This window comes from Streptomyces sp. NPDC031340, assembly GCF_055569945.1.
Map to the genome: position 1 here is coordinate 1 of NZ_JBVIIE010000074.1, position 41700 is coordinate 41700.

General features: G+C 72.2%; 32 protein-coding genes and 1 pseudogene. 19 read left to right on the top strand and 14 right to left on the bottom strand.

What is annotated here, in order from left to right:
• Nucleotides 1-160: 160 nt before the first annotated feature.
• Nucleotides 161-1675 carry an APC family permease gene (locus ACZ5GT_RS36520; RefSeq protein WP_469035139.1) on the bottom strand — a complete coding sequence of 505 codons (1515 nt, stop codon included), beginning with the start codon at nt 1673-1675 and terminating at the stop codon, nt 161-163.
• 152 nt (nt 1676-1827) lie between these two features.
• Between ACZ5GT_RS36520 and ACZ5GT_RS36525 the strand changes: the two genes are divergently transcribed.
• The 10 genes from ACZ5GT_RS36525 to ACZ5GT_RS36570 all read left to right on the top strand — a co-directional run bounded on the left by ACZ5GT_RS36525 (nt 1828) and on the right by ACZ5GT_RS36570 (nt 11192).
• Nucleotides 1828-2568 (top strand): FadR/GntR family transcriptional regulator, encoded by a 741-nt coding sequence (locus ACZ5GT_RS36525; RefSeq protein WP_469035141.1) that lies wholly within the window; start codon nt 1828-1830, stop codon nt 2566-2568.
• On the top strand, nt 2565-3314 hold the full coding sequence (locus ACZ5GT_RS36530; protein WP_469035143.1) for a cache domain-containing protein: 750 nt from the start codon (nt 2565-2567) through the stop codon (nt 3312-3314). Before ACZ5GT_RS36525 ends, ACZ5GT_RS36530 begins: the two co-directional genes overlap by 4 nt.
• A gap of 77 nt (nt 3315-3391) precedes the next feature.
• On the top strand, nt 3392-4594 hold the full coding sequence (locus tag ACZ5GT_RS36535; protein WP_469035146.1) for a cytochrome P450: 1203 nt from the start codon (nt 3392-3394) through the stop codon (nt 4592-4594).
• 43 nt (nt 4595-4637) lie between these two features.
• Complete coding sequence (locus ACZ5GT_RS36540; protein ID WP_469035149.1) at nt 4638-4826, top strand: ferredoxin; 189 nt, start codon at nt 4638-4640, stop codon at nt 4824-4826.
• Nucleotides 4826-6055, top strand: a complete 1230-nt coding sequence (locus ACZ5GT_RS36545) for an NAD(P)/FAD-dependent oxidoreductase (RefSeq protein ID WP_469035151.1) — start codon at nt 4826-4828, stop codon at nt 6053-6055. Before ACZ5GT_RS36540 ends, ACZ5GT_RS36545 begins: the two co-directional genes overlap by 1 nt.
• 31 nt (nt 6056-6086) lie before the next feature.
• Entirely contained in the window at nt 6087-7472 is a 1386-nt protein-coding gene (locus ACZ5GT_RS36550) for a glutamine synthetase family protein (RefSeq protein WP_469035152.1), read from the top strand.
• Complete coding sequence (locus ACZ5GT_RS36555) at nt 7469-8185, top strand: substrate-binding periplasmic protein (protein ID WP_469035153.1); 717 nt, start codon at nt 7469-7471, stop codon at nt 8183-8185. Before ACZ5GT_RS36550 ends, ACZ5GT_RS36555 begins: the two co-directional genes overlap by 4 nt.
• Nucleotides 8186-8896 carry a gamma-glutamyl-gamma-aminobutyrate hydrolase family protein gene (locus ACZ5GT_RS36560; RefSeq protein WP_469035155.1) on the top strand — a complete coding sequence of 237 codons (711 nt, stop codon included), beginning with the start codon at nt 8186-8188 and terminating at the stop codon, nt 8894-8896. It abuts the gene before it with no gap.
• A complete protein-coding gene (locus ACZ5GT_RS36565; protein ID WP_469035156.1) occupies nt 8893-10389 on the top strand; it encodes an aldehyde dehydrogenase in 1497 nt (498 codons plus the stop codon). The genes ACZ5GT_RS36560 and ACZ5GT_RS36565 overlap by 4 nt, the downstream gene beginning before the upstream one ends.
• Nucleotides 10386-11192, top strand: coding sequence for a gamma-glutamyl-gamma-aminobutyrate hydrolase family protein (locus ACZ5GT_RS36570; protein WP_469035158.1), 807 nt, complete (start codon nt 10386-10388; stop codon nt 11190-11192). Before ACZ5GT_RS36565 ends, ACZ5GT_RS36570 begins: the two co-directional genes overlap by 4 nt.
• 120 nt (nt 11193-11312) lie before the next feature.
• Here ACZ5GT_RS36570 and ACZ5GT_RS36575 read toward each other — a convergent pair whose 3' ends face one another.
• Nucleotides 11313-13532, bottom strand: a complete 2220-nt coding sequence (locus tag ACZ5GT_RS36575; RefSeq protein WP_469035160.1) for an NADP-dependent isocitrate dehydrogenase — start codon at nt 13530-13532, stop codon at nt 11313-11315.
• A 219-nt stretch (nt 13533-13751) separates the two neighbouring features.
• On the opposite strand from ACZ5GT_RS36575, the gene ACZ5GT_RS36580 reads away from it, so the two are divergent.
• Entirely contained in the window at nt 13752-15323 is a 1572-nt protein-coding gene (locus tag ACZ5GT_RS36580) for a M1 family metallopeptidase (protein ID WP_469035162.1), read from the top strand.
• Between the two features lie 26 nt (nt 15324-15349).
• Here ACZ5GT_RS36580 and ACZ5GT_RS36585 read toward each other — a convergent pair whose 3' ends face one another.
• Nucleotides 15350-16447 (bottom strand): mechanosensitive ion channel family protein, encoded by a 1098-nt coding sequence (locus tag ACZ5GT_RS36585; RefSeq protein WP_469035197.1) that lies wholly within the window; start codon nt 16445-16447, stop codon nt 15350-15352.
• 193 nt (nt 16448-16640) lie between these two features.
• Nucleotides 16641-17531, bottom strand: a complete 891-nt coding sequence (locus tag ACZ5GT_RS36590) for a lysylphosphatidylglycerol synthase transmembrane domain-containing protein (RefSeq protein ID WP_469035164.1) — start codon at nt 17529-17531, stop codon at nt 16641-16643.
• 379 nt (nt 17532-17910) lie between these two features.
• Here ACZ5GT_RS36590 and ACZ5GT_RS36595 point away from each other — a divergent pair, with 379 nt between their 5' ends.
• On the top strand, nt 17911-19806 hold the full coding sequence (locus tag ACZ5GT_RS36595) for an ABC transporter ATP-binding protein (protein WP_469035200.1): 1896 nt from the start codon (nt 17911-17913) through the stop codon (nt 19804-19806).
• A gap of 240 nt (nt 19807-20046) precedes the next feature.
• Nucleotides 20047-21249, top strand: a complete 1203-nt coding sequence (locus ACZ5GT_RS36600; RefSeq protein ID WP_469035168.1) for an oxygenase MpaB family protein — start codon at nt 20047-20049, stop codon at nt 21247-21249.
• Between the two features lie 62 nt (nt 21250-21311).
• Here the strand turns inward: ACZ5GT_RS36600 and ACZ5GT_RS36605 are convergent, their stop codons facing one another.
• From ACZ5GT_RS36605 to ACZ5GT_RS36630, 6 genes are all read right to left on the bottom strand, one after another.
• Nucleotides 21312-22508 (bottom strand): TetR/AcrR family transcriptional regulator, encoded by a 1197-nt coding sequence (locus tag ACZ5GT_RS36605; protein ID WP_469035170.1) that lies wholly within the window; start codon nt 22506-22508, stop codon nt 21312-21314.
• A gap of 270 nt (nt 22509-22778) precedes the next feature.
• The gene (locus ACZ5GT_RS36610) at nt 22779-23441 is read right to left on the bottom strand and encodes a hypothetical protein (RefSeq protein ID WP_469035171.1); all 663 of its coding nucleotides are present in this window, start codon (nt 23439-23441) and stop codon (nt 22779-22781) included.
• A 231-nt stretch (nt 23442-23672) separates the two neighbouring features.
• On the bottom strand, nt 23673-24314 hold the full coding sequence (locus ACZ5GT_RS36615) for a hypothetical protein (protein WP_469035173.1): 642 nt from the start codon (nt 24312-24314) through the stop codon (nt 23673-23675).
• 201 nt (nt 24315-24515) lie between these two features.
• On the bottom strand, nt 24516-25292 hold the full coding sequence (locus ACZ5GT_RS36620; RefSeq protein WP_469035175.1) for a GPP34 family phosphoprotein: 777 nt from the start codon (nt 25290-25292) through the stop codon (nt 24516-24518).
• 23 nt (nt 25293-25315) lie between these two features.
• On the bottom strand, nt 25316-25645 hold the full coding sequence (locus tag ACZ5GT_RS36625) for a hypothetical protein (protein ID WP_469035177.1): 330 nt from the start codon (nt 25643-25645) through the stop codon (nt 25316-25318).
• A gap of 393 nt (nt 25646-26038) precedes the next feature.
• Complete coding sequence (locus tag ACZ5GT_RS36630) at nt 26039-28909, bottom strand: AfsR/SARP family transcriptional regulator (protein WP_469035180.1); 2871 nt, start codon at nt 28907-28909, stop codon at nt 26039-26041.
• 395 nt (nt 28910-29304) lie between these two features.
• Between ACZ5GT_RS36630 and ACZ5GT_RS36635 the strand changes: the two genes are divergently transcribed.
• Entirely contained in the window at nt 29305-30699 is a 1395-nt protein-coding gene (locus ACZ5GT_RS36635) for an FAD-binding oxidoreductase (RefSeq protein ID WP_469035182.1), read from the top strand.
• 144 nt (nt 30700-30843) lie between these two features.
• On the opposite strand, the gene ACZ5GT_RS36640 is transcribed toward ACZ5GT_RS36635, so the two are convergent.
• Nucleotides 30844-31557, bottom strand: a complete 714-nt coding sequence (locus ACZ5GT_RS36640; protein ID WP_469035183.1) for a uracil-DNA glycosylase — start codon at nt 31555-31557, stop codon at nt 30844-30846.
• A 248-nt stretch (nt 31558-31805) separates the two neighbouring features.
• Here ACZ5GT_RS36640 and ACZ5GT_RS36645 point away from each other — a divergent pair, with 248 nt between their 5' ends.
• The 3 genes from ACZ5GT_RS36645 to ACZ5GT_RS36655 all read left to right on the top strand — a co-directional run bounded on the left by ACZ5GT_RS36645 (nt 31806) and on the right by ACZ5GT_RS36655 (nt 33017).
• On the top strand, nt 31806-32168 hold the full coding sequence (locus tag ACZ5GT_RS36645) for a DUF488 domain-containing protein (RefSeq protein ID WP_469035185.1): 363 nt from the start codon (nt 31806-31808) through the stop codon (nt 32166-32168).
• Between the two features lie 5 nt (nt 32169-32173).
• The gene (locus tag ACZ5GT_RS36650) at nt 32174-32578 is read left to right on the top strand and encodes an STAS domain-containing protein (RefSeq protein WP_469035187.1); all 405 of its coding nucleotides are present in this window, start codon (nt 32174-32176) and stop codon (nt 32576-32578) included.
• A gap of 235 nt (nt 32579-32813) precedes the next feature.
• Nucleotides 32814-33017, top strand: a complete 204-nt coding sequence (locus ACZ5GT_RS36655) for a cold-shock protein (protein WP_324785900.1) — start codon at nt 32814-32816, stop codon at nt 33015-33017.
• A gap of 159 nt (nt 33018-33176) precedes the next feature.
• Here the strand turns inward: ACZ5GT_RS36655 and ACZ5GT_RS36660 are convergent, their stop codons facing one another.
• Nucleotides 33177-33515: a carboxymuconolactone decarboxylase family protein gene (locus ACZ5GT_RS36660; RefSeq protein ID WP_469035189.1), complete on the bottom strand. Its 339-nt coding sequence runs from the start codon at nt 33513-33515 to the stop codon at nt 33177-33179.
• 270 nt (nt 33516-33785) lie between these two features.
• Between ACZ5GT_RS36660 and ACZ5GT_RS36665 the strand changes: the two are divergent.
• Nucleotides 33786-33938: pseudogene (locus tag ACZ5GT_RS36665) on the top strand (hypothetical protein); the annotation flags it as partial.
• Nucleotides 33939-34082: 144 nt separating this feature from the next.
• On the opposite strand, the gene ACZ5GT_RS36670 reads toward ACZ5GT_RS36665, so the two are convergent.
• A complete protein-coding gene (locus ACZ5GT_RS36670; protein WP_469035191.1) occupies nt 34083-35402 on the bottom strand; it encodes a PP2C family protein-serine/threonine phosphatase in 1320 nt (439 codons plus the stop codon).
• 454 nt (nt 35403-35856) lie between these two features.
• Here ACZ5GT_RS36670 and ACZ5GT_RS36675 point away from each other — a divergent pair, with 454 nt between their 5' ends.
• Nucleotides 35857-39792, top strand: a complete 3936-nt coding sequence (locus tag ACZ5GT_RS36675) for a glycosyl hydrolase family 98 C-terminal domain-containing protein (RefSeq protein ID WP_469035194.1) — start codon at nt 35857-35859, stop codon at nt 39790-39792.
• 42 nt (nt 39793-39834) lie between these two features.
• Here ACZ5GT_RS36675 and ACZ5GT_RS36680 read toward each other — a convergent pair whose 3' ends face one another.
• Entirely contained in the window at nt 39835-41601 is a 1767-nt protein-coding gene (locus ACZ5GT_RS36680) for an alpha-L-fucosidase (protein ID WP_469035203.1), read from the bottom strand.
• Between the last annotated feature and the right edge of the window lie 99 nt (nt 41602-41700).

Consider the following 41700-nt stretch of genomic DNA (forward strand, 5'->3'; position numbering starts at 1 on the left):
GAAGAGTGAAAGAAAAAAAAACAAACGTTCCGAAACCGGGGGGGGGGGGACCCCGTCGCGGAACTCGCCCCCGGTCACCGCGGTGGTTCTTCCCCCGGGGGGGGGGGGGGGGGGGGAACCCCCCCCCCCCCCCCCCCCTTCCGCGTATCCGTCTCCGCGGTCAGCTCTTCACAGGCTCCTTCGGGATCGCGTCGTCGTACGGCGCGGTGCTGCGGTCATGGAGCGGATGCACCGCCATGTACACCAGGCCGAGGCCGATCACGGCGAGCCCGGACAGCGCCACGATCCAGTTGTCGTACCAGGGGGAGTCCGGCGTACGGGGCAATGCCATGTTGACCATGGCGGCGATGCCGTAGACGAGGGCCGCGATGTTCACCGGCAGGCCCCACCGCCCCAGGGTGTACTTGCCGCTCGGCACCCAGCCCTTGAGCCGGGCGCGGAGTGCGGCCAGCACGACCATCTGGAAGCCGATGTAGATGCCCAGCGCGGCGAAGCTGACGATCTTCGTGATCGCGTCGGCCGAGAACTTCGAGCCGAGCACGATCGCGGCCGGCACCAGGGCGGCGAGGGCCAGTGAGTACGGCGGGACATGCTTGGACTGGGAGAACTTCTTGAGCAGCGAGCTGCCGACGATCATCCCGTCGCGGCCGTAGGAGTAGGCCAGCCGACTGGCCGCCGCCTGCAGGCTCACGGCGCAGGAGAGGAACGAGAGCAGCACCACGAGGAGCACGACCCGGGCGCCGACGGTACCGAATGCCTGGTGGAGCACGGTGCTCACCGGGTCGGCGTCCTTCCCGGAGATGACGGCCCCGAAGTCGGTGACCGACAGGATCAGGGCGAGGCAGACGAAGGTCGCCGCGGCACCGCCGATGTAGATGGTGCGGCGCATCGCCTTGGGGATCAGCCGGCCCGGATCGGGGACCTCCTCGGCCACGTCGCCGCACGCCTCGAAGCCGTAGTACTGGAAGACGCCGATCAGCGCGGCGGCGGCGAACGCGGGGAGGTAGCTGCCGTCGCCTCCGGCGCCGAAGGTGTCGAACAGGGCGCCGAGGCCGTGCTCCCGGTGCGCGATCAGCAGCCAGCCGCCGACCGCGAGCGCGCCGAGGATCTCGGCGGTGAACCCGATCAGCGCGGCCATGGCGAGCACCTTGGTGCCCAGAAAATTGATCAGGGTCGCCAGGGCCAGCAGGACCAGCGCGCACACGATGGTGGTGTTCACGGTGGGCTCGAAGCCGAACGCGGCCGCTATGTAGGGGCCGGCTCCGTAGACCACCGAGGCGATCGTGACCAGGAGTGCGACCAGGTAGACCCAGCCGGTCATCCAGGCGTACCGGCGGCCCCAGAGCCGGCGTGCCCACGGGTAGACCCCGCCGGCGACCGGGAACTGAGCGACCACCTCGCTGAAGACGAGCGCCACCATGAGCTGGCCGACGCCGATGATCAGGAAGCTCCAGATCATCGGCGGGCCGCCCTGGGCGAGGGCGTACGCGAAGAGCGTGTAGACACCGACTACCGGGGACAGGTAGGTGAAACCGAGCGAGAAGTTCGCCCAGGGGCTCATGTCCCTCTTGAACTCCGACTGGTAGCCCAGGGCATGGAGATGGGCCGCGTCGTCGTGATGGCGGGATGGGGGACAGCCGTCGGACTCCGCCGATGGTGACGTCGTACTGGTCATCCGGTCTTCCTGTGGATCGGGGACGGTTGCAACTCACACTGCGGGTTTCGCGGAAAACTACAATTGTAGGTGTTAAGCGTCAAGCGTTTGGCGGAGCCGATCGACTACATTGAGCGCGCCCCAGACCGCCGGGGGTGGAAGGAGGCCGGTAGATGTCCGCGTTCGCTGCGCTTCTCGGGCCGTCGTCGGGGGCCGGCCGGGCCCAGGAGGTCGTCCAGCGGATAAGCGAGGCGATCCACCTGGGGCTGCTGAGCGACGGGGAGAAGCTGCCCGTGGAGGTCGACCTCGCGGCCCAGTTCAACGTCGCGCCGATGACGGTGCGCGAGGCGCTCGCCGAACTGCGTGAGCAGGGCCTGGTCGAGACCAAGCGGGGACGCAGCGGTGGCTCGTTCGTCCGCCATCCCGAGTCGCCGCCGATCGAGCCGCAGCGCCAGCGCCTGGCCGCGATGACGGTCTCGGAGCTGCGCGACCTCGTCGACGAGCATCTGGCCGTGGCCGGCCGGTCGGCCCAGCTCGCCGCGGAGCGCGCTTCGGCGGTCAACGTCCGCCGGCTGTTCAGCCTGACCGAGCAACTGCGCACGGCGGACAACCTCGGTGACCGGATCCGCGCCGACTGCCGGTTCCACATCGAGCTGGCGGTGGCCGCCCAGTCCACGCGCCTGACCCGGCTCGAGGCAAACCTCCAGGCAGAGGTGTCCGGTCTGCTCTGGCTGCCCCTCGGCCGGGAGATCGATCTCGACGCGGTGGTGGAGGACCATCACGCGATCGCGACCGCGGTGGTGTCGGAGAACGGCGCGGAGGCCCGACGGCTCACCGAGGAGCACGTGGGGGGCAACCTGCACAGACTCACCGCCCTCCATCTCCTGCTGACCGAGGAAGGAGCGCAGCTGTGAACGCAAAGCTGCCCGAGCCCGACGCCGCCATCCTGGCTCGGGCGGCCTCCGACGTGCTCGACCCGGTGTTCGCCCGGCTCGCCCGCGTCGCCGAGGCCGTCGTCGACAGCCGTCCGCCGGGCGGTGCGGGCTGGTCCGAGGCCCACCTCGGCGAGGTGCGGAGGCTGCTCGTCGAGCTGGTCACCGAGGACCGGCTCGCGGTCGGCTTCGGCTTCGCCGCCGCTCCCGGGCGGATCGACCACCGGGACCGGTACATGGCCTGGTGGCAACGGCAGGGCGAGCGGGCGGTCCGGCTGCGGCTCAACTTCGACCCCAACAGCATCGACGTCTACGACTACCTCCAGATGGAGTGGTTCCAGCTCGCCCAGCAGTCGCGGCGCCGGGTCGCCTACGGCCCGTACGTCGACTACTCCGGCTCCGAGCTGTACGTCGTGACCGCGGCCGTCCCGATCACCGCGGACGGTGACTTCCTCGGCGTCGCGGGAGTGGATCTGCCGGTCGGCGAGCTCGAGCGCCGGCTGATCGGCGTGCTGCGCGGCGCGCCGGCCGACGCGGTCATCGTCAACACCGAGCGCCGGGTGATCGCGGCGAACACGCCTCGCTGGGTGATCGGCGCGCGGTTGCTGCGGATGCCGACGGTCTCCGGGCCGGCGGGCGTGGGTGCGTTCACCGACGTGGCGGAGCTGCCCGTGGGCACCGGATGGGTCCTGGCGCTCGCGGAACCGGAGGCGCCGGCGAATCGGTAGGGGAGCTCTTGACAACTTAAACTCTATTTCCAGAGTATTGGGCCACGCCGATGGCCCAAGCTCTCTGGAGGTTGTCCATGTCGACCCTCGCCCCCGGTTCCCCTCCCGTCCTGGACGTGGCCGACCCGTCCTTCTCGATCACCTCCCAGGAGGTGCACGCCGCTCGCGAGCGCAGTTGGTACGCCACCACGCCGTACGGGATCGCGGTCCTGCGCTACGACGAGATGAGTCGGCTGCTCAAGCACCCCAAGCTCCGCCAGGGCAGCGTGGCGTGGCCGTCCCACAACGGGGTCACCGAGGGCCCGTTCGCGCAGTGGTGGGCGAGCTGGATCCTGAACAAGGAAGGCGCGGAGCACCACCGGCTGCGGCGGCTGATGAACCCGGCGTTCTCACCGAAGCTGATCGGTGGGCTGGTGCCGCGGTTCCAGGCACTCGCCACCGAACTGATCGACGGCTTCGCCAAGTCCGACGAGTGCGAGTTCGTCAGCGAGTTCGCGGAGCCGTACGCCGCCCGGGTGATCGCGATCATGCTCGGCCTGCCCGAGGAGGAGTGGCCGGTCATCGCCCGCGAGTCGGCCACCATCGGGCTCGCGATGGGCGTCACGCTCCGCGAGGACCTGCCCAGGATCGAGGCGGCGCTCGCCCGGCTCCACGACTACTGCGACGCGCTGATCGCGGATCGCCGGGCCAACCCGCGAGAGGACTTCGTCACCGCGCTGGTGAAGGCCTCCCGCGCCGAGGACGGCCGGCTCAGCGACACCGAACTGCGCAACGGCATGGTGCTGTTGATCTTCGGCGGTTTCGACACCACCCGCAACCAGCTCGGGCTGGCCATGCAGACCTTCAGCCGCCACCTCGACCAATGGGACCTGCTGGCCGAACGCCCCGAACTCGGCGGCAAGGCGGTCGAGGAGGTCATGCGGGTGAACCCGACCGTCCGCTGGGTCACGCGTGAGGTGCTGGAGGACTTCACCTTCGAAGGCCTCGACCTGACCGCCGGGACCACGGTGCACCTGTACAGCGAGTCCGCCGGTACCGACCCGCGCGTCTTCCCCGAGGGGTTCGACATCACCGCCGAGCGCAAGCCCCACTTCGGCTTCGGCGGTGGCGCGCACCACTGCCTGGGGCACTTCGTCGCCCGCTCCGACATGAGCGAGGCGCTGCCGCTGCTGGCCCGCCGGATGCGCGACATCCGTCTCCTGCCCGGTGCCACGTGGCTGCCCGACTCCGGGAACACCGGGCCGATGAGCCTGCCGATCGGGTTCGTCCCCGCCTCCTGACCACCGAGAAGCCCCCGAGAACCACCCCCAAGAGGAGTCACCCATGAAGGTGAAAGTCGACCTGTCCCTGTGCCAGGACCACGGCCAGTGCGCCATCGCCGCGCCCGAGGTCTTCCGGATGAACGACGAGGGCCGGCTCGAGTACGACGGCACGCCCGACGAAGCGATGCGGGAGTACGTCGAGGAAGCCGCCGATGTCTGCCCCGTGCAGGCGATCCTGATCGAGGGCTGATGGCCGGCCTGCCACGAGTCGCCGTCGTCGGCGCCTCGCTCGCCGGCCTCCGGGCCGCCGAGCAACTGCGCGCCGCCGGCCACCGCGGACCGATCACGGTCTTCGGCGCCGAGCCGCACCCGCCGTACAACCGGCCGCCCCTGTCCAAGGAGGTACTCGCGGATCCCCGGGCCGCCGACCCGTCCGGACTCGCCGAGCGGCTGTCCTTCCGACGCCGGGCCGGCGCCGCGGACGTGGAGTTCCGGCTGGGCGACGCCGTCGTCTCGGCGGACCTGGCGGCCGGGACGCTCACCACCGAGTCCGGCCACCGTGCCGCGTACGACGGACTGGTCGTGGCATCCGGACTGCGCCCCCGCCGGCTCACCGCACCCGGCCCCGCGGCTGGCCGCCATGTACTCCGGACCGTGGAGGACTGCCACGGACTGCGCACCGCCCTGCCGGAGCGCGGGCCCGCCCGGATCGTCGTGATCGGAGCCGGCTTCATCGGCTGCGAGGTCGCGGCGACGCTGAGCACCCTGGGGCACACGGTGACCGTGGTCGAGCCGGCGGGCCCGCCCATGGCACGAGTGATCGGCGAACCGCTCGCCACGGCTGTGCGACGCCACCATGAGGCGGCGGGCATCTGGTTCGTTCTCGGTACCGGAGTCACCTCCTTCACCGGCGACGACCGGGTCACCGGTGTGGTCCTCGGCAGCGGCGAGACCCGGCCGGCCGACATCGTCGTGGAGGCGGTCGGCTCGGTCTGCAACACCGAGTGGCTGGAGGGCAACGGACTTCCGCTGGAAAACGGCGTCCTGACGGACAATCAGCTACAAGTCGCCGGCGCGCCGCGCGCGGTCGCCGTCGGTGACATCGCCCGCTTCCCCAACCCGCTCTTCGACGAGGTCCCCAGGCGGGTGGAGCACTGGTCCATCCCCACCGACACCGCCAAGCGGGCCGCCGCCACGCTCGTCGCGCTGCTCGCGGGCGACCCGCCCGACGGCATGCCGTTCGCCCCGGTGCCGTCGTTCTGGAGCGACCAACTCGGACTTCGCTTCCAGAGCTACGGCTCGCCGGCCCTGGCCGACGAGGTCCGTGTCGAAGAAGGCGACCCGCACCACCTGGCCGGCGGCGTACTGGCCAGGTATCACCGCGGCGGGCGCCTGGTCGGCACCCTCGCCGTCAACATCAGCCCCGCCCGGCAGCGCGATCTCCGCAACGAGTTCGCCGCCCTCGCCCCGACCGCCTGACGCGGCCCCACGACCTGACAGGAAAACACCTGTGACCACAAGCGCGCTCGATCAGCACCGTCAGGAGAACGCGGCCGGCCCGCGCCTCGCTGAGGTTCTCGCCACGATCGAAGACCTGGGCGTCAAGTACGTCTACTACCAGTCCGTGTCCATCACCGGCCGCGTCGTCGGCAAGGTGATGCCCGCCCGTCACCTGGAGCGGGCCGCGGTCAAGGGCGTGCAGCAGCACCGCACCGCGATCGCGAACCTGCAGACCACACGGGAGGGACTGCTGCTCGGCGGCGGCGTCAACGCCGCCGAGTACACCGCGATCCCCGACCTGGAGACCTTCGCGGTACTGCCGTGGGACACCTCCTTCGCACGGGTCTTCTGCCGGCTCTACGAGCCCGACCACCTCAGCGAGGGCGCCGGCGCGCCGTACGCCTGTGACGCCCGTGGCCTCCTCAGGCGCGTCCACCGCGAGTTCACCCAGCGCACCGGCCTGGAGATGCGCACCGGCTGCGAACCGGAGATGACCTGGAAGGGGGAGGGACTTCAGGCCCGGTTCCGGCCCGCGTCGAGCCCGGCCTACCACATCGAGCACCTCGAGCGGAACCGGCCGATCGTCAAGAAGGTGATCGACTACGCCCAGGCACTCGGTCTCGACATGATCGAGGGCGACTACGAGGACGAGTTCCAGATCGAGCTCAACTTCATGTACGACCATGCCGATCTGACCGCGGACCGGCTGATCACCTACCGGCAGGTCTGCAAGCAGGTCGCCCGCGAACTCGGCATCGAGGCGAGCTTCATGCCCAAGCCGGCGACCGGGATGATGGGCAACGGCTGCCACCACAACTTCAGCCTCTGGCGCGACGGCGTGAACGTGCTGGAGAACCCCGACGTCACCGAGCTGCACCTGACCGAGGAAGGCCGGCACGCGCTCGGCGGCCTCCTCCTCCACTCCGCCGGCGCCATGCTGATCAACGGCTCGACGGTCAACTCCTACAAGCGCTACTGGGACTCCGGTCAGTTCGCGCCCTCGAAGATCAACTGGGGCATGGACAACAAGACCTGCACCGTCCGGCTCTCCGCCAACGGGCGCCTGGAGTACAAGCTGCCCGACGCCGCGGTGAACCCCTACCTCTCGCACGCCGTCATGATCGCGGCCTGCGAGGACGGCCTGAAGAACGCCGTCGACCCCGGGGAACCCGACCAGGGCTCCTCGTACGAGGGCACGCAGGACGCCCGCTTCCCCGAACTGCCGATGACGCTGGGCGAGGCGATCACCGCCTTCCGCCGGGACACCGTCATCACCTCGGCACTCGGCGAGGAACTCTCCGCCCTCCTGGTCGACTACCACGCCGACGAATGGGCCCGGTTCTGCGGCCACGTCACCGACTGGGAGCGCTCGACCTACTGGGAGGACGCCCCGTGAGCGCCGGCACACCGCTGCGGCTGGCCTGCCTGGACGCCGAGGCGCCCCCGCTGTTCTCGTCGTGGTCCCCCGAACACGGCCGCACCGGCTTCGAGCCCGCGGTGGCCGAGCTGCTGTCCGCCGAACTCGGCCGGCCGGTCGAGTGGGTCCGCGTGCCGTGGGCCGAGATGCTTCCGGCCGTGCGGGCGCACGCCGCGGACGGGGTGCTGTGCGGGCAGGGCATCACCCCGGCCCGGCAGGCCCAGGTCGACTTCACCCGGCCGTACGCGATCTTCCACGAGAGCGTGCTGGTCCGTCGTGGCTCGGGCATCACCTCGGCCCGTGACCTGGCCGGGCGGCGAGTGGCCGCCATCGACGGCAGTACGAACATGGCGCTGGCCGAGACGTTCGCCGGCGCCGTCCTGGTCGGGTTCGGGTCCGACGGCTCCGACGACGTGTACGGCGACATGCTCGCCGCGCTCGACGCCGGGGACGTGGACGCGGTGGTCGACGACGACGTCGTGTTCGTGCCTCTCGGGGAGAACGATCCCCGGTTCGAGGTCGCCTTCACCGTGCGCACGGCGAACCGCTGGGGCGTTGGGGTGGCCAAGGACCGGCCCGAGGTACGCGCGGAGCTGGACGCCGCGCTCGCCCGGGTGATCGAGGACGGCAGGCACCGCGCGGCATGGCACGAGTGGCTGCCCACCCTGGACTACCCCTTCGAGGAGGCCTGAGTGCGCCCCCTGGTGGCGGTCGTCGGCCGCCGCGCCGAGTCCGTGCCCATCCTGAGGTTCAGCGCGACGCTCGCCGCCGAGGCGATCTGCGAGGCGGTGTACGCCGCAGGCGGTGAGCCGGTCGTGCTGCACGGCCCGGCGGCCGATCCCGCCGGCGGTCTGGCGGAGCGCCTGGAGAGGTTCGACGGCGTCCTGATGCCGGGCGGCGCCGACCTGGCGCCGGAGCGCTACGGCCGGCAGCCACTGCCGGAGACGGTCGACGTGGTCGGCTTCCAGGACGACCTCGATCTCGCGACGGCCCACGCCGTGACAGCCGCACGAATACCGGCACTGGCGATCTGCCGGGGCATGCAGGTGCTGAACGTCGCCCTCGGCGGCACGCTCCACCAGCACCTGCGGGAGACCACCGTCGGGCACCGCGACCGCGTTCACGAGGTGCACGTGGTGCCGGGCTCCCGCCTGCACGGCGTCGTCGGTTCCGAGCGGGTGCCGGTGTCGTCCTACCACCACCAGGCCATCGACGACCTCGCCGCCGGCCTCGTGGTGACCGCGACGGCGGCGGACGGCGTCATCGAGGCCGTCGAGCACCGCGGCGCCGACATTCTCGCCGTCCAGTGGCATCCCGAAGACCTGCACACCAGCTCCGCCTCGGACGCGGCGCTCTTCACCGACCTGGTGGAGCGCGCTCGCAAGAGAAAGGACAACCGATGACCGCGACGCTCGACCGGGGCGCACTCGAGAAGCGTGCCGCCGCGCTCACCCCGCCGACCCGGCTGTTCATCGACGGACAGTTCGTCGACGCCGCGAGCGGGGCGACCTTCGACTGCGTCTCACCGCGCAACGGCACGCTGATCGCCGAGGTGGCCGAAGGGGACGAGACCGATGTCGACCGGGCGGTGGCCGCCGCCCGGGCCGCCTTCGAGGACGGCCGCTGGGCACGTCGGTCGCCGCGCGAACGCCGTGTCGTCCTGCAGCGCCTGGCCCGGCTGGTCGAGGAGCACGCCGAGGAGCTGGCCCTCATCGAGGCGATCGACATGGGCAAACCGTTCACCGACGCGCTCGCCGTCGACCTCCGGGTGACGGTGCAGACCCTCGACTTCTACGCGGAGGCGATCGACAAGAGCTACGACGAGGTCGCACCGACGGCCGAGGACGTACTGGCGACGATCACCCGCGAACCCCTGGGCGTCGTCGCCGCGGTGGTGCCCTGGAACTTCCCGCTGATGATGGCGATCTGGAAGGTCGCCCCGGCCCTGGCGGTCGGCAACTCGGTGGTCGTCAAACCGGCCGAGCAGTCACCGCTGACCGCGCTGCGGCTGGCCGAACTGGCGGCCGAGGCCGGCCTCCCCGCCGGCGTGCTCAACGTCGTCCCCGGATTCGGGCCGACCGCCGGCCGCGCCCTCGGCGTGCACATGGACGTCGACGCCGTCGCGTTCACCGGCTCCGGGCCCGTCGGCCGCCGCTTCATGCAGTACGCCGCCGAGTCCAACATCAAGCAGGTCTCCCTGGAACTCGGCGGCAAGTCACCCCAGATCGTCCTGCCCGACGCCCCCGGACTCGACCGGGTCGCCGAGGCGATCGCCACCGGGATCTTCTTCAACCAGGGCGAGGTCTGCACCGGCGGCTCCCGGCTGCTGGTACACCGGTCGATCAAGGACGAGCTGCTCGAGAAGGTGCTGGAGGCTTCCCGCCGCAAGCGTGTCGGCGACCCGCTCGAGCCCGGTGTCGACATCGGGGCGCTCGTGGAGTCCGAGCACATGCACCGGGTGCTCGGCTACATCGACATCGGCCGCGAAGAGGGCGCCCGTCCCGTCCTGGGCGGCAACCGGGTCCTCGCCGAGACCGGCGGCTATTTCGTCGAACCCACCGTGTTCGACCAGGTCGACCCGGACATGCGGATCGCGCAGGAGGAGATCTTCGGCCCGGTGCTGTCGGTCATCGAGTTCGACTCCGTGGACGAGGCGGTCCGGATCGCCAACGGCACGCCCTTCGGGCTCGCCGCCGCGCTGTGGACCACCGATCTCTCCACCGCCCACCGCGTCTCCCGTCGCCTGCGCGCCGGCACGGTGTGGGTGAACTGCTACGACGACAGTGACATCACGGTGCCCTTCGGCGGCTACGGCCGGTCGGGCTTCGGCCGGGACAAGTCCCTGCACGCGCTCGACAAGTACACGAACCTCAAGAGCACGTGGATCAAGCTGTGACGCCGGTCGTCCGGGTCGAGGAGGTGACCCCGGCGCAGCCTCTCCCCGAGCGTCCCGTGGCGCATGTCGCGGTCCTGGTGTCCCTCAACTTCCCCGGCCTCGACGAGCAGGTCGCCGGACTGGTCCGCCGCTTCACCCGGGTGGCGCTGGAGACACTGGTGCGGCTCGGGGCGTCGTACGAGTTGCTGGACACCTCGACGCCGCTGCCGGATCCCGCGGTGGCGGCCCGGTGCGACGGCCTGCTCCTGCTCGGCGGCGGCGACATCGACGGCAGTTGCTACGGTTCCCCCCTGGCCGACGTCCCGCACTCCTACGGTGTGGACGCCCGCGCCGACCGCGACGCCCTGCGGGCGATCGCCGCGGCCGAGGAGGCCGGCCGGCCGGTGCTCGGCATCTGCCGTGGCCTCCAGCTGCTCAACGTCCACCGGGGCGGCACGATCATCCCCGACATCGAGGAGTTCGCGCTGCACCGTGGCGGCCAGGGCCGGCCGATGTTCCTCGACGAGAAGATCCGGCTGCTGCCCGGCACCCGCCTGCACGGCATCGTGGGCGCCGACAGCCTGATCGGCCGCTCCGGCCACCACCAGGCCGTGGACACCCTCGGCTCCGGGCTGGTCCTCGCCGCGGTGGCCCAGGACGGCATCGTCGAGGGCCTGGAGGATCCCGATCGCTGGCTGGTCGGCGTGCAGTGGCACCCGGAGGACGACGACGGGCCGGAAACGGACCGCCTGCGGATCTTCGGCGGCTTCGTGAGGGCCTGCGCCGCTCGGCGGCGTGGCGGGCCGGTGTCACAGGCCGAGTAGGCTCCGACGGTGCGAGGCCCCGGGCGACTCCGCCCGGTGACGGCTCCGCCCCGGCAGGCGGTGGTGGGCCGGCCGGGGCGGAGGTGGGGCGGGGACCCCGAAGGTCGGGGTCCGTCGGCGTCAGCTCAGGGTCGCCAGCGCCTCGTTCCAGGTGGCGGACGGGCGCATGACCGCGGAGGCCTTGGCCGGGTCCGGCTGGTAGTAGCCGCCGATGTCGGCCGGCTTGCCCTGGGCCGAGATCAGCTCGTCGACGATCTTCTGCTCGTTCGCGGCGAGCGTCTCGGCCAGCGGCGCGAAGGCCTTGGCCAGGTCGGCGTCCTCGGTCTGCGCGGCCAGCTCCTGCGCCCAGTACAGGGACAGGTAGAAGTGGCTGCCGCGGTTGTCGATGCCGCCGACGCGACGGGTCGGGGACTTGTCCTCGTTGAGGAAGGTCGCCGTGGCGCGGTCGAGGGTGTCGGCGAGCACCTTCGCGCGGGCGTTGCCGGTGAAGTCGGCGTACTGCTCGAAGGACGGCACCAGGGCGAAGAACTCGCCGAGGGAGTCCCAGCGCAGGTAGTTCTCCTTGACGAGCTGCTGGACGTGCTTGGGCGCGGAACCGCCGGCGCCCGTCTCGAACAGGCCGCCGCCCGCCATCAGCGGGACGACCGACAGCATCTTGGCGCTGGTGCCCAGCTCCAGGATCGGGAACAGGTCGGTCAGGTAGTCGCGCAGCACGTTGCCGGTGACGGAGATCGTGTTCTCGCCGCGGCGGATGCGCTCCACCGACAGCTTGGTCGCCTCGACCGGGTTCAGGACGCGGATGTCCAGACCCTCGGTGTCGTGCTCCGGAAGGTACTGGTTGACCTTGGCGATCAGGTTGGCGTCGTGGGCGCGGTTCTCGTCCAGCCAGAACACCGCCGGGTCGCCGGTGGCGCGGGCCCGGGTGACGGCCAGCTTCACCCAGTCCCGGATCGGGGCGTCCTTGGTCTGGCAGGCGCGGAAGATGTCGCCGGCGGAGACGGTCTGCTCCAGGACGACGTCACCGTTGCCGTCGACCAGGCGGACGGTGCCCGTGGTGGGGATCTCGAAGGTCTTGTCGTGGGAGCCGTACTCCTCGGCCTTCTGCGCCATCAGGCCCACGTTGGGGACGGAGCCCATGGTGGCCGGGTCGTAGGCGCCGTTGGCGCGGCAGTCGTCGATCACGGCCTGGTACACGCCGGAGTAGGAGGAGTCCGGCAGCACCGCGAGGGTGTCGTGCTCCTGGCCGTCCGGGCCCCACATGTGGCCGGAGGTGCGGATCATGGCCGGCATGGAGGCGTCCACGATCACGTCGGACGGCACGTGCAGGTTGGTGATGCCCTTGTCGGAGTCGACCATCGCCAGCTCCGGGCCCTCGGCGATCTCGGCGTCGAACGAGGCCTTGATCTCGGCGCCCTCGGGCAGCGCCTCCAGGCCCTTGAGGATGCCGCCCAGGCCGTCGTTCGGGGTCAGGCCGGCCGCGGCGAGCGTCTCGCCGTACTTCGCGAACGTCTTCGGGAAGAAGGCGCGCACCACGTGACCGAAGATGATCGGGTCGGAGACCTTCATCATCGTCGCCTTCAGGTGCACGGAGAACAGGACGCCCTCCTGCTTGGCGCGGGCGACCTGCGCGGTGAGGAACTCGCGCAGCGCGGCGACGCGCATCACGGACGCGTCGACGACCTCGCCCTCGAGGACGGGTACGGACTCGCGCAGCACGGTGGTCGTGCCGTCGTCGCCGACCAGCTCGATGCGCAGCGAACCGGCCCCGGAGATCACCGCGGACTTCTCGGTGGAGCAGAAGTCGTTCTCGCCCATGGTGGCGACGTTCGTCTTGGACTCCGCCGACCAGGCGCCCATGCGGTGCGGGTGGGTCTTGGCGTAGTTCTTGACCGAGGCGGGGGCGCGGCGGTCGGAGTTGCCCTCGCGCAGGACCGGGTTGACGGCGGAGCCCTTGATCTTGTCGTAGCGGGCCTGGATCTCCCGCTCCTCGTCGGTCTTCGGGTCGTCCGGGTAGTCCGGCAGCGCGTAGCCCTTGCCCTGCAGCTCGGCGATCGCGGCCCGCAGCTGCGGGATCGACGCCGAGACGTTCGGCAGCTTGACGATGTTGGCCTCGGGCGTCTTGGCCAGCTCGCCCAGCTCGTGCAGGGCGTCCGGGATCCGCTGGTCCTCGGTCAGGTACTCCGGGAACACGGCGATGATGCGTCCGGCCAGCGAGATGTCGCGGGTCTCCACGGCGACACCCGCCTGCGAGGCGTACGCCTGGACCACCGGCAGGAAGGAATACGTCGCCAGGGCCGGGGCCTCGTCAGTGTGCGTATAGATGATGGTCGAGTCAGTCACCGGGTGCTCCGCTCCACGTCTGCAACATTGCTCGACATCAAGATATCTCGTGACGGGGGCCTCCTCGACAGCGGCCCTTGGTCACTTTTCACGCCACGCGCCAGGAGACGGCCGCCCGGGAGCAACCAGGAGCCCGGTTCCGGGGTCCTGGAAAGAGATCGTGCATCTGATCGTCGACGGCCGGAACCGACCACCCGGCCGCCCGAGCGAAAGCTGACCATGAGATACCGCACCAGAGTGACGGCCCCGGCCGCGCTGCTCGGCACCGCCGTGGCACTGACCGCCGGCGGAACGGCCCGGGCGGCCGCGGAGGTGCCCGCCACGCCGGCCCCCGGCACCCCCGAAGACACCGCCACCCCGGGCCCCGAGACCCTAGGCGACCCCGTCTTCCCCGCCCTCGGCAACGACGGCTACCGCGTCTCCCACTACTGCCTCGACCTCGGCTACGACGCCACGACCAGGCTCGTCGAGGCCACCGCGACCTTACGGATCCGCACCGACCAGGCCCTGACCCGGCTCTCCCTGGACGCGCTCGGCCTGGACATACACGCCGTCCGCGTCGACGGCGAGGACGCCGCCTTCGAGCAGGCGGACGAGAAGCTGCGCGTCACGCCCGCCGCCCCGCTGCCCGCGCTGGCCCCGGCCACGGTCCGCGTCGACTACACGGCCGACCCCGGACGCGCCCTGTCGCACACGGCCTGGGTCGTCACCCCCGACGGCTTCGCCGTCTGCCCGCAGCCCAACTCGGCGCACACCGTCTTCCCCTGCAACGACCACCCCTCCGACAAGGCCGGCTTCACCGTCCGCATCACGGTCCCGGACGGCCTGCGCGGCGTGGCGAACGGCCTGCTCACCGGTACCGAGACCGTCCCGGACGGCCGGACGGCGTACACGTACCGCTCCCGCGAGCCGATGGCCACCGAGCTGGTGCAGATCACGGTCGGCGACTACCTCGTGAAGGACCGGCAGGGCCCGCACGGGCTGCCGCTGCGCGACGTCGTCCCGGCCGCCCGCGCCGCCGCCCTCGAACCGGCGCTGGCGCTGACCCCCGGCCTGGTGGGCTGGCTGGAGGCGCGGCTGGGCGCCTTCCCGTTCGAGACGTACGGGCTGCTGCCCGCGAACACCGACGACCCGAACGCCTTCGACTTCACCGGCCTGGAGACCCAGACCCTCACCCTGTACAAGCCGAACTTCCTGCTCCAGGAGGAGAGGAAGATCGGCTCGCACATGATGCACGAGCTGGTCCACTCCTACTTCGGCAACAGCGTCTCGCCCGCCACCTGGGCCGACCTGTGGCTGAACGAGGGCCACGCCGACTTCTACGGGCTGCTGTACCGCTACGAGCGCGGCTGGGCCGACTCCCTCGGGCTGACCACCCTGGAAGCCCGCATGAAGGACACCTACGCCCGCGGCGACCAGTGGCGCGCCGCCTCCGGCCCGGTGGCCGCGCCGAACGCGGTCAACCTCTTCGACAGTCAGCGCTACCTGGGCGGCGTCCTGGTCCTGTACGCCCTGCGCCAACTGGTCGGCGAGGACGCCTTCAACGCCCTCGAACGCGCCTTCCTCGACCGATACCGCAACTCCGCGGCGACGACGGAGGACTACATCGCCGTCGCCTCGGAGGTGTCGGGCCAGGACGTGTCCGGCTTCCTGCGGGAGTGGCTGTACGGCACGAGGACGCCCCGGATGCCCGGCCACCCGGACTGGACGGTCACCCCGGTGAGCTCGTCCCTCGTCGCCCCGCACAGCCGCAGAGGCGGGCACCACCACGAGAACTCGGCGACCCTGTGAGCCGCCGAGGTCGCCGGAGCCGCTGACTACTGGTCGAGGTGGGCGGCGTTCACGTCGCCCACCTCCTGGTGGACCCGCTGCTGCGGGATCACCACCGAGCCCTGCTGCAGCGCCACCGTGCGCGCCGGCGCCGGGATGCTGATGCCCTCGTCCCGGTAGCGCCGGTGCAGCCGCTTGATGAACTCGTGCTTGATCCGGTACTGGTCGCTGAACTCGCCCACGCCCAGGATGACCGTGAAGCCGATCCGGGAGTCGCCGAAGGTGTGGAACCGGATCGTCGGCTCGTGCTCCGGAAGGGCGCCGGCGATCCCGGTCATCACCTCGGCGATGACCTCGTTGGTCACCCGCTCGACGTGGTCGAGATCGCTGTCGTAGGCGACGCCCACCTGCACCAGGATCGTCAACTGCTGCTCGGGGCGGGTGAAGTTGGTCATGTTCGTCTTCGCCAGCTGGCCGTTGGGGATGACCACCAGGTTGTTGGAGAGCTGACGGACGGTCGTCTGGCGCCAGTTGATGTCGACGACGTACCCCTCCTCGCCGCTGCTGAGCCGGATGTAGTCGCCGGGCTGCACGGTCTTGGACGCGAGGATGTGGATGCCCGCGAAGAGGTTGGCGAGGGTGTCCTGCAGTGCCAGGGCGACCGCCAGACCGCCCACGCCCAGGGCGGTGAGCATCGGCGCGATGGAGATGCCCAGCGTCTGCAGCACCACCAGGAAGCCGATCGCCAGGACCAGCACCCGGGTGATGTTGACGAAGATCGTCGCGGACCCGGCGACCCCGGAACGGGACTGGGTGACCGTCCGTACCAGGCCGGCGATGACCCGGGCCGCCGTCAGCGTCACGACGAAGATGAGGACCACGGTCAGGACCTGGTTGACGTGGTGCTGCACCGGCTTCGTCAGCGGCAGCACTCCGCCCGCGGCGGCCGCGCCGCCGACGATCGCCGACCACGGCACCACCGTGCGCAGCGCGTCCACGATGACGTCGTCGCCGCTCCAGCGGGTCCGGTCGGCGTGCTTGCCCAGCCAGCGCATCAGCATGCGCAGCAGGAAGGCCGCCAACAGGCCGGCGGCCAGCGCGATTCCGGCGAGGACCAGGTCGTCCACGGTGAGCGGCCGGGTCACCACGGTGAGCGTTCGGGTCACCGGTCACCTCCGGGGAACGGTTCTGCGGCGGACGTTGCCGCGGAAGGCCGGATGTGAAGTGTCGTCACGTTGTTGCCACCTGCTCGGTCTCGGGATGTGCGACCCCTCATCCTGCCGTATCCGGCGGGGCGGTTCGCAGGCGCCCGAGACCGTGCGGCGGTGTGCGGGAGCGTCAGACGACCTTCATGCGCACCAGCGCGCCCAGCGTCAACGCCCCCGGCAGCAGCGGCAGCCAGACGGTGATGACGCGGTAGGCGACGACCACCGCCGTGGCCACCGCGACCGGGCCGCCCGCCGCGACCAGCGCCAGCACCAGCGCCGCCTCCACCGAGCCCACCCCGCCCGGCGTCGGCACCAGGGCCACCGCGACCGTCGCCGCCAGGTACGCCAACGCCGTGTGCAGGGCCGGCACCGGCAGCTCCAGGGCGCGGCCGACCAGGGCCAGCCCGGCAGCCTGCAGCGCCGGGAAGGCGAGCGAGCCGCCCCACAGGGCGAGCGCGCGGGCCGGACGGGTGTGCACCGAGCGCAGTTCGCCCAGCGCCGTGCGCAGGAAGGACGCCACGGCCGTCCGCAGCCGCCGTACCCCCGCCAGGACGGCCGTGGCCGCGACCAGCACCGCGCCGGCCGCGTACAGCAGGGGGCCCAGCGCGTCGTGCGGGAGCAGGGGGCCGACGCGCAGCGCGCCCGGGAAGGCGAGCAGCAGGCCGGCCAGCAGGGCGAGCCGGGTGACCGACTCCGCCAGCAGGTACAGCGCGAGCGCGGCGGAGGAACGGGCGAGCGGAATCCCGCAGACCGTCATGAAGCGCAGGTTGACCGCGCTCGCGCCGAGGCCGGTGGGCAGCAGGTGGTTGGCCGCGCCCGCCGCGAACTGGGTGGCCAGCAGCCGTCGTCGGGGCAGCCGTTCGACGACCGCGCCCTGCCGGGTGAAGGCGGCCGCCACCCAGGTCAGACAGGTCGCGCCGGCCGCGGCCAGCAGCCACGGCCACTGCGCCTCGCGCAGCCGGGAGATGCCGTCGGCGAGCACACCGTGGTGCCGTACGGCGACCACGGTGACCAGCAGCAAGGGAACCAGGCACAGGATCCGGCGGACCGGGACGCGCCGGGGGAGGAGACGTCCCGGGGAGAGACGTCCTTCGGGGAGACGCCCTTGGGGGAGAGGTCCCTGGTCGAGCGGTGCTTCGGGGAGGTGTACCGCGGTCACATCGGACGAGGGTGTCCGCTCGCCGCCAACTGCGGGTTGCGGGATCGCGGACGGCTGCTTACGGACGGGCAGCGGGAGGGGAGACAGGGCCATGGGGTCCTTCGGGCGAGGGGGCGGTGCGGGGGACGGTGCGAGGGGAGGGTTTCGGAGGAGGGTCCGGGGGAGGGGGCGGGGGACCGTGCCGGGGGGGGGGCGTGTTGACCTCGACAGCGATCGAGGTTCTACCTTCTCTCCCATGAGCATGGAGACCACAGCGTGGACACAGCTGCACAGTGTCATGAACGCCCAGCAGGAGCGCCGACCCCTGGCGCGTGCCACGCTGCGCCGTATCGGCGCCTTCGCCCGCCCGCACCGGGCCCGCATCGCGCTGTTCGTGCTGCTCGGGGTGGTGACCGCGCTGCTCGCCGTCGCCACCCCCGTTCTGGCCGGCCGCGTCGTGAACGCGATCGTGTCGGGCGACGACGAGGGCACGGTCGTACGCCTGGCCCTGCTCATCGCGCTCATCGCGCTCGCGGAGGCGGCGCTCGGCGTCCTCGGCCGCCGGCTGTCGTCGACGCTCGGAGAGGGCCTGATCCTCGATCTGCGGACGGCTGTGTTCGACCATGTGCAGCGGATGCCGGTCGCGTTCTTCACACGGACACGTACGGGTGCGCTGGTCTCCCGGCTCAACAACGACGTGATCGGCGCGCAGCGGGCGTTCAGCAACACCCTGTCGGGCGTGGTGAGCAACGTGGTGACGCTGGTGCTCACACTCGCCGTGATGCTCACTCTGTCCTGGCAGATCACGCTGCTCGCGCTGGTACTGCTGCCGGTGTTCGTCGTCCCGGCCCGGCGGATGGGCAGCCGGATGGCCCGCATGCAGCGGGAGGCGGCGACGCTGAACGCGGCGATGGGCACCCGCATGACCGAGCGCTTCTCGGCGCCCGGAGCCACGCTGGTCAAGCTGTTCGGGCGGCCGGAGGAGGAGTCGCGGGAGTTCGCCGAGCGGGCCCGCCGGGTCGCGGACATCGGCGTGCGCACCGCCACGGCCCAGTCGGTGTTCATGACCGCGCTGACCCTCGTCTCCTCCCTGGCCCTCGCCCTCGTCTACGGCCTCGGCGGCTGGTTCGCCCTGCGCGGCAGCCTGGAGCCGGGCGCCGTGGTGTCGCTGGCGCTGCTGCTGACCCGGATGTACGCGCCGCTGACCGCGCTGGCCGGCGCCCGCGTGGAGGTGATGAGCGCCCTCGTCAGCTTCGAGCGCGTCTTCGAGGTGCTGGACCTGGAGCCGCTCATCGAGGAGAAGCCCGACGCGCGCGCCGTCCCCGAGGGTCCGGTCGCCGTCGAGTTCGACGACGTCCGCTTCGCCTACCCGTCGGCCGACAAGGTCTCCCTGGCCTCCCTGGAGGAGGTGGCGTCCCTGGACACCCGGGGCGGCGCCGAGGTCCTGCACGGCGTCTCCTTCCGCGCCGAACCCGGCCAGACCGTCGCGCTCGTCGGCTCCTCCGGCGCGGGCAAGTCCACCATCGCCGCCCTGCTGCCGCGCCTGTACGACGTCGACGAGGGCGCCGTGCGCGTCGGCGGGGTCGACGTCCGCGAGCTGAGCGCCGCCTCGCTGCGGGCCACCCTCGGCATGGTCACCCAGGACGGCCACCTCTTCCACGACACCGTCCGCGCCAACCTGCTGCTGGCCCGCCCCGGGGCGGCCGAGCCGGAACTGTGGGACGCGCTGCGCCGCGCCCGCCTCGACGACCTCGTACGGTCCCTGCCGGACGGCCTCGACACCGTCGTCGGCGAGCGCGGCTACCGGCTCTCCGGCGGCGAGCGCCAGCGCATGACCATCGCCCGGCTGCTGCTGGCCCGTCAGCGCGTCGTGGTCCTGGACGAGGCCACCGCGCACCTGGACAACACCTCGGAGGCCGCCGTCCAGGAGGCGCTCACCGAGGCGCTGGAGGGCAGGACCGCGGTGGTGATCGCCCACCGGCTGTCCACCGTCCGGTCGGCGGACCTGATCCTGGTCGTCGAGGACGGCCGCATCGTGGAACGCGGCACCCACGAGGAACTGCTGGCGGCCGACGGTCGGTACGCGGAGCTGTACCGGACGCAGTTCGAGCGCGTGGAGGGCCGGCCGGAGATGGCGGCGGGGGACGCCGTGGTGTGAGCGGCGGGGCGGCCCCCGCCGCTCGCCGATGACTGACGCGCCGTCAACACACCGCCCGACGGCGGCGCGACACCGCTCCCAGGGTGGGCCGTACCGAACCATTGCCGACGGCAACGCGCCTCGCTATGTTAATCAGAAATCACATCAGTGCGACGAGGTTCGTCAGGCACCAGTCGCGCAAAACAGCGAGTCGTGACGGCACTTGGAACCCTCTGGCCCATCAGGGAAGCAGGTAAGTCAATGGAGAACCTCAGCAGGCGAAAGCTTCTGTCGCTCGGTGCCGCACTCGGCCTCGTCGGCGTGGCGAACTCCGCCCCGGCGTGGGCGTCGACAGGCTCGGCGACCGGAGAAGCCGCCGCGGGGACCGGTCCGCAGTGGATCTGGGACGACACGGCGGATCCGCTGGTGGCGTCGATGATCGACAACGGACACGTGCCGGCGATCAACACGGCGTGGGCGTCCTGGGTGAACAACAACGACCCGCTGCCCAGCGGCCTGCCGGCCGACTTCGCCGCCTACCTGGGGCAGGTCAACCGGCTGCCCTCCTGGGCGGACCAGGCCAAGCTGACCCGCGCCGCCGACTTCAACCGGCGCCGGGACACGTACCTCTTCATGCTGTACGGCCTCGGCAGCGGAATCATGAGCACCGTGATCCCGCGCGAGGCCAAGAGCGTCTACTGGTCGGCGGGCGGCGCCAACATGCAGGACCGTGCGGCCAAGACGTTCACGTTCGGATACGACCTGTCCCAGCTGGGAGCCTTCGAGCCGACCGGACAGTTCGTCGTCACCGCCAACAAGACCCGCGTGGTGCACGCCGCGGTGCGGCACCTGCTGCCGCAGTCGCCGCACTGGCGGGCGGTCGCCGACCAGACCGTCCCGATCAGCGCCGCCGACATCCTGGTCACCTTCCACAGCCTGGGCACCTACGTGCACCGGAAGCTGCTCGAGTGGAAGATCCCGTTCCCGGCCGCGGACCAGGAGGCGTTCCTGCACTCCTGGCAGGTCGCCGTCCACCTGCTCGGCGTGCCGGACGAGTACATCCCCCGGACGTGGGCGGAAGCCGACAGCCAGTCGGCGCAGGTGCTCACCCCGATCCTCACCCCGACGACCGAGGGCATCGAACTGGCCGAGGACCTGCTCGGTCTGACCGCACAGGTCGACCTCGGCGTCACCCGCGGCTTCCTGAACGAGTTCGTGCGCTACGTCCTCAGCGACGAGGTCGGCGACTGGCTGGGACTGAAGCGCGACTACGCGGCGGCGGCTCTGGTCCGCACCGCATGGCCGGCGTACATCCTGTTCCGTGAGGGGCTGTCGCCCGTCATGCCCGCCACCTTCTACATGGTCGACCAGTTCGTGCGTGCCCTGGCCATGCTGTTCCTCAACAAGGGCACCTCCGGGACCAGTACCCCCATCACGATCCCCACCGCGAACAGGGCTGAGTGAGCCGTCGCTGCGGCCCAACACCTACCCGCCCCACGGCAGCCGGGCCGAGGGGCGGGTACGGTTCACAGCCCCAGCGCGCCCACGACCAGGGCGGTCACGGCCTCACGGCGGTCAGGGCCGTCCTGCCAGCGCAGTCTGCGTCCCGCCTCGACCACCACGCCGAACCCCGCGTGCACCAGCACCCGGGCCTGGCTCGGGTCCAGTTCCGGACGGGCCAGCCGCAACTGCTGCTCCCAGACGGCGATGTGTTCGCGCTGCGCGAGGACCAGCGGCCGCCGCAGGTCGGCCGGCAAGCCGGCCAGCTCGGCCTCGGCGACGCTGTTCAGTTCCGTGTATTCGAAGCTGTAGGCCACGTACGTCGCCGCCAGCGCCACGACGGCGGCGTGCGGGTCGGTCACCTCGTGCAGACTCCGCTCCACCCCCTGGGCCAGCAGTCCCGCCGCCTGGAGGCATGCCGCCGCCAGGATGTCGATCTTGCCGGGGTAATGGCGGTAGAGCGCCGACGGGGTCACTCCCACCGCCTCCGCGATCTGTCCGTTCGTGACGTTGGCGAATCCGTCCCGGGCGAACAGCGGGATGGCGGCCGCGAGTATCTCCGCCCGCCGTGTGCGCGGCACCGGCCGGGCGGGCAGCTCGACGGGGTGCGCGCCGGGCCGGCCCGCCGCCGGATCCGTCGCGGCCACCCGCAGCGCGGACGCCAGCAGCAGTTCCTCGGCGCGGCGTTGGGCGATGGAGGTGCGGTGCATCGTGATGGACCCGATCGCCCCCAGGGCCGCCATGGCCCGCAGCCGCTCGTCGGACAGCGGGTGCTCACGCTGTACGGCCTCGTCGACCCGTTTCACGAGGCGGCCGAACGTCATCCCGAGGCGGCGGCGGTCCTCACGGTCGAGGTACCGGGCCTCCCACCGGTACACGCCCCCCGACGCGCGGTGGGCGATGGTGACCCGGGCGACGGCGCCGAGCACATCCGGCAGGGCCGCTCCGGGCGGCACCTCGTCGAGCGCCGCGACCAGCCGGTCCGCCATGACGTGGGCACACTCCGCGAACAGCGCGTATTTGTTCGGGAAGTGCCGGTAGAGAGCGGCCGCGGTGATGCCCACGCCGGCGGCGACCTCCTCCATGGACGCCTTGTGGTAGCCGCGTTCGCTGAAGACCCGCCCGGCCGCGTCGACGATGAGCTGCTTGCGGTTGCGGGGCCGAGTGGCCGTGGTCGGATCCGCGGCCGCGGCCGATCGGGCGGATGGGGAGGCGGGAGCCATGCGGATCAGTCAATCACACGCCGCCGGAGGGGCCGGCGCCCTTCGGGGTGCGGGCCGCACGCCGGGGAGGGCGTGGCTGCGGGGATCCCGGTGAGCCGGAGGCGGCGGCGCGCGGAACGCGACATGGGGGACACGTGAGGCGGCCCGCACCGGCCGGAACCGAACCGGTGCGGGCCGCCTTCCGGCCATGACGGCCGGCGGATGCGCGGAACCGTGACTTCCGGCCGTGACGCTCAGCCGCGGGACTCAGCTGGGGGACTCAGCGGGGCTTCACTTCTCCAGGTCGCCGCGCATGGCGACGATCAGCTTCTCGGCCTCGGGGACGGTGCTGTTGGGGAAGTGGACCACTCCGGCGGTCGTGTCGTCGGCCCAGCCGCAGACGACGTCGCCGTCCTCGACGAAGGAGGCCAGCAGGCACTCCACCGAACCGCCGAGCGGGTCGGGGTTGCCGATCGGCTCGGCCTGCGGCGGGGTGCCCTCCCACTTCAGGTAGTCGAGCATGCCCCGGAACAGGTACTCCCGGCGCTTGGAGGTGTCCTCCGGGACGTTGTCGACGGCGACGACGAGGACGTTCGCCTGCCGGCCCTGCGAGTCCTTGCGCACGTACTTCTGCTCCACCAGGTGCATGCCGTCGCGCATGTCGCCGGGATCGACGGGGACGTCCGAGAGCTGGGCCTTGCCGGTCGCCTTGGGCAGACCGCCCGCCTGCGCCGCGTCCACGACGCGCCGCGCCGAGGAGGAAGTGCCCTCCTGGGACGGGGTGGCGTCGGCCGCGGGCGACTGGTTGTCCGACGGCGTGGCCGCGCCGGACGCGGCGGGCGACGCGCCGGCGGTGAGGCCGGGGTCGGCGTCGAGTTCGTTGGGCTGGCAGCCGGTGAGCAGGGCCGCGCCGATGACGGCCACAGCGAGCACGGGAACGCGTCGGACACGCATGGATGACTCCCCCGTGAGGACCGAAGTCCTCGTCGTTCGAATGGATTTCATGGACTTTCCGTAGATCGTCCGGACTCGGTGAACTGGACGACCTGGTGGCATGGATGGTTCCGGGACACGTGATGTCGCCGCTGTTCAGCGACGCGCCCATGATTCGCCGCCCGGCTTGGAATCCGCTGGAAACGGCGGCCGGAGCGTGCGGGACCCCGGGTGCCCGGGGTGGCGCGGTCCTCAGTCGGTGACGAGCACGTAGTCGTGGCTCTTCTCCACGGAGATCAGCTTCAGATGGACGCGGCCCTGATCGTCGGTGGAGCGCTGCCATCCCCAGCGCTGCGGGGAGTGGTCCTGCTCCGCGTCCATGTCCGAGTCGCTGTTGCAACCGCCCTGGTACGCCTGGCGGTTGATCTCCGGCTCCAGGATGATCGTCTGTCCGTCCTGGGTCGCCCTGCCGCGCTGGTAGGTGAGCGCCCGGCTGTGGCAGGCGCTGCCGCTGATGTTGGTCGCGGTGTAGCCGGACCAGACGTAGTGGCCGTCGGCGGTGATGCGGATGCCGCTGCCGGCCCGGACGGCGTCCGGATCGGACGGCCAGCCGGACTGCGGGTCGTAGATGTCCAGGTTGCGTTTGCCGAGCGTCAGGTAGTCGGACGGTTCCTGCCATTCGCCGACCAGTTGGGCGGAGACCTTGCCCGAGGGCTTGCCGGCCGCGGCAGTGGAGGTCGCGGCGCTGGGGGCCGTGACGCCCGGGGTGGCGATGCCGTCCACGTCGCCGGTCGGGCCGCAGCCCACCAGGAGCGCGGCGAGCGAAAGACCCAGGGCGGCGGCAGCGGTGCGGCGGGGACCGCGACGGGCCGGGGCGGCGGGAACGGTGTGCATGGGCTTTCTCCCTCAAGGCGGATCGAGCGGATCGAGTGCGAGGCGGGGCGCCGGTCTTCGAGGCGTGTCCCGAGTCCTGACGAGCGTCCGGCCACCTGCTGCAAGGCGGCTGCAGAGGACGGCCGGCCGGTTTCGGGCGGCTTCCAGCCGACTCCAAGGCCCCGGGCCGACGGCCCTCACAGCGGTCGCGGTGACGGGGACTCAGCTGTCGTCGCTGAGGAAACCCCAGTCGTTGTCGGTCAGATCGATGCCGCCGCCGGAGCCACCGGAGCCGGCGGCCTGGAGCAGTTCCCTGGTGGCGTCCGCGACCGGCAGCTCGAAGGCGAGGTCCATCAGCGGATCGACCAGACCCCGGTCCCGGAACGGCGCGGGCAGCCGCTCCACGAACGCGCTCGCCCCGATCAGGGCCGCGAGGTGGAGGTCGCGGGCGTCGGACGCCGCCACGGCCGGGCCCCGTTTCCCGGACCCGACGGCACTGCCGACCCGGGAGGCCAGCCGCGCGGGCCAGCCCGGGTCCGCCCGCAGCCGGTCGCCGCCGACGTCCAGGACGCCCAGGAGACGCCGGGGTCGTCGGGCGGCCAGGCCGCGGGCGGTCAGCAGCTTGAGCCAGTCGGGGCCGGGGCTGGGCGAGGCCGCCTCGCGGATCCAGTGCTCCACGCCGGCCGAACGGGATCCGTCACCGGCGTCCCGCAGCCGCCGCAGCAGGTCCGCCAGCAGCGGGTCGGCGGCCGGCGGGCCGGCGGCCGGCGGGTCGGTCGGCGACGGCCCGCCCGGCCGCAGTCCGGCCGTCGCGGTCGGCCGCTCCAGCGCGGCCCGGGAGCCCCGCACGGTGATCGCCCCGCCGAGCAGCAACTCGGTGAGCATGGCTCCGGCCAGCAGCAGACCGGTGTGCCGCGGTGGATCCAGGACCCCGGTCCGGGGATGCGTGTGGAGCAGCAGCAGGTCTTCCGGAAGGGTGGTGGACGGCGCGGCGGGCATGCCTCTCCTTCGGGGCGGCGCGGTCAGGCGGCGTTCGCGGCGACCGCCGGCGCGAGGCCGGCCGGCCGCATCCGCCCGGTCGTGACGAGCAGCCCCCCGTGCGATTCCACGGGCCCCCGCACCGTCCGCTGGACCGTCACCGGCAGTCCCAGTGCCTCGGCCCACCGCACGGTGGTGACGACGTCCTGCGCGCACACGGCGCCCACCACGGCCAGGGGATGGTGCCGGACGGCCGTGCGGCAGCCGGCGATCTCCGCGTCGAGTCCGGGGTCGCCCGGGACGAAGACGTAGCCCGCCACGCCCGTGCGCAGCGCGGCCAGGTCGTCGAGGGACAGCACTCGGGTGTTCGGCATGGCGTTCTCTTCCTCCGTCGAGCGGCGGGTCCGGTGTCCGGACCGGGCGGCGCCCGGAGCCGGGTCGGATACGCGCTCGCCGTCCGGGCGGCCGTAACGGAGCATCGGCATCCGCCCTGCAAGGCCGCTGGAACGCGCGGACGGCCCGTCGGTCCCGGCTTTCCAGCGAACTCCAAGCCGCCGGAGCCAGCATGGTGTCCGGGAAAAGGGATGCGAGACGGTGGTGGGGTACGGGGGTGCCTCACCGTCGTCAGCCGTGTCACTGCCGGGGACGGGCACACCGGTGCCCGGACCGACGGCGGAGCGTGACGGTGGTGGGGTACGGGGGTGCCTCACCACCGTCGGCCGCGTCACAGCCGGGGACGGGCACAACGGTGCCCGGGCCGGCGCGGGTCACGGACGGGGACGCATGCCCGCTTCCTGGTCCGCGCTCGCCCCGAGGCCGGGGACGGAGCGGTACATGTACTCGTTCATGTCCGCCGGCGACATCTTCCGGCCCGCCTCGTGGCAGCGGACGAAGTCCTCCGTGGACAGCGCGTCCCGGACGAGCCTGGCGTGCCCCGGCCCGTCGACGGGGTCCATGAGGACCGGCGAGTACCCGATCCGGGAACCCTGCTCCTCGACGACGCCCAGGAGCATGGCCCCGGCCTCCGGGTGCCCGGTCAGCGTCAGCGCGGCGGCGGTGGCGTGGGCGATCGCGAGCCAGCCGGTGACGTCGCCCTCCTCCTCGATCACCCGCAGGGCGGTCACGCCCGCGACGAGCGCCTCGGCCGGGTGACCCTCGGCGATGTCGCTCTTCATCAGCAGCCAGGAGGACGACGCCTGGACGAAGCGGTGCCCGCAGGCCCTGGCCAGCTCCTTGGACCGGACCAGGGTCTCCCGGGCGCGCTCGCCCGGTCCCGTCATGCGCAGCAGCATGCCGAGCACCATCAGCGTCTCGGACTCCAGCCAGGGCTCCTGCGACGCGCGGGCCAGCACGACCGCACCCTCGGCGATCTTCTCGCTGCCCGGCTTGCCCAGCAGGCCCTCGAACAGCGCACGGTAGGCGAGCGCCCCGGCCTCGGACCTGAGGTCGTCGGCTTCCCGGGCGTTCCGGGCCGCTTCCGCCGACGCCTCGGCCGCCGTCGCGAAGTCGCCCAGCAGGTAGGACAGCGCCCCCACCCCCATCAGGGCGCGCGCCCGCGGACCCGGTGCGCCCTCGGGGCAGATGTCCAGGGCCGCCTTCAGCCAGCCCAGGCCCTCGGCGATGTGACCCCACCGGTACCAGTACCGGTGCAGCGCGCCGGCCAGGCGGAGCGCGTACTCGGCGTCCCGGGACAGCAGCGCGGAGGTGAATGCCGCCCTGATCTCCGGCAGGTCCCGGGTCGTCTGCTCCATCCCCGCCCGCGCGTGCTTGCCGTACAGCAGCTGCTCGGCCGCCTCGGCCCGGCCCAGCACCCACGACCGGTGCGACGACTGGGCGGCGGTCAGCACGGCCGGGTCGGCCTTGCGGCGGGCGAAGTCCTTGAGGGTCTGCAGCATGCGGTAGCGCCGGGGCCTACTGCCGGCATCCGTGGCCAGCAGGGACTTGCGGACGAGCGCGGTCAGCTCGGAGAGCACCGGCCCGCCGCCGACCGCGGTCGCGGCGTCCAGGTCGAAGCCGCCCGCGAACACGCTGAGCCGGTAGAACAGCTCACGCTCCGGCTGATTCAGCAGCCGGTGGCTCCATTCCACGGTGGTCTGCAGCGCCCGGTGCCGGGCCGGGCCGGTCTCCGGGCCGCCGACGAGCACCGCGAAGGGATCGTCGAGGGCCTGCGCGATCTGGTCCACCGCCAGCATGCGGCACTGGGCGGCGGCCAGCTCGATGGCCAGCGGCAGCCCGTCGAGTTCCTGGCAGATCGCCTCGCCGGTCGCGATCTCGTGGCTGTCCGGGACCCAGCCGGGAACGGCGGCGGCCGCCCGGGCGAAGAACAGCTCCCGGGCCGCGTCGGGCGCCAGCGGCCCGACCTCGTACACCACCTCGCCCGCCACGCTCAGCGGCTCGCGGCTGGTGGCGAGGATCCGCAGTCCGGCGCAGTGCGACAGCAGGTGGGCGACGGTGCTCGCGGCAGCGCTCAGCACGTGTTCGCAGTTGTCCAGGACCAGCAGCGTGGTGCGGGAGCCGAGCACCTGCGCCAGGCGCTCCGCCGTCGTGGCGTCACGGAAGCCGAGCACGTCGGCGATGTCGGCCACCAGCAGTTCGGGATCGGGGGCCTCCAGGTCGGCGAGTTCCACCAGCCACGGCCCGTCCTCGTCGTCGCGGGCGTGCGCCACCTCGAGGGCGAGCCGGGTCTTGCCGATGCCGCCCGCGCCGGTGAGCGTGACCAGGCGGTTGTCGTGGAGCAGGGCGCCGACGCGGGTGCGCTCCTCGTCCCGCCCGACCAGTCCGGTCAGCGCCAGGGGCAGCCTGCGGCCGCGCCGGGCCGGGGACGACGCCGGTTCGATGTCCACCGGCATCACCGGGCCGGTGACGGGCGCGGCGGCGGAGGCGTCCTGCTCCAGCAGTGCCACCTCCAGGCGGCGCAGCGACGGTCCGGGGTCGACGCCCAGTTCCTCCGCGAGCACCCGGCGGGCCGTGCGCAGCGCCGACAGCGCGTCGCCCTGCCGCCCCGACCGGTACAGGGCCAGCGCGAGCAGTTCCCAGCCCCGTTCGCTGAGCGGCTGCTCGGCCGTGTGCTTCTCCAGGTCGCCGATCACCGCGGTGTGCCGTCCCCGGGCCAGCTCGGCGGTGAACAGGTCCTCCTGGGCGGACAGCCGGAGACCGTGCAGCCGGGCCGCTTCGGGCACGGCGAAGGCGTAGTCGGCGAACTCGTGGTACGCGGGTCCCCGCCACAGCCCTAGTGCCTCACCGAGCACGGCGGCCGCCGCGTCGGGGTCCCCCGAGCGCACGAGGCGCTCGCCCTGTGCGGCGAGTTCCGTGAACCGCTCCGCGTCCACCTGGTCCGGCTTCAGGCGCAGGGCGTACCCGAGGCTCTCCCGGACCACCACCTCCGCCGAGGCCCCGGTCGTGCGTCCCGGTTCGAGCACCTTGCGCAGGCCCGCTATGTACGAGTGCAAGGTGGCCGTGGTCGGGTCGCTCTGACCGTCCCAGGCGTCGTTGATCAACACGTCCTGCGGTACCAGCCGGCCGCGGGCGGCCACCAGGACCGCGAGCACGGCACGCTGCCGTATGCCTCCCAGCGGGACCGGTCGGCCGTCCACGCTGGCCGAAACAGGCCCCAGTACCCCGATGCGGACCTCGTGCATTCTTTGCCCCGTCTCTCAATTTGACCAAGAGAATGCCAGAAATGACCGTCAAAGCAGAACGGGCTGCCGACATCCGGACATTTCCGTGACACTGCGATCCGGTCACTTGTGCTTCCCCGGGTCTCTCCCGGCCGTCACCTGCACGTTCGCCGGAACCGGGCCTTCGTCTCGAACCTCACCGCGACCGGGCCGTCGCTCGAAGCCCAGCCGGTGCCCGGCAGCCGCCTTGGAGGTCGCTGGAAGCCGGCCGCCGCCGTCTGGAACAGCGTTCCAGACGCCTTGCAGAACCGGCTCGCAGGATCAGTCCCGGCCACCCGGTCAGACACTCCGCGAGGAGACCTGCCGGCGGGCCGGCCGAACGGTTCGAAGCCCTTCTCAGGACTGGAGACATTCCGATGCCCATGCCAGTGACCCCCCACCGCCTCCTCACCGAAGACGACGTACGGCTGCTGCGCTCGGGGGTCTCGGGCGACGTGTTCCTGCCGGGCGACCCCGGATTCGCCGAGGAGACCGCCGGGTTCAACCTGGCCGTCGTGCACCGTCCGCTTGCCGTGGTGGCGGCCGGCCACGCGCAGGACGTCGTGGCCGCGGTGCGGTGGGCCGCCGAGCGCGGCGTCCCGGTCGCCGTCCAGGCCACCGGGCACGGGAGCGCGCCGTGCGACGGCGGGCTGCTCGTCACCACCGGGCGCATGCGCGGAGTCCTCGTCGACCCCGAGCGGTCCGTGGCACGCGTCGAGGCGGGGACCCGCTGGCGCGAGGTCGTCGACGCCGCCGCCGGGCACGGCCTCGCCCCGCTGTGCGGCTCGTCCTCCGGCGTGGGAGCGGTCGGCTACACCCTGGGCGGCGGCATCGGTCTGCTGAGCCGGGAGTACGGCTTCGCCGCCGACCACGTCGTCGCGCTCGACCTGGTGACGGCCGACGGCCGCCTGCGGCACGTGACGGCCGACGCCGAGCCGGACCTGTTCTGGGCCGTCCGCGGCGGACGGGGCCAGTTCGGCATCGTCACCGCCATCGAGGTCCGCCTCTTCCCGGTCACCACCCTGTACGCCGGTGGCATCTTCTTCGCGGCCTCCTCGACGGCCTCGGTGCTGCACGCCTACCGCGCGTGGGCGCCGACGCTCCCCGAGACGGTGCACAGCTCCGTCGCCCTGCTGCGGCTGCCGCCGCTGGAGGAGCTCCCGGAGCCGCTGCGCGGCAAGTTCGTCGTCCACCTGCGGTACTCGTACAACGGCCCCGCCGAGGAGGGCGAGGCGCTGCTCGCGCCGATGCGCGAGAGCGGTGAAGCGGTGCTGGACCACATCGGGCAGCTGCCGTTCACGGAGACGGACTCGGTGTGCCAGGACCCCACGCACCCCATGCCCGGCTGGCACCAGGGGACCCTGCTCCGCTCGCTCGACGCGGACACCGTCGACGCCCTGATCGACGCGGCGGGCCCGCAGGCCGAGGTGCCTCCGCTCGTCGTGGAGATCCGGCAGCTCGGCGGCGCCCTGTCCCGTCCCGCGACCCCGCCGAACGCGGTCGCCGGCCGTGACGGCGCCTACTGTGTGCACGTGGTCGGCCCGCTGCTGCCGGGCCTGGAGGAAGCGGTCCCCGCGGCGGGGAACGGCGTCGTCGACGCGCTGAAGCCCTGGTCGACCGGTGGTGCGCTGCTCAACTTCGCCGCGGTCTCCACCCCGGAGGAAGTCGCCGCGGTCTGGGGCGCCGAGGCCCACGCCCGGCTCGTCGCCGTCAAGCGCGCCGAGGACCCGGCCAACCTCTTCCGCTTCGGGCCCGCCCTCTCGGACGACTGACGGGCCCGCCCTCGCGGCCCGCTGACGGGCCCCGCCGTCACCGCCTCCGCACGGGGCACCCGCCGCCCCGCACCAGGTGCCCCGTGCCCGGCCGTCGTCGTCCGTCCGCCCTGGGCACCGGGCCCGGGTGCCCAGGGGGCGCGCTCAGACACGGGTGGGCAGCCCGGCGGCCTCCGCGCCACGGCGCAGGACCTCGCGGAGCATGGCGGGGGTGAGGGTGCGGGTGGACATGTTGCGCCGACTGGGGTGGTAGCCGCCGATCAGGCCCACCTCCCGCTCGCCCGCCGGATCGAGGACCAGCGCTTCGGCGCCGTGCCCGAAGACCGGGCGCGGTCTCGGCAGACGCCATCCGGCGCCGGCCAGCACGGGCAGCAGCGCGTGCCAGGCGAACGCGCCGAGCACCACGACCGCCCGCAGGGTCGGTCGCAGCAGCTCCAGCTCTCGGGCGAGCCACGGACGGCAGGTGTCGCGTTCGGCCGTGGTGGGCCGGTTGGCCGGAGGAGCGCAGTGCACCGGCACCGTGATCCGCACCCCGTACAGCCTCATCCCGTCGTCGCGGTGCGTGGCGACCGGCCGGGAGGCCAGCCCGATGTCGTACAGGGCGGCGTACAGCGCGTCGCCGGACGGGTCACCGGTGAAGATGCGCCCGGTGCGGTTCCCGCCGTGCGCGGCCGGAGCCAGCCCGACGATCATCAGCGACGCGTCCGCCGGGCCGAAACCGGGCACCGGACGCGCCCAGTACTCCCAGTCCCGGAACGCCCTGCGCCTGACCCGCGCGACCTCCTCCCGCCAGGCCACCAGCCGCGGGCACGCCCCGCACGTCGCCACCGCCGCGTCCAGCTCGCCCGGTGAGCGCATCCGAGGCGCCGTCCACGCGGGAAAATCGGGTGCCTGGGCCGAAGGCCGTCTGGCGGACATGCGCGCTCCTCCTCGATACGCCGTTCCGGACGCCGCCCCCCACCGGATCGCCCTGACCGGCCCGGCAGCGGTCCGGCCGATGCGCATGACCCTCGTTAGGATGGACGAGTCGGGTCCATGCGCTTCGCGGCAGCGACCGAGCTGCCCGCCCGGGCTGAGACGTCCGACCGATCTGGAGGGGCACGGTCATGGCCGAACAGATCACCTTTCGCAGAATCTACGAGGAGACCACGCCGCAGGACGGCAGGCGCGTGCTGGTCGACCGGGTCTGGCCGCGGGGCATGCGCAAGGCGGACGCGCACCTGGACGAGTGGCTGCGCGACATCGCGCCGTCGACCGAACTGCGCAAGTGGTACGGCCATGATCCCGGCCGGTTCACCGAGTTCCGCCGCCGCTACCTGGCGGAGCTCCGTGACGCCGGACACCGCGAGGCGGCCGAGCACCTGCGTGACCTGGCAGCGCACGACAAGCTGATGCTGCTGACCGCCACCAAGGACGTCGACCACAGCCAGGCCGCCGTCCTCGCCGAATGGCTGACCCGGAGCGGGTGACGGCAATGCGAGCGAACATCGTCCGGCACGAGAGCATGACCGTCAGCTACACCGTGGTGAACGGCTGGACCGTCGTCGAACTCGACGGCGACGTGGACGCCCACACCGCACCCATGATCCGTGAAGCGGTGCTCAAGCTCATCGACGAGGGACACCACCACTTCGTCCTGGACCTGGGCTTTGTCCCCTTCATGGACTCGATGGGGCTGGGCGTGATCGTGGCGATCACCAAGCGCATCCGGCAGCACGAAGGCTCACTGCGCGTCGCGTCCCCTTCCGGCCGGACCCTGAGGATCTTCGACCTCAGCGGCCTGCGTGACTCCTACGAGATCTGCCCCTCGACGGAGGAGGCGACCCGGTCCGCCCCCTCGTTCGGCAGCCTCGCACACTGGCCGCACGTCCCCGACTGAAGAGGCTCACCGCCTTCGCCGTGCACCGGCGCGCTGGGGAAAAGACGGCGTTTCGGCCTGCGGTGCCCGTGGAAGAGGGATTAGCGTAATCAACAGAGCAGTCGTGGTTCCGAAGTCGTTCGCCCGCGGTCACCTTGCCTGCGGGCGCTTTGCCGTGCAGCCCTCTCCGGACCAGGGCGATCACCTCCGGACCCGCAACCCCGTGCGGGCCCGAACACCCTCGAAGGAGACAGACATGGCCAAGGGCACTGTGAAGTGGTTCAACGCGGAGAAGGGCTTCGGCTTCATCGAGCAGGAGGGCGGCGGCCCGGACGTCTTCGCCCACTACTCCAACATCACCGGTCAGGGCTACCGCGAACTGCGGGAGGGCCAGCACGTCGAGTTCGACGTCACGCAGGGCCAGAAGGGCCCCCAGGCGGAGAACATCCGCGTCGTCTGACCCCGACACCCGGACACCCGGACAAGCCCGGCACCGAGCGTGCCGGGCTTTCCGTGTTCCGGCCCGGTGTGCGCCGCGCCGCCCGCGGGCTGAGCGAAGAGACCGCCCGGTGCGCGAGGCGGCGAGGACCCGCTCGGGGCTCCGGTACGCCTGTCGTCATCAGTGGGGTGCGGTCTCTCCCATCGCGTGCAGGGCGAGCGTGGAGTGGGCGTAGGCGCCGCCGGCGCGCATCTCGGCGGCGACCCAGATGGCCTCCATGATCTCTTCCGGGCTGTTGCCTTTCCGCTGCGCGAGGCGGGTGTGGCCCTGAATGCAGTAAGGGCACTGCGTGACGTGGGCGACGGCGACGGCGATCAGCTGCTTGGTCTTCTCCGGCAGCGCACCCTCGGCGAACACGGCCCGGCTGAAGTTCTCGAACGCCTCGTTGACGGCCGGGGCGAGCCGGGCGCGGCGCCGGCCGATCTCCGGGGTGGCCGGGTGGTACACGGCTTCGGTCATGGTGTCGCCTCCACATGCTGTTGCACGACGCGTCTTCCCGTCCTACCACCGCGCCGGACGTGCTGCTCGAGGCCGCGGAGCATCCGCGACGCGTCCTCCGCGCGCTGACCCGCAGGGTGAGGCACCGGCCGACGCGAAGCGAAAAGCGGTCCGGTCGGGTGATTCCGAGGCCTTCGGGCGAGCGGCCGTGTGTCCGAGCCGGGGGCGGTCCGCCGGCGAATCCTGGACCGGTGGCACCCGAGAGGGACTGACGCAAGCCCTCGGACCCGTGCGCTGCGGGAGGAGTCCGGGCGGGACGTCACCGTGCCCGGCAGCGGCGAGCAACTGAACCATTCCCTGGAACGGGCCGGACGGGTCGCGGACTTCCTCGAACTCGGCGAGCTCATGTGCATCGACGTGCTCCAGCGTGACGAGTCCTGCGGATCGACCCAGATCGGTGAGTGCACCGCCGTCTGTCCCATGGACATTCAGCTCGATGTCATCTCCCGCTGCCACCACGACGTCGTCGCGGCCCTGTCGCACCCTCGCGGGCAGCGGAAAGGACCGCCGTAGGGTCTCGCGTGGCCTTCAGCATGCCGGGCCGTCGGAGGGGGCACGCAGGACCAGCAGGGCGACATCGTCGTCGAACACCTGCCGGCTACGGCTGATCAGGGTGTCGCACAGCTCCTCCAGCGGGGCCGCGGCCAGCCGCGCGGCCTGCTCGGCCAGGTTGCCCAGCCCGGTGTCGATGTCCTGGTCACGGCGCTCGACCAGCCCGTCGGTGAACAGCAGCAGCGTGCTGCCGGACGGGAGCGGGTGTTCGTGGCTGAACCGCGAGACGGTCGCGTCGATGCCCACCGGGATCCCGTGCCGGGCGGGCGCCAGGTAACGCGCATCGCCGTCCGCGCCGACCAGCAGCGGCGGCAGATGCCCGGCGTTGCTCCAGCCGAAGCTGTACCCACCGCCCCCTGTGCGGCCGCGCTCGATACGGCCGAGCACCAGGGTGGCCGTGGGCGGGTCGGCGAACCGCGTCAGCGCCTGGTCCAGCCTCGACATGACCAGCCCGGGCGGCTCGCACCGGTCGAGAGCGAGGGCGCGCAGCATGTTGCGGACCTGTCCCATCAGCGGGGCGGCTTCGACGTCGTGGCCGGTCACGTCGCCCACGACGACACAGGTGGCGCCGTCGGGCAGGACCATGGCGTCGTACCAGTCCCCGCCCAGCCGCACCAGTTGGGAGGCGGGTTCATAGCGGGCCGCGGCCTCGAGCGGCGAAAGGTCGGGAAGCACGGGCAGCATGCGGCGCTGGAAGTGGTCGGTGGCGCGTTTGAGGTGCTCGTACAGGCGGGCGTTCTCCAGGCTGACGCCCGCGGCGCCGGCCAGAGCCGTGAGCAGGTCCTCGTCGTCGTCGTCGAAGGGCGTACCGTCCAGCTTGTCGGCGAGGTAGAGGTCGCCGTAGACCGTGCCGCGCACCAGGAGCGGGACGCCCAGCAGCGTCCGCATCACCGGATGCCCGGGCGGGAAGCCGATCGAACGGGGGTGCGCGGCCACGTCCGCCACCCGCAACGGCCGCCGGTCGTCCACCAGGGTGTGCAGCAGCCCGTGGCCCTGCGGCAGGCCCATGGCAGCGCGGGCCGCCTGCGGGTCGTCGATGCCCACGGTGACCAGGTCGATGACCTTGCCGCTCTCCGAGAGCACCCCCAGCGCCCCGTAACGCGCGGCCACGAGGTCGGTGGCCGCTTCCACGATGCGGTGCAGCACCGTGCGGGTGTCCATGTCGGCGCTGACCGCGCCGATGGCGTCCAGCAGGCGCCGCAGCCGATGCCGGTCCAGCGCGAGCTGCGGCGACCACGCGGTTCCCCCGTCCCGGGCCTGGCCCCGCCCCCGCTGCTGCCACGGGCTGTGAGCCATGGTTCTTCCTCCCGGCGCCGTCGGGCGCCGTCACTGTCCTCGCCGTCCTCGCCGTCCTCGCCGCACTCGCCCTGCCTTGTCGCGTTGCTCACCCGGCCGGGAGCGGGCCGCTGTGACGCGCACGTCCGCCGCCGGTCCGGGGGCCGCTGCACCCGGCTTCCCCCTGCCGCGCGTGCCTACACGCGGGCCCGGGCAGGACTCGGCGGCGGCCGGGCCGTGCGGGCCGGCCGCACACCGGCGGACTTCACACTGCGGTGCGCCGCGCTGACAATTGGTTCAACCAATCTGTCGGGCTTGGATCGAAACGGGGGCGTCAGAAACCTTGTCTGGCGCACATCTAGGCAGTAAAAGTGACTGACTCCCAGTCCGGATGTGTCTGCGAGTGCGTGTCGTGCCGAAAGTGGTTCGACCTCTTGCTCTTCCGGAAGGTCCTGCCGACAGAAAGGCACCTCACGTGAACGTGTGCAGAACGGCCCGTCCCCGCCCCAGGGGGTGGAGCGCGGCGGGCTGGCTGATATTGACGGCTCTGCTGGCGGCACTGCTCGGCTCGCCGCCGCTGTCGGCCCCCGCCCGGGCCGCCTCCGGCGGAACGCCCGACGCTCCGCTGCGGCTCACGATCGATCACGACAACCCGCTGCTGATCACCCAGCTCAACATCGGCCACAACTTCGGCGAGGACAAGGGCTTCCGCCGCGATCTCAACGACGGCTGGAGCATCCGGCAGACCTGGGCGGGGCTGCCCGACGAGCTCAAGGGGCACACGGCGTTCGTGCTCCACCCCGGTCACAACATGTGGGCCAACGCCAGCCCGCAGACGGCCCGCAGATGGGTGGAGGACAACCTCGCGGAGGGCCGCGACCTCGGCATTCCCATGTTCGTCCTGTGGGGCGAGTCGCCCACCCTGCCCAGCGACCGGTGGGACTGGCTGGAGAAGCTCTACCAGACGTACCCGAACTTCATGGGCACCGTGGTCTCCGAGCTGACCAACACGCTGAACGACCTCCCCACGGCCCTCGAACTGGCCAACCGCTACGGCGGCTACCACGTTCTGGGCTCCATGGAGGAGGCCAACCTGCTCGGCAGCAAGCTGGAGGACCCCGCCTACTACGCGAGCGTCAAGCGCTATGCGCGGAACTTCATCTTCGACCCGAAGAACATCCACGAGAACTTCGACACCGCCAACGCCCAGGCCCAGGGCCTGTGGCTGTCCGGCGTCGTGGGCAACTGGGGCCCGTACTTCGACGGCTACGCGTACTACGGGTGCGGCATCTTCGGGCAGGGCAGCAGCTCCGCCTCCCTCAGCCGCGGTGACCGCTGCTCACGCTCGCAGCCGGAGTCCGTCTACGCGATGGCCATGCTCGACCAGTGGCAGAACGGCGCGACGGTCTTCCACCTGGAGAACCAGATCGACGTGCCGGCGACCGACTCGCGGTACTCGCCGACGTTCTACCAGTCCGTGCTGCCCGCGATGCGCTACATGCTCGCCCACTCCGGGCCCACCGAGCAGGACGTGATCGCCGAGACCCCCGTCGCGTTCTCGGAGAGCAAGGGCACGATCGGCTCCCTGCCCGACAGCGTCGCCTCCCGCAACGCCCGCACCACCTTCTACGACCTGTACGAGAAGGCCCCGGACGCCCTCGGCAGCCAGGGCCTGTGGTATTACCTCCGCTCCCAGGGCCGCTACGGCATGATCCCCCGGCTGCCCAAGCTGGCCGACCAGGATCTGGTGGACCGGTTCAAGACCGTGCTGACCACCGCCACCTATCCGGATCTCGTCGCCGGGGACGCCAAGAAGGAGTTCTTCGACGCCCGCTACCCCGCCGTCTCGCGGGGCGACGCGTTCGTGCAGCACCGCAACGGCAAGTGGCTGGTCTACAACTCCCGCTACTGGGACAACGTCCGGCAGGACGCCTCCTTCGACCTGGCCGGCGACACCTTCACGCAGGTCGACATGCCCGACATGACCCCGCACACCTTCGCGATGGTCGACCAGGGCCCCGGCCGCCTGTCCATGCTCATCGACAACTACCGCACCGACCGGACCAAGGACCTGCTCCGGGACGGCGGCAAGCGCGACATGGAGTTCATCGACGGCTACGCCCGCTACTCCTACATTCCGCACCCGGCGGACAGCGAACTGCGCACCACCACGGTCCGGGTGCACGCCGCGACCCGGCCGGTGCCGACGATCTCCGGATACGACGGCCACTACACCTACACCCAGCAGTGGGACGAGAACACGCACGTCTACACCCTCACCCTCAAGCACAACGGCGTCGTCGACGTCGACCTCACCACCGGGCCGACGACGGACGGCTGGAAGCACCTGACGTCCGACAGCGAGCAGGTCACCCGGACCGCCAAGGCCACCGAGGCGGTCTTCGACGGCACCTCCGTGCAGTGGAGCGCCGAGCCCGGCTCCACCGGATCCGCCCGGGTACTGGTCGACGGCACGGTGTACGACGAGAACCTGGACCTGGCCGACGCGGCGGGCAAGCGCCCGTTCCGGGCCACCGGACTGCCCAACGGCCCGCACACCCTCCGCATCCAGGGCCGCGGTATCCGCACCCGCGGCGTCGACTACGTGCCCTCCACCGTGCAGATGCTGCCGGACGCGGAGACGGCGGACTTCTCCTACGGCTCCGCCGCGGACGACCAGGACACCGTCTACGGTTCGGACAAGTGGCGCGTGACCGACGGTCAGCTGGCGCTGCTGCCCTACACCTTCCCCTTCTTCGGCGACGTGTCGGTCTACCACACGAACGTCCGCGCCGACGACGTCGTCTACGAGGCGAAGGTGACCCTGCGCAAGGGCACCTCCGGAGCCCTGATGCTGCGCGGCAACGAGCGGGACAAGACCAGCTACCTGCTGCGCCTCGACCCCAACCGGGTCGGCGAGGGCGAACGCGCGACCGCGACCACGGGTGACGTGCAGCTGATCCTCGACCACGCCACGACACTCGCCGTCAACACCGACATCGACCTGGTCACCGGCCACCGGTACGACGTGCGCTTCCAGGCGGTCGGCGACCGCGTCCAGGCGTGGATCGACGGCCAGCAGGTCATCGACTACACGGTGACGAGCGCCCAGCGACGGGGCGAGGGGTACACCGGGGTCCGGATCGGTCAGCGCAACGGCGGCGGGATCGGCGACGAGGTGCTCGTCGACGACGTCCGCGTCTCGCGCCCGGACGGCACCGAGCTGTACCGCAGCGACTTCGCCGACTGGGCCGCCGCCAAGGGCTGGCAGACCGAGACCGCGCTGGTCTTCGGCGCCGAGGACACCCGCAGCGACTTCAGCTTCCCCTGGCGCTGGCGGCAGGCCTCCGGCGACTGGCAGGTGGTCAACACCGACGCCTTCACCAACGGCGACACCGGCTACTTCACCGGCACGGCGGACAAGGGGCAGGGCCTGGTCACCGCCGGAGTCAAGGCCCCCTGGGCCGGTGCGGACGCCGGGTACCTGTACTCGTCCGCGCTCCGCGTCGACAAGGGCGACGGGGCCGGGCTGCTGCTGCGGGTCCAGGACGACGACAACCTCTACCGCGTCGCGCTGGACGCCGGCCACGACCGGGTCACCTTCGACCGCAGGGTCGACGGCGAGTGGGAGAACGTGGCGAAGGCCGCGGTCCCGGGCGGCATCGACACCGGCACGTGGCACATCCTCCAGGCCGGCGCCCGGGGCGAACTGTTCACCGTCACGCTGGACGGTCACCAGGTCCTCACGGCACGCGACCGGACCTTCCGGGGCGGCGGCGTCGGCTACTGGCTGCCCCGCGACGGCTCCGCGTCCTTCGACGACGCCCGGGTCGCCGCACTGCCCGACACGCCGGCCGCCGGCCCGGTGCAGACCGAGGTCGTCCGGCGCGACGGCACCCAGGAGCGCCACATCACCGGGTTCGACCAGCTGGGCGTCAAGACCGCCAAGGACAGCGCACCCGCGCTGCCCGACGAGGTCACGGCGCTGTACTCCGACGGGACCCGCGGCAAGGTCCACGTGAACTGGCCGGACATCCCGGCGGAGCAGCTGGCCGTCGCCACCACGCCCTACGCGGACGGACAGAGCCGCGGCAGGTTCACCGTCGAGGGGCAGGTCGAGGGGACCGGCCTGACCGTGCCGGTGCTCGTCACGGTCATGCCGAAGCTGTCGTCGCCCCTGCGGACCACGCTCACCTACGACCCGGCCCACCCGGCGCTGCCCGCCCGGACCTTCACCGGGGTCCGCTTCGACGCGGGCGGCGGGGTGACGTTCACCCGCCAGGTGTACGTCCGCTGGGACCAGGCGATCACGGTGTCCGCGGACGGGGCGCACCAGCAGCAGCTCACCGGGACGATCGCCGATCATCCCTGGGAGAAGGCGACCGCCACGGTGACGCTCGCCGGCTCCTGACGGCACCCGGTCCCGGGTGCGGGGCTGTCCCCGGCGGCGGATTCAGATCGCCGGGGACAGCCGCAGCACCGTGACGGGACTGCCGGCCGGGGGAGCGGGCAACCGCAGCACGCTTCCCCGGTCCCCGGCGTGGTGGGCGACCGGCTCGCCGCTGTCGAGCAGGACCGGACGCGCGCCGGCCGGAAGCCGCAGGCCGACGATCTCCACCTCGGCCTCCGCGCCGGCCGTCTCGCCCGCGGCGCCGGACTCGACGGTCAGGTACAGGTTCTCGCCCGTCTTGTCCCGGGTGAACCACACGGTCCGGCCGTCGGCCGTCGAGGCGGTGGCCCGCTGCCACGGCCGGGTGGCGTACACGGCCGCGCCGAACCGCTCCAGCCACTGTCCGAGGTACCGGAGGGCGGCCAGCTGGTGCGGCGGCAGCGCGCCGTGGTCGTCGGGCGAGACGCCGAGCAGTAGGTTGCCGTTCCTGGCGACCACGTCCATCAGCATCAGCACCAGCTCCGGCCCGGTCAGGGTGTGCTCGGCCGTCTCCTGGCGGTTCCAGCCGAACGACAGGCCCACCGGGCGGACCGACTCCCACGGGCCGCCCTCGGGGGGAGCGGGGACGAGTCCGGCCTCCGAGGTGCGGAACCGCTCGGTCGCGACACCGTCCGGCACCAGCGCCCGGTAGTCGCGGATGAGCCGCCGCGCGTCGCCGGCCGCGGGATAGCCGGTGTCGTTCCACAGGCCGTCGGGCCGGTAGGTCTCGATGAGCTCCCGCCACTGGGCCTCGACGTACCGCGCGTACTCGGTGCTGGTCGGCCGGCTGGTCTCGGCGTCCGAGGCGCCGGTCACGGCCTCCGGGTCGAAGGACCAGTCGGCTCCCGAGGAGTAGAAGATCCCGAAGCGCATCCCGCGCTGCCGGACGGCCGCCGCCACCTCGCCGACGACGTCGCGGGAGGCCCGCCACTCCTCGTCACGGGGATGCCGCACCCGGGAGGGCCACAGCAGGAACCCGTCGTGGTGCTTGGCCACCTGTACGACGTACCGCGCGCCGCAGGCGGCGAAGTCGGCCGCCCAGGACTCGGCGGACCAGTCGTGCAGGGCCGACTCGAAGGCGGGCAGGAAGGAGCGGTAGGGACGCCCCTGGTGGGCGCGCTCGTGGTGGTCGGCGGTGGGGCCCTCCCGGAGCGACGCCTGGTACCACTCGGCGAAGTACCTCCCCGGTGTCTCGTCGGCCGTGCCGGGGCGCGGGCCCCCGTCCGCGCCGGGCGGCAGCGGGGCCCACCCCGGCACCGAGTAGATCCCCCAGTGCACGATGAGGCCCAGCTTCGCGTCCCGGAACCACTCCGCGACCGCCCGGTCGCCGGCGGCCCCGTCGCCCGACGTCCTGCCCTCCGCCGTCCCGTCCCCGGCTGTCTGCTCCCCGGCCGTGGTGGGGCCGGAGACGGGGGCGGCCGCGGCCTGCCCCGGGCGGGCCGGTGGCTGCCCGGCAGCGGCCGGCGCGGCGTGCGTGGGCAGCTCCAGGTCCACCAGCGCCCGGGCGATGTGGCGGGCGGTGTCGGGCTCGTGGTCGGCGATGGCGCGCACCAGGGACTCGTGCAGCCGCAGCACCTCGTCGGAGGCGCACTCGGCGTGCTCGCGGCTGCCGCGCAGCAGCAGGATCATCCCTTCCGCGACCGGGTCCTCGGCGATGTTCGCGACGGCCCGGTGGAAGCGGTCGTCCGACAGCCGCCAGATGGTCTGCTTGAACCTGTCCCGGTGTCCCCGCGGCGCCGGCTCGTGCTGGGCGATGCGCAGCGCCGTCAGGGCCTGGGTGAGCGCCGCCAGCGAATCCGGGGTCGGGGGGGGGGGGGGGGGGGGGGGGGGGGGGGGGGGGGGCGGGGGGGGGGGGGGGGGGGTGGGGGGGGGGGGGGGTGGGGTGGGGGT

Excerpts from the sequence above, each read along its gene's own strand:
- ACZ5GT_RS36520 (WP_469035139.1), bottom strand. The coding sequence starts at position 1,675 with ATGACCAGTACGACGTCACCATCGGCGGAGTCCGACGGCTGTCCCCCA.
- ACZ5GT_RS36525 (WP_469035141.1), top strand. The coding sequence starts at position 1,828 with ATGTCCGCGTTCGCTGCGCTTCTCGGGCCGTCGTCGGGGGCCGGCCGG.
- ACZ5GT_RS36535 (WP_469035146.1), top strand. The coding sequence starts at position 3,392 with ATGTCGACCCTCGCCCCCGGTTCCCCTCCCGTCCTGGACGTGGCCGAC.
- ACZ5GT_RS36540 (WP_469035149.1), top strand. The coding sequence starts at position 4,638 with ATGAAGGTGAAAGTCGACCTGTCCCTGTGCCAGGACCACGGCCAGTGC.
- ACZ5GT_RS36545 (WP_469035151.1), top strand. The coding sequence starts at position 4,826 with ATGGCCGGCCTGCCACGAGTCGCCGTCGTCGGCGCCTCGCTCGCCGGC.
- ACZ5GT_RS36565 (WP_469035156.1), top strand. The coding sequence starts at position 8,893 with ATGACCGCGACGCTCGACCGGGGCGCACTCGAGAAGCGTGCCGCCGCG.
- ACZ5GT_RS36580 (WP_469035162.1), top strand. The coding sequence starts at position 13,752 with ATGAGATACCGCACCAGAGTGACGGCCCCGGCCGCGCTGCTCGGCACC.
- ACZ5GT_RS36595 (WP_469035200.1), top strand. The coding sequence starts at position 17,911 with ATGGAGACCACAGCGTGGACACAGCTGCACAGTGTCATGAACGCCCAG.
- ACZ5GT_RS36600 (WP_469035168.1), top strand. The coding sequence starts at position 20,047 with ATGGAGAACCTCAGCAGGCGAAAGCTTCTGTCGCTCGGTGCCGCACTC.
- ACZ5GT_RS36605 (WP_469035170.1), bottom strand. The coding sequence starts at position 22,508 with ATGGCTCCCGCCTCCCCATCCGCCCGATCGGCCGCGGCCGCGGATCCG.
- ACZ5GT_RS36610 (WP_469035171.1), bottom strand. The coding sequence starts at position 23,441 with ATGCGTGTCCGACGCGTTCCCGTGCTCGCTGTGGCCGTCATCGGCGCG.
- ACZ5GT_RS36615 (WP_469035173.1), bottom strand. The coding sequence starts at position 24,314 with ATGCACACCGTTCCCGCCGCCCCGGCCCGTCGCGGTCCCCGCCGCACC.
- ACZ5GT_RS36620 (WP_469035175.1), bottom strand. The coding sequence starts at position 25,292 with ATGCCCGCCGCGCCGTCCACCACCCTTCCGGAAGACCTGCTGCTGCTC.
- ACZ5GT_RS36625 (WP_469035177.1), bottom strand. The coding sequence starts at position 25,645 with ATGCCGAACACCCGAGTGCTGTCCCTCGACGACCTGGCCGCGCTGCGC.
- ACZ5GT_RS36630 (WP_469035180.1), bottom strand. The coding sequence starts at position 28,909 with ATGCACGAGGTCCGCATCGGGGTACTGGGGCCTGTTTCGGCCAGCGTG.
- ACZ5GT_RS36635 (WP_469035182.1), top strand. The coding sequence starts at position 29,305 with ATGCCCATGCCAGTGACCCCCCACCGCCTCCTCACCGAAGACGACGTA.
- ACZ5GT_RS36640 (WP_469035183.1), bottom strand. The coding sequence starts at position 31,557 with ATGCGCTCACCGGGCGAGCTGGACGCGGCGGTGGCGACGTGCGGGGCG.
- ACZ5GT_RS36645 (WP_469035185.1), top strand. The coding sequence starts at position 31,806 with ATGGCCGAACAGATCACCTTTCGCAGAATCTACGAGGAGACCACGCCG.
- ACZ5GT_RS36650 (WP_469035187.1), top strand. The coding sequence starts at position 32,174 with ATGCGAGCGAACATCGTCCGGCACGAGAGCATGACCGTCAGCTACACC.
- ACZ5GT_RS36655 (WP_324785900.1), top strand. The coding sequence starts at position 32,814 with ATGGCCAAGGGCACTGTGAAGTGGTTCAACGCGGAGAAGGGCTTCGGC.
- ACZ5GT_RS36660 (WP_469035189.1), bottom strand. The coding sequence starts at position 33,515 with ATGACCGAAGCCGTGTACCACCCGGCCACCCCGGAGATCGGCCGGCGC.
- ACZ5GT_RS36670 (WP_469035191.1), bottom strand. The coding sequence starts at position 35,402 with ATGGCTCACAGCCCGTGGCAGCAGCGGGGGCGGGGCCAGGCCCGGGAC.